The following is a 57,208-nucleotide window of genomic DNA, read 5'->3' as shown; positions in this document are numbered from 1 at the left end:
TGGTCAGCGGCAGGTGCACACCGAACATCGGCAACACCAGGGCCAGGAAGATCCCGGTGAAGAAGGTATTGAGCAGGGAGATCTTGATCTGGGCGAAGACGATGTTGCGAAACGCCTGCACCAGCAGCGCCAGCCGGTTGAACAACGCGGCGGCCAACGGCTTGCGCTTGGAGATGTCGGGAATTTTCTGCAAGGCCACGATAGCCCCCAGGATCATCCCGATCAGCAGGGTGACGAACATATGCGCCGCCCCCTTGCCCACCAGTTGCAGCTCGCCAAGGTGGGTTTTGAGCCACTCGCCGATGGCCACCTTGAATTCGGCGGCGCTGGCCGGCAGGTAGGCATCGATAAAGGGCGGTAGCTGCCCACGCGCCTGGTCCACCAGCAGCATGAACTTGTCCAGCGAGGCGCCAGGGTTCTCGGCCTCATGCAGGAGGAAACTGATTGCCCCGGCAAACAACAGGGTCAGGGTGCTGACCACCAGGGTTCCCAACAAGGCGACAGCGAGCCAACGTGCTCGCTGCCCCGCGATCAGGTGCTGCAGTTTCGGGGTCAGCATGTTGACCAGCTCAAACACCAGCAAGCCGGCCAGAAGACTGGGAAGCAGCTTGAGCGGCAACACCAGCAACAGGCCGGAAAACACGATGATCCAACTGGCCAGGGTGACTTGGCGCTGGGTGAACGTCATACAACCTCGTCCGGGTACGGTCACAAAGACGGCAGTCTGCCAGCCTTCGACGGGCAGGCATAGTGACCTGTCACAGGACCTCACCTGAAACCCTTGCCCTCAAGGGGCTGCGCGTAGCGGATCAACCGATGAAGCCAGAGTTATTTCTTCTTCAGGCAATCGCTCATGAAGGCCTTGCGCTCGTCCCCTTTCAACGCTTTTTCACCGGCAACTTTGTTGCACATCGTCATTTTGTCCTGCTGGCTCATGGGCGCAGCAGGTGCCGCCTTGAGGCAGGTGCTCATGAACGCCTTGCGCTCATCGCCCTTGAGGCTCTTGGCAGTCGCCTCGGCGTTGCAAGTCGTCATTTTTTCCTGTTGCGGCGTGGCCGCAAAGCCTTGCGAACACAGCAGCAAACCCACCACCAGCAACGGCACGTACAGCATTTTCATGGAGTCGTCTCCTTGTCGCCGCACCCTGCGCACGGCCTCGCCGAGAGTGTAGACAAGGTTTTTACACGCTTGCGTCCAGCCAAGGGCCGAAGTTACATCCCTGCCGCTTTCAGGCGCGCCGCATGCTCACTGAACAACCGCACGGGTTCAGCACCCTTGCCGACTGCGCCGAGCGACTGATTGACGATGTCCAGGTGGTCGAACGGGTAATCGTCACGAATGACTTCGCCCAGGTGCGAGCTGTAGCGCCCGACCATACCGTCACACTGCCCCGCCTCGCGCACAAAGGCTCGGGCGAACAGACGGCAGAAACGGTTACTGCCATCGAAGCGGTTCAAGCCTTGATCGGTGAACCCTGGCTGCAGCGTGCCGGACCAGGAGTAGTAGCGCACGCCATTTACCGAGGACGGCCCGTGCCCGCCCCAGGTGTCCGGCAACCCTTGGGGATACTGCTGATTGAACAGTGCAACGCCAGCCGTGGTCAGTGAATGGTGCGCGGCGTGTACATCAATCGGTAGCCGAGGACCGCGCCAACCGGTTTCCAGCCATACGATCAACACCCCGCAGACGTGCAGGGTAACCTTGAGCAGCCGCGCCCTGACGGAGCCGACGGGATAGCGCGCGTGCAGGTGATCGGCCAGTTCCGAGCCGTGATTGGGCCCGGCAATCGATGTCACCGAGGCCACCCATTCCGGGCGTTTGGCCGCCACATAACGCGCACTCAGCGCACCCTGGCTATGGCCCAGCAAGTTGACCTTTTCCGCGCCCGTCTGGCGCCGAATCGCGTCGATGTGCTGTAACAGTTGCTCACCCTGGACCTCACTGGCGTGCAGGGGCGAGACGGGCACTGCAAATACGGTGGCGCCCCCCTGGCGCAGCGCTGGAACAATGCCAAACCAGTAGGGGTAGAGCAGCAGGCGCACAAAACCAAACATGCCCGGCACCAGCACCAGTGGATAACGTGTGGCAAGCGGTTGCGACATCGCATCAGGCTCCTGATCTGTGCACAGGCCTCCACATTACAACCCCGGCAACGACAACCGCAATCGAGTCCCCTAAGGGGCCGAAAACGTGATCTCGTCAGTCTTGCCCGCTTGCATCTGCGCCAGCAGAGGCGTGCATTGGTTGGGCTGATCACCACTGGGAGCGACCAACGCCAGCAAGCCCGCTGCCGGGGCAACCGCCACCCCCAGCGCGACCAGACCGGCACCGCGCAGCATCAACGGCACGGCCTGCACCCCGGCACTCGGCTTGGCGAACGGCCCGCGCACATACAGCGGCGAGCGCAACGACAACAACCTCACGCCCTTGGACTGAGGGTCGATGTCCAGGTCCAATTGCTCCTCGGCCAGGTTGGCCGTCCCCTCGATATTGATGATCGCAGTCTCGGTGTCGAAGACAAACAACCGGCTTGTGGCCAGCCCCTCCTTGATCCCGACATCGGCGGCAGCGCAGTTGATCTTCACTTCCTTGTCGCCAAACAACTTGCCGATCACATAGTTGCCAACGTTGAGGCCGGCGATTTCCATCAAGTCACGGCTGATCGCACCATCGTTGATGAGCATCTTCAGTTCACCATTGGCAGTGCCCAGCAGGGCCGCCACCGAGTTGCCGCGCCCGCTCAGGTCAGCATCCCCGTTCAATTCACCAAAACTGGTCTGCAGGGGTTCGAAGCCCGGGAACAACGCTTTCAGCTGGAGGTTGCGGGCACTGAGCTGAGCGCTGCCTTGCATTGGCTCCGTGCGGCCATCGAGATGCACCTTGAGCCGCAGGGAGCCACCGGCCACGCCAAAGCGCAGCGGTTCAAGGCTCAACACGCCATCGTCGAGCAGGACGTGGGTCGACAGGTCGCTGAAAGGGAGCCTCGCACCGTGTTCAATGCGCTTGCCGCTAAAGCTCACGTCGGCATCCATTGCCCGCCAGCGCTCGGTACGGAATGCCTCCACTGGCAGTACCTTACCGGCGGGTTGCGCACTGGCGCCGCCGCGGGCCTTCTGCGCGCTATTGGAATCGGCACCGATCAGCGGTGCCAGGTCCTTGAACAGCACCTGATTGGACACCAGCGCACCACTGAGCTTGGGCCGTGGCTGACGGGCAACAAAGGTCAGATCACCGTGAATGTCGCTCTCACCGATCGTGCCGTTGAAGCCCTCATAACGGAACACTGCACCACCCGGCTCACGCAACTTGGCGGTCAAATGGCCGTCGGTTGAATAGCCGGGGGAATCGGGCAAGGTCACCCCGGTCAACGGGTACAGGTTGGCCAGACTCGCCCCGGCAAGACGCAAACGCACGTCAAGCGCGCCAAGGTTACGCGGATCCGTCAATGTGCCAGCAAGGGTGACATGGGTGTCGCCGCTACGCAGATCCGCCTGCAGCGGAAACGGCTGGCGCACGTCTTGAAGAGCCAGCAGCCCCCCGACTTTGCCATGCCCGGTCAATGGCTGGCCGTGATAAAGGCCCTCGACCTTGAACCCGAATGCATAGTCCTGCGTGGCGGTCTTCTGCGCTGACGCCTGACCGACGATGTCACTGAAAGGGATAGGCTTACCCAGTGGGTCGATCACCAGGTTCAGTTGAGTCTTGAGGGTCTGATCGTCCAGGCGTACCTGCCCCTTGTCGAAGCCAATGGTCCCGATCTCCAGCGTCCACGCAGAAGGCTCGTCCTGCTCGACCGTGTTGGCCCGCTCAAAGGTCCAGTTCGCGCGCCCGTTGGCCAAGCGCTTGAGGCTGGCGGTCGGCTGCTTCAGGTCAATACGCGGGATGACCACCTGGCGAACCAGCAGTGGCAACAACGACAGGCGAAATTCGACACGCTTGAGGCCGACCATTTGAGTGCCCGCCAACCAGTGCGGATTGCCCAGGCTCAGGTCTTCGGCAAGGACATGAGGGGTGGGCACCCAGGCATGCCAGCCCTCCTGATCGGCATCACGCTGCCAGCGAACGGCCAGATTGCCATTGATTGCAAACGGTCGATTCAGGGCTTCGGAAACCCTGGCACTGAGCATCGGTTTGATTCGGTTCCAGTCGAACGTGGCGATGAACACGGCCAACGCGGTCAACACCAGAAACAGGCTGGCGAAGACCCAGGAAAATAGTTTGGCAGGGCGCGTCATTGCACAATTCTCCAGTCACTGCATGGCAAAAAGCGGGCGCTTTGATAGCACTCTTGGATTGGGACCGACGAAATACGCAGGGGTTTAATCCGGCGTGCATGATAACGGCGTTTTTTTCTGACCCGGCTGCCAACTTCACGCCGTACGTCCGTTTGCAACGCGACGCAGCAGGCCACTCTGCCGTTGCAGCATGGCTGGAAACGCACGGGCTAGAGGGGGCGCGGAGAACTATCAATCCTGTTGATTGTTACCATTAGCTTTATGCACTTTTCCATCTGATTTCCGGGAGTAGCATTGGCGCCGTACTCACTTTCCAATCCTTTCAAGGAGCGCCATCCCATGAAACACCCATTGCTGCTTAGCCTGTCTTTATCCCTTCTGGCTGCCAACGCGTTTGCACTGCCGGCAGTTGAACAAGCCCCGTCCGCCGAAGCACGCTCCAGCAGCGCCGTGATCAGCCAACCTCTGGATACCCTTGCCGAAGGTGGCGCGGACCGTCTGCTCGAACGTAACCGCGTTGCCGAGGGCGGCGCCGACCGCCTGATCGAACGCAACCGTGTTGCCGAGGGCGGCGCCGACCGCCTGATCGAACGCAACCGTGTTGCCGAAGGCGGCGCCGACCGCCTGCTGCAGCGTGAGCGCGTCGCCGAGGGGGGTGCTGATCGCCTCATCGAAAGAAACCAGCGCGTGAGCTGATGCCTATGCCGAACAACAAGATCACCAAACGCGCGAACACCTCCCCTCCTGGCCCGGTCATTTGAACCGGGCTTTGTTTTTCCGGGCCAAGGCAATACAGTGCAGGGCCGTTTAATTTGCGGATCGACACGTCCCATGCTGCCGCGCGCCGAACAAAAGCAACTGACTCGCCATGCCCTCCTTGATGCGGCTCGCCAACTGATGGAGAGCGGACGCGGCTTTGGCAGCCTCAGCCTGCGTGAAGTCGCCAAAAGCGCCGGCATTGTCCCGACCGGTTTCTACCGGCACTTCAGCGATATGGATGAACTGGGCCTGGCATTGGTCTGCGAGGTGGATGAAACCTTCCGCCAGAGCATTCGTCTGGTCCGACAGAATGAATTCGAACTCGGTGGCATCACCGATGCGTCGGTGCGCATTTTCCTGGATATCGTGGCCGCCAATCGTGCGCAATTTCTCTTCCTTGCCCGTGAGCAGTACGGCGGCTCGCAAACGGTTCGCCAGGCCATTGCCACCTTGCGCGAAGGCATCAGTTCGGACCTCGCGGCCGACCTGGCGCTGATGCCGCGCTGGCACCATCTGGATGCCGCCGCACTGGCTGTCCTTGCCGACCTGGTGGTCAAGACCGTGTTCGCCACCCTGCCGGAACTGATCGACCCTCCCGCCGAACCGCTGGAACACCACCTGACCCCCGAGGCCAAGATCATCCAGCAACTGCGCTTCATCTTCATTGGCGCCAAGCATTGGCAAGGGCTTGGCACGCCAGAGTGAGCACAGCAGAAGCCGGCCACGGTTTCCTGCTACCATGCGCGCAAACGCACCTGCCGCGACGATTTAGACCCATGCCCGACCTGCGCAATGCCCAGCCCGAACTGCCCGCCCTGCTGACTGACCTCCAGCAGCACTTCGCCCAGCGCATCGTGCCACTCTGGCAAGGTCCGGGCTGGAACGCACAGATGGCCTTGCCCTTCGAGGCCTTGAGCCCAGAGCACCAACCACTGCCCGTGCAACGCTACCGCGCCATGGCCTGCGCCCGACAGTTGTACCTGTTCGCCAGCCGTATCGAGCAGCCAGGCGCCCGTGAACACGCCGCCGCGCTGTTTCGCTCGTTGCAACGGCATTTCCACGATGCCGAGCATGGTGGCTGGTTCTACAGCATCGACGCCCAGGGCGCGCCGCTCGACCGTCGCAAGGACCTGTATACCCACGCCTTCATCATCTTCGCCTGCGCCCACTACTGGGGCAAAGTCCGCGAGCCGCTGGTGGAGTCGACCCTCAACGCGGCCCTGAGCGTGGTCAGTGAACACTTCAGCCGCGATGACGGCTTGTACGAAGCCAGCCTGGCCGAAGACTGGTCGAGCCTGGACAGCGGCCCACTGCAAAACCCGCTGATGCATCTGGCCGAGGCGTTTCTGGCGACCCTGAGCATCCGCAAGGACACAGCCGTACAGCAGGCGCTGGAAGCCTTGGCCGAGGCAATGCAGGCCCACTTCATCGACCCTGAACACGGGGTCATGCTGGAAAAACCGCGCGCAGCTGTGGATAACTGGTTCGAGCCAGGCCATCAGTTCGAGTGGTACTACCTGCTGGCGTCATCGCCTTTGCTGCGTGGCAGCGCGCTGCACCACTCACTGGAGCGGGCGTTCGACTATGCCGAGCAGTATGGCGTGACGGCCGGGGCGGTGCTGGCGATGCTCAGCCCCCAAGGCGAGGTGCGCGACGCTACCCAGCGTATCTGGGCCCAGGCGGAATACCTGCGGGCGCTTGCCTTGCGGCCAGGGGCCGAGGCCAAGGTGCTGGCGCAGCTGAAAGCGCTGCAAGCGCACTTCCTGCATGCGGGCGGCTGGTACGAGTGCCGAGATGCCAGCGGCGAGGTCAGCCGCAACGATATGCCTTCGACCACGCCTTATCATCTGGCGACCTGCCTGGAAGGACTCCAGCGTCAGATCTGACGCGATCGCGGCACCCACAGGCATGCTCTACTGACACCTGTGGGAGCGGGCTTGCCCGCGATCAGGCCCTTCAGGCCTTGCCGGAACGATCGATCGAGAACCCTGCCCATGCCTGGCTCACCGGCATCAGCTCCAGGCTGTTGATGTTGATGTGGGCCGGCTGATTCATGATCCAGAAAATGGTCTCGGCGATGTCCTGAGGCTGGATCGGCTCCGCCCCTGCATAAGTGGCGTCATAACGCGCCTGATCGCCACCGAAACGCACCAGCGAGAACTCACTCTCACACAACCCCGGCTCGATGTTGGTAACCCGCACGCCTGTGCCTTGCAGGTCACAGCGCAGGCTCAGGGAGAACTGCCCAACAAACGCCTTGGTGCCGCCATACACGTGGCTACCGGGATAAGGGTAGTTACCCGCCACGGAACCGACGTTGAGGATGGTCGCACCACGACCATGGGCGATCAGTCGCGGCAGCAACAAACGGGTGCTGTACATCAGCCCCTTGATGTTGGTGTCGACCATGGTGTCCCAGTCATCCAGATCGCACGTCGGCGCCGGGTCGGCGCCCAGCGCCAGGCCCGCATTGTTGATCAGCCCACGCAGCGTGGCGAACGACGGCGGCAGGTTGGCAATGGCCTGTTCCATGGCCTTACGATCACGAACGTCCAGCACCAGGCCCAACACCTCGGTCTGTTTCGACAGCTCAGCGCACAGGGCATCGAGACGCTCCTGGCGGCGACCGGTCAGCACCAGCGACCAACCCGCTTCGGCAAAGCGGCGCGCACAGGCTTCGCCAAACCCCGACGTAGCGCCAGTGATGAAAACGGTGGAAGTCATGCGATTCTCCTTGAGTTGACTTGCCCACAGGCAGGCGGGCGGCAGGGTTTGCAGCATGCCCGCCCAGCCTCAGGGCAGCAAGTCGATTCTACGCCTGTACAAAAAACGAGCAATCACGCAAAAGTACCGTCCCAGAGGGCCTGGCGCGTGTTTTACGCACCTTATCCACAGCCCCTTCCACACACTCTGGGGGCAACTTTCAGCATCGCTGAACAGCTGTGAACAACGTGCAAAGGCTCAACAGAAAGTATTTTCCTTGACGCCCCGCCTGCGAGTTGACCCGCGAGACAATCCGCGAAAAGCACGGCGATGGCGCCAAGCCTGTAGTTCTGCCGGTCGCGTCAGTCTTTCCAGTGCTTACTCACAGAGTTATCCACAGGCTTTCCAGCTCTTTTCAGGCGCAATTTCAGTAGGACAAAATCCTTGACAAATGCTATTGAGTAACACTTTAAAAAGGCTGATCAAAAAACGACCAAAGCTCTAAACGCCTTGTAATACGTGGGGTGTAGACACCTGCTACCAAGTTACCCACAGCCGCTTCCACACGAAACGTGGACAACTCATCCATCTTGAACTGCGGCCAACTGCAGCGACCCGATGTCACGTGCTGTGCACAACCGCCAATGACTTGTCCACATTATCAGCAGACAGCAAAACGCCCCGGGGATACCGGGGCGTTTTGCCAAGCGGCAATCAATGCCCGCCGAGATAGGCGTTTCGCACATCCTCGTTGACCAGCAGCTCCTGACCCGTACCGGTCATGCGAATCTGCCCGTTCACCATCACATAAGCCCGGTCCGAGAGCTTCAACGCATGGTTGGCGTTCTGCTCGACCAGGAAGATGGTCATGCCGGTGTTGGCCAGCTCACGCAGGGTGGCAAAGATCTGCTTGACCACAATCGGCGCCAGCCCCAACGACGGCTCATCAAGCAACAGCAGCTTCGGTCGGCTCATCAAGGCACGGGCAATAGCAAGCATCTGCTGCTCACCACCGGACATGGTCATGGCACGCTGGTTACGCCGTTCTTTCAGCCGGGGAAACAGCTCGAACATGCGCTCCATGTCTTCACTGGCGTACTTGTCGCCAATGGGGATGGTACCCATCATCAGGTTCTCTTCCACCGACATGTCGGGGAACACCCGACGCCCTTCCGGCGACTGCGCAATGCCGTTGGACGCAATGTAGTGGGACGACTTGTGGGTGATGTCGGTACCGCGGTAGATGATCTGCCCGCTGGCCGCCCGTGGCTGGCCAAAGATCGACATCAGCAGGGTCGATTTACCGGCCCCGTTAGAGCCGATCAGGCTGACGGTCTCCCCCTCATTGATGTGCATCGAGACTTTCTTCAGCGCCTGGATCGGCCCGTAGAACACATCGAGTTCTTTCAGTTCGAGAATGGGTGCGCTCATACCAGCTCCTCTTCATCAGCACCCAGGTAGGCGGCAATTACCGTCGGGTTGTGGCGAATATCCTGAGGCGCGCCCTCAGCGATGACGTTGCCGTGGTCGAGCACCACGATATGGTCGGAGATGCTCATGACCATGCCCATGTCATGCTCAATCAGCACGACGGTCAGGTCATGCTCATCGCGCAGCACCCGAATCATCTTGCTCAGTGCCTCGGTTTCCTGCGGGTTGAGGCCCGCGGCAGGCTCATCCAGGCAAATGATCTGTGGTCGGGTACACATGGCGCGGGCAATTTCGAGGCGCCGTTGCTGGCCATAGGACAATTCGCCGGCCAGACGGTTGGCGCAATCCACCAGATCGACCACTTCCAACCAGTAGAACGCATGATCCAGCGCATCACTCTCGGCTTTGCGGTAGGCCTTGGTGTTGAGCACCCCAGACAGCAGGTTACGGTTTACCCACATATGCTGGGCAACCAGCAGGTTCTCCACCACCGACATTTCCTTGAACAGGCGAATGTTCTGGAATGTACGCGCCAGGCCGGCACGGTTCACCAGGTGGGTACCGCCAAACATCTTGTAGAACAGCCGGTTGGCAAAGCGCTTGGGCGAGAAGAAGTCCGCCACCTGAAAGCGCTCACCCAACAGCTGGATCACGTTGGTACGGCTGCCACGCAGGTTCAGCTCAATCTTGCCGCCGCTGGCCTTGTAGAAGCCGGTGAGGCAGTTGAACACCGTGGTCTTGCCTGCACCGTTAGGGCCGATCAGGGCGAAAATGTCATTGCGTTTGACCTTCAGGCTGACATCACTGAGCGCCTTGATACCGCCAAACTGCATCATCAGGTTATCGACCGAGAGAATAACGTCGTCGCTCATGGCGCCACTCCTTTACGCGGGGTCACACCGGTACGGCTGATGCGGATCAGCCCACGCGGTCGCCAGATCATCATCAACACCATCAGCACGCCGAACAGCAGCACCCGGTACTCGGAGAAGCTGCGCAACAGTTCAGGTGCCACGGTCAGGACAAAGGCTGCAATGACCACACCAACCGTCGAACCCATACCGCCCAGTACAACAATGGCGAGGATCAACGCCGACTCGAAGAAGGTGAACGACGAAGGGTTGACGAAGCCCTGATAGCTGGCGAAGAACACACCGGCAAGGCCTGCAGTCGAGGCCCCCAGGGTAAATGCCGAGAGCTTGACCAGCACATGGTTGAGGCCCATCGAGCGGCAGGCGATCTCGTCTTCGCGCAGCGCTTCCCAGGCACGGCCGACCGGCATGCGGGTCAGACGGTGCTTGATGTACAGCACGGCCATCACAACGATGAACAGCACGATGTAGATAAACAGGAACTTCACGTTGGGGTTGTAATCGATGCCGAAGAATTCGTGGAATGGCACCCCACCGTCCTTGGCCCGACGGCCGAACTCCAGGCCCATGAAGGTCGGCGATGGCACGGGCATGCCGTTCGGGCCGCCGGTGAACGACAACCAGTTGTTCAGCACCAGACGGATGATCTCACCGAAACCCAGGGTCACGATGGCCAGGTAGTCGCCATGCATTCGCAACACCGGGAAGCCCAGTATGCAACCGGCCATCGCAGCAGCAATCGCTGCCAGCGGCAGCACTGTCCAGAAGCCCAGGCCCAGGTACTGATAGCCCAGCGCAAGGCCGTAGGCGCCGATGGCATAGAACGCCACGTAACCCAGGTCGAGCAGCCCGGCCAGGCCGACCACGATGTTCAGGCCCAGCCCGAGCAACACGTAGATCAGGCCGAGGATGACCACGGTCAGCAGGTACTTGTTGGCAAAGAACGGGAAGACGATGGCAATCACGATCAGCATTGGAATGATCCAGCGCAACCGCGATTTGTAGTCCGGCGCCAGCACATGTACACCGGAACCCCCGCCCTCGAAGCCTTGCAGGATGCTCAGGCCCTTCTCGGTCTGCAGGAACAGGCTGAGCAGGAAACGCCCGGCCATGACACCGGCCACCAGCCAGGCGACACGGGTGGGCTCAAGGTTGAAGCTGTAACCGTCCAGTACCACACCGACGATGGGCCCGAAGACGATCAGGGAAATCAGCCCGGCGAGAATCGCGTCGATCAGGCTGCGCTTGATATCGATAGCAGAGTTATTGGCAGCAGACATACTTACACCTTCGCCACGAGTGGGCGACCCAGCAGGCCTTGGGGACGGAAGATCAGGATCATCACCAGCAGCGAGAAACTGAACACATCCTTGTAGTCGGAGTTGATCAAGCCAGAGAACAGCGACTCGGAGATACCCAGAATGATTCCGCCGAGCATGGCCCCAGGCAGCGAGCCGATGCCGCCAAGTACCGCTGCGGTGAATGCCTTGATGCCAATGATGAAGCCGGCATAGAAGTCGAAGGTGCCGTAGTTCATGGTAATCAGCACGCCAGCCAGTGCAGCCATGACGGCGCCGATGATGAACACGTAGGAGATCACCCGGTCAGTGTTGATCCCCAGGATCGAGGCCATCTTGCGATCCTGCTGAGTCGCACGGCACATGCGCCCCAACTTGGTGAACTTGATGATATAGGTGAGCAGCGCCATACCCACGAAGGCGGCCACCAGAATGAAGATCTTGGTGTAGGTCAACTGCACGAAACCACTGCCCACTTCCAGGCGCCAGGCACCTTCGAGCAGCGTCGGCACACCTTGCTGACGCGCACCCTGACTGATCTGTGCATAGTTCTGCAGGATCAGCGAGATCCCGATGGCACTGATCAAGGGCGCCAGACGGGTGGAGTTACGCAGGGGTTTGTAGGCAATGCGCTCGATGGTCCAACCGTAAACACCGGTGACCACAACCGTGAAGATCAGCGTCCCGAGCATCAGCAGCGGGAAGGATTCGATACCGAAGTACGCCAGCAATGCCAGACTGATCGCCGCCAGGTAAGCGGAGATCATATACACCTCGCCGTGCGCGAAGTTGATCATGCCGATAATGCCATAGACCATTGTGTAGCCGATGGCGATCAGACCATAGACAGACCCGAGGGTCAGTCCATTGATCAGTTGCTGCAGAAAAATACCATCCATAACGCAATCTCACGTATTTGAGATTGCACAAGCGCCGACTACGGTGGGCCCTGGATGAAGCGACCCTCGCAGCGCAGTTGTGCAGATCTACGAGAAAAGACAGGTACGGCAATCAAGCGGGTAACGGCCCGGGCAGCCACTGCGGCCCAGGCCGGAAGCCGGTGTTATTTTTGTTTTTCCAGCTGGTGGTACTTGCCGTCCTTGTCCCACTGGTAGACCACATAGTCGGAGACTTTCAGGTCGCCTTTGGCGTCCCAGGTCTTCTCGCCCATGACGGTTTTGACCGGGTTGGCCTTCAGCCACTTGGCGGCGTCTTCACCCTTGTTCGACTTGGCGCCGTTGAAACCGGCGGCCAGGGCCTGGACCGAGGCATAGGCGTACAGGGTGTAGCCTTCAGGTTCGGTGCCGGCCTTGCGGAAGGCATCGACCACCGTCTTGCTGTCTGGCAGCAGGCGCGGGTCGGCACCGAAGGTCATGTACACGCCATCGACGTACTGTGGGCCGCCAGCGGTGGTCACCAGTTCGTCGGTCACGATGCCGTCATCGGACATGAACTTCACGTCTTTCAGACCTTGTTCACGCATCTGCCGAACCAGTGGGCCAGCCTCTGGGTGCAGGCCACCGAAGTAAACCACGTCGGCTCCCGCAGCACGGATCTTGGTGACCACGGCGCTGAAGTCTTTCTCGCCACGGGTCAGGCCCTCGTACAGCACAGGCTTCACGCCACGTTTCTCCAGTTGGGCCTTCGTTGCGTCAGCCAGACCCTGACCGTAGGTGTCCTTGTCGTGCAGCACGACAACCTTCTTGCCCTTGAGCACGTCAACGATGTAATCACCCGCGACAATGCCCTGCTGGTCATCACGGCCGCACATGCGGAACATCGCACCGAGGCCGCGCTCGGTCACCTGCGGGTTGGTGGAACCTGGGGTGATTGCAATCACACCTGCTTCGTCATACACCTCGGACGCAGGAATGGTCGAAGACGAGCAGAAGTGCCCAACGACGCCCGCCACCTTGTCCTGATCGACCAGGCGGTTGGCGACAGCCACGGCCTGTTTCGGTTCGCACGCGTCATCGCCCTTCACCAGCACGATTTTTTCGCCGTTGACCCCACCCTTGGCGTTGATCTCGTCCGCTGCCGCCTGGGCACCTTTCATGTACTGCTCACCAAACGCCGCGTTGGCACCGGTCATCGGGCCCGCTACGCCGATCTTGATGTCGGCCTGAACATACGAAGAAACACCCAGCGCCGTAGCAACGGCAAGGGCCAAGAAGCCTTTCTTGTAAAACGTCTGCGACATGAGGTGGTGCTCCTAGAGTTTTTTTGGTTGGCACTACAACTTTCAGCACTAGCTATGAGCAAGGGCCGTGCCATCGGTTTTACATTCCGAAAAAACTCACGTGCAAAGCAAAGGCTGCGGATTTGCGGCCTTTTTTTACAGGCCGTGCAACCGTCTACATCCGCTTTGGCGCCACCTGAAACCCAGAAAAAGGGCAACCTGCAAGTGCCATCATTGCAACCGCCGTTTTGGGTTACGTGCAACCAACCTGTTACAGCATGCGTAACCGAACTGCACATTCTTGGTGCGCGACTGCTACAACGGGCACCATCGCAGGGAGGCTCAATGCTCCGCAACAGACCGTTACCCATAGCCTGCTACCGGTTTTCCCAGCCTTTAGAGAAAAAAGGCTGGCACAATGAACCCATCCTGCGCCCCATCTGGAGCCTTTTATGAGCGAAAGCGCCTTCGCTGATCGCATCGTGCAAAACCTGCTCGACACCGACTTCTACAAACTGACCATGATGCAGGCCGTCCTGCATAACTACCCGAACGTCGATGTCGAATGGGAGTTTCGCTGCCGCAACGGTGAAGACTTACGCCCCTACCTGGCAGAGATCCGCGAGCAGATCGAGCGCTTGCCGGAACTGAGCCTGGGCAACGGGCAGTTGGGCTTCCTTGAGCAGATCAGCTTTCTCAAACCCGACTTCCTGCGCTTTCTCGGGCTGTTTCGTTTCGACCTGCGCTACCTGCAATTGGGTATAGAGAACGACCAGCTCTACCTGCGCCTGCGCGGCCCCTGGCTGCACGTGATTCTTTTCGAGGTCCCGTTGCTGGCGATCATCAGCGAAGTACGCAATCGCCACCGGTATCCGCAGGTCAAACTGGAGCAGGCACGCGAACAGCTGTACCGCAAATTCGACTGGCTCAAGGCCAATGCCAGCGCAGACGAGCTGGCCGAGTTGCAGGTGGCCGATTTCGGCACCCGCAGGCGCTTCTCCTACCGCGTTCAGGAAGAAGTGGTGCGCGTATTGAAGGAGGACTTTCCGGCCCGTTTCGTCGGCACCAGTAATGTGCATCTGGCACGGAAACTGGATATCAAACCCTTGGGAACCATGGCCCACGAATGGATCATGGCACACCAGCAGTTAGGGCCTCGGCTGATCGACAGCCAGATCGCCGCACTCGACTGCTGGGTCCGCGAGTACCGCGGGCTACTGGGGATCGCGCTGACAGACTGCATCACCATGGATGCCTTTCTCAACGATTTCGACCTGTACTTCGCCAAGCTGTTCGATGGCCTGCGCCACGATTCGGGCGATCCCATCCTCTGGGCCGAGAAAGCCATCGCCCATTACCGAACACTGGGCATCGACCCGATGAGCAAGACACTGGTGTTTTCAGACGGCCTGAACCTGACCAAGTCGCTGCAGATCTTTCGCGCACTGCGCGGACGGATCAATGTCAGCTTCGGTATCGGCACAAACCTGACCTGTGACATTCCCGGGGTGGCGCCGATGAACATCGTGCTTAAAATGACCGATTGCAACGGCCAGCCTGTCGCCAAGATTTCCGACGAGGCGGCAAAAATCCAATGCCGCGACGAGAACTTCGTCGCCTACCTGCGCCACGTATTCAAAGTTCCCAGCAAGGAGTAACCCATGCAAGCCGTCCAGCTAGAGATTGCGCAGCAGCTCAAGGTGCAGCCGCCGTTCGCCGACGATGCCGCGCTCAAGGCCGAAGTGGCCCGACGCATCGCCTTTATCCAGCAGTGTCTGCAAGCTGCCGGGCTCAAAACCCTGGTACTGGGCATCAGTGGCGGGGTCGACTCGCTGACGGCTGCCCTGCTGGCGCAACGTGCAATCAACGAACTGCGCAGCAAGACCGGTGACGAGCAGTACCGGTTCATCGCGGTGCGTCTGCCTTACCAGGTGCAGCACGATGAACATGACGCCCAGGCCTGCATTGACTTCATTCAGCCTGACGAGTGCCATACGGTGAACATCGGCCCGGCCGTCAAGGCGCTGGCAGCCGAGGTCAAGGCACTGGAAGGGGGCAAGCCAAGCATGGTCGACTTCGTCCTCGGCAACACCAAGGCGCGCATGCGCATGGTCGCCCAGTACACCATCGCTGGCGCACGCCAAGGCCTGGTGATCGGTACCGACCATGCCGCTGAAGCAGTGATGGGCTTCTTCACCAAATTCGGCGACGGCGCCTGCGACCTGGCACCGCTCAGCGGCCTGGTGAAAAATCAGGTACGGGCAATTGCACGCAGCTTCGGCGCACCGGAATCACTGGTCGAAAAAGTACCAACGGCCGATCTGGAGGACCTCGCACCGGGCAAACCAGACGAAGCATCCCACGGGGTGACCTACCAGGAGATCGATGCCTTCCTGCATGGCGAGCCGGTAAGCCAGGAAGCCTTCGAGATCATCCGGACAACCTTCGAGAAAACCCACCACAAGCGCGTGGTGCCGTTCGCACCATAAGACGTACGTAGACGCTGACAGCATCGCAGGCAAGCCTGCTCCAACAAAGTGGGAGCGGGTCTTGCCCGCGATGCAGCGGTAGTGGCGTTACTTCAGAACGACAGTGCCTTTCATCATCGAGATGTGACCTGGGAACGAGCAGAAGAAACCGTACTTCTCACCGGCCGCCAGCTTGGAAACGTCAATCGTCAGCGAGTCTTTCTCGCCAGCGCCGATGACTTTGGTGTGCGCGATAACCCGGGTATCACCTGCTTTCAGGTAGTTATTGTCGAGACCGGCGCCGATGCCGTCGGTAGCGATGGCCTGCATGTCGGCCTCCTTGCTCACCACCAGGTTGTGGCCCATGACGTTCTTCGGCAATTTGCCGGAGTGGGTCAGTTCAACCGTGAACTGCTTGCAGCTCTTGTCGATGGCGATTTCCTTGGTATTGAAGGACATCTGATCGGTGGAGTCGACCGTGACCTTGCATTCAGCGGCCATGACCTGGGCGCTGGCAATGCTCAGCAGGGATACGGCAACAAGTTTGGCAAACATCGTGAATCTCCATGGCAGGGTTTTTTATCGTCTTCAGACTGCCCGATACGCATGGCAAGCCCCGTGATATGGGTCAAGCGCTGCATCGTTAGCCGGGCAGTGAATTTGCTCTATGGTGCTCATCAAGACAATCAACGTGCCCATCATGCCCCTTTGTTGGACGATGAAACAACCGCTCACTTAGGAGTAATTGTAATGTCCCTCAATAGTCTGATGCGCAGCCTGCTGGCCGCCTACGCCTGTGGCGCCAGCGGCGCCGCCTGTGAGTTCTCCCGCCCGGAATGACACAACACTTGGAAGGCACCCAATGGCGCTTTACCCTGTCGCGCTCAACGATCAGGAGAGCGCCATGTCGTTACGTTACGTTTGTGTGTTTTGTGGTGCCAGTACCGGCGCCAGCCCCGCTTACCGGGCAGCCGCCGAAGCGCTGGGCCAGGCGATTGCCCAACGCGGCCTGACACTGGTTTATGGTGGCGGTGCCGTGGGCCTGATGGGGATCGTCGCCGATGCGGCCCTGGCGGCCGGTGGCGAGGTCGTCGGGATCATTCCCGAGCGCCTGAAAAGTGCTGAAATCGGCCACCCCAACTTGAGCCGCCTGGAAGTGGTCGACGGTATGCACGCACGCAAAGCGCGCATGGCCGAACTCAGTGATGCCTTCATCGCACTGCCCGGAGGCCTGGGTACACTCGAAGAACTGTTCGAGGTCTGGACCTGGGGCCAACTGGGTTACCACGGCAAACCACTCGGTTTGCTGGACGTAAACGGCTTCTACGACAAGCTGACCGGCTTTCTCGACCACATGGTCAGCGAAGGCTTCGTCCGTGAACAACACCGCACGCTGCTACAGAAAAACACCTCGCCTGACGCCCTGCTCGATGCCCTTGAGCACTGGAAGCCGGTAGTGCCACCCAAGTGGGCCGACCAGCAGCCCGCCTGATTTCAAGCCAAGGGGGTGACCGTGACCCGTACTTCCGGGTCATGGCTGCCACCGCCAAGAATCACCCCACGCAGCGGCGAGACATCGGAAAAGTCGCGTCCCCAGCCCAAGGTGATGTGCTCCAACGCAGGCCGCAGGTTGTTGGTCGGGTCAAAATCCACCCAGCCCTGCTCCGGACAGAACACCGAAACCCAGGCATGCGACGCATCGGCACCGATCAGTCGCGGCTGGCCGGGTGGCGGTCGCGTCAATAGGTAACCACTGACATAGCGCGCCGCCAGGCCCCGCGAGCGCAGACAGGCGAGCATCAGGTGGGCAAAGTCCTGGCATACACCACGACGTCGCTCCAGCACCTCCAGTAGCGGCGTGGCAACCTGTGTTGCCGTTGCATCGAAGGTGAACTCGTTGAAGATCTTTTCCATCAACGCCTGCACCGCCAACAGCAATGGACGCCCCGGCACGAAGCAACTATCTGCATAGGCCACAAACCGTTGCTTGAGCCGCACCTGTGGCGACTCGAAGCGATAGCGACAGGCCTCCAGGCGCTCGGCGGAAAACGGTCGACTGCTGTAACTCAGCGCCTCTCGCACCGCCTCCCAGGGTTGCGAGCGAGCCAGATCCGGTAACGCCCTGGCGTACACACAAAGCGTCAGTCGGGTCTCGATGCGCAGTTCGTCGTGCTGGCAATCAAACGCCAGGCGGGTCAACGGGTTGCCAAAGACGTCCAGCGCATCACTGCGCCGGGTCGGCGCCGGGCTGATCTGCATGTCCCGCTCAGTGCAGTGCTGCCAGGCACAGTCGCGCGGCCACAAATGAACCAGTTGCTGGGCCAACGACACCGGGCTGGTGTAGCGATAGAGGGTTTCATGAACCACCTGGTAACGGACACTCATCAGATCGACACCGTCTGCTGGCTAAGATCGTCGACATGCACAAAGTGACGCAACGCCAAACGCTCAGCCACGTGAGCACATGCCGAAGAAATGCCTTCCAGCAAACCAACCAGTTCAGCAAGCGCGACATTGACCGTCGATGCAACTTGCACCGTCGCCAGGTCATAGCGGCGCAACCGTTCAGCCAGGCTAACCAGTTCGGGCTCGAGCGGTGTACCGAGGTCACGGTGCAGGCGGTTGAGCGAGGCCGTCGTGAGCTTGAGCTGAAACAACAGGGCATGCGGGTTCTGCTCATCAAGCACGAGCAGGTCGAGCACCGGCAGTAACTGAGCGACCTCCAGGTAACGCGAGCGGTAAGTGATGCTGCTGTTGCCCAGCTCCAGCAAGGCCTCCAGCCCGGCCTGATCAAACACTGCCGGGCCACTCAAGAACAGTGCCAGGTTGTCGCTCAAGGCTTGCAGCCGCTCCAGTCGGCGCCCGATCATCAGAAAGCGCCAACCCTCATCACGGGTCATGTCGTCCAGGGCGAAGCCCGACAGCGCCGCCAACGACATGACCAGACGGTCGAGGGTTTCCAGCAGCTCACCGAAGCCCGCCTCCGCGTTCTCCAGCACTCGCGCTTGCCGCTGCAACTCCTGCAGCGCCTGCCAGTTTTCCCGTGAGAGCTTGCCGCGCACCTGAGAGGCTGCGCCCTGCAAGCGCTGCAGGTTGGCGCGCAAACCGAAGCCCCATTCGGCATCCAGCAATGCAGCACGCAAACGTTCGGGCAGGCTTGCGCCCTCTGGCAGTAATGACAAGCCGTCCGCCAACGCCACAGCCCCCTCCAGCGCCAGTGGACTGTCATCGTCCAGGTAACGGGTCAACAGAATGCGCAACAAGCGCGCCCCCACATCACAGCGCTCACAGTAACGGCCGAACCAGAACAGGTTTTCCACCACCCGCGAGGGCAAGTACGGGTCGCGACGAATCAGGTCTGCCACGCCAATACTGTGCCGCGTCCGCCACTGCTCACCGGCGCAGGCCTGCTCACCCAACACCCAGGCATCCTTGCTGGCACCACCGCGCTGCATCGAGATCACGTCGGCATCGGCCTGTGCCGACACCCGCACCAGCCCGCCAGGCAACACCCGATAGCCATCGGCACAGGCCACGGCGTAAACACGCATACCTACCGAACGGGATTGCAGTGCACGTTGATCGACCTGCCAGACCGGCGCCAGAGACAACTGCACCCGCTCTTGGGCAACATAGACAGCCGGTCGCGCACCAATACGCGCCGCCAGCGCCTGCTGCTGTTCAGCATCAAGTGCGCCTCCCAACACAGGCGTGAACCGCTGCGAAGGGAACGCTGGCTTGAACACCAGGTCTGGCAGTTTCTCCAGCGCCTGTGCCAATGCCGGAGGCTCGCCGCACCACCAACTGGCAACGGAGGGCAGGCTCAAGGCCTCGCCGAACAGGTGCTCATTGATAGCGGGCAAAAAACCAAGCAGGCCGGGTGACTCCAGCACACCGCAGCCCAAGGCATTGGCCACCAGCACGCGCCCTTGACGCACGGCATCGAGCAAACCAGGAACGCCCAATGCCGAATCCGTGCGCAACTCCAGCGGGTCGCAGAAGTCATCGTCAAGACGCCGCCAAATGCCGTGAACACGACGCAAACCATCCAGTGTCTTGAGGTACACGGTGGCATCGCGCACCGTCAGGTCGCTACCCTCGACCAAGGGGTAACCCAGTTGCCGCGCCAAATACAGGTGTTCGAAGTAACTCTCGTTGAATCGCCCGGGGGTCAGCAGCACCACCAGCGGCGCCTCCCCTTCACTCGGTGCCGTCTCGGCGAGGGTCTGCTGCAAGGTTCGAAAGAAACCCGCCAGGTGCTGTACATGGAGGCTGCGGTAGAGCTCCGGCCAGGCCCGCGAAAGAATTGTGCGGTTCTCAAGGGCATAGCCAGCACCGGAAGGCGCCTGGGTACGGTCTGCAGTGATCCACCAGCGCCCATCCGGCGCGCGTGCAAGGTCAGCGGCGTAGACATGCAGGTAGGTTCCGCCAGGCACTTCGATACCTTGGCAGGGCCAGAGAAAATTGTTGTGCCCGTAGATCAGTTCGGGAGGTAAAAGCCCGTCGGCCAGCAGCTGTTGCGGTCCGTAGGTATCGGCCAGTACCGCATTGAGCAGACGCGCGCGCTGAGCGATACCGGCGGCCAGTGGCTGCCATTCCTCGGCAGACAACACGTGCGGCAACAGGTCCAGCTCCCACGGGCGATCAGCGCCCTTGGGGTCGGCGTAGATGTTATAGGTGACACCATTTTCCTGAAGCTGGCGGGTCAACAGCGCCTGACGCTGCGCCAACTGCTCGGGGCTGCTGCGCTGCAACTGCGCGAACAGCGCCTGCCAGTGCGGGCGTACCGCTCCGTCGCCCTGCAACAGTTCATGGTAGGAGTCAGGCTGGTCAGGCATGGCAGCGCTCAAGGGCCAAGGTCAGCCCTGAACCGCGCAAGAGTTGTGCCATGAGCGGCTACGCCGCGCCTGCGCACGGCTTAGCCTATCGGCGCACCAGAATCGTGCCTTGCCGCACGGGCAACGCACCACCCCGGCGCGCGGGCCAAGGCCAGGTTAGCGCGGCAGTACCGGCTGACGCGGCTTCTTCTTGCCTTTGCCCTTGGCGGCGTCTTTGCGCGCCTTGGCCGCATCCTGGTTACGGGCGAACGCTGCCGCCTTGGCCTCTTCGCGCTTGTCCCACGGCTTGCCACCATCGCTGCCACGCGGCGGCAGGCCAGTGTGCTGGGTCAGGATCTTTTGATCCTTGGCGACCTTGTGGCTGCCTGCAGGCGTCGAGTTCTTGCGTCGCGCACTCTGGTAGCTGTCGGTTGCAGGCTGGTGCAACGGGATCAGTTGGTGTTTGCCCGGGCCGATCAGGTCGCTACGGCCCATACGCTCCAGCGCCTCACGCAGCATCGGCCAACCCTTCGGATCGTGATAGCGCAGGAATGCCTTGTGCAGGCGACGCTGCGCTTCGCTCTTGACGATCGTGACCGGGTCACTCTTGTAGGTGACCTTGCGCAGCGGGTTCTTGCCCGAGTGGTACATGGCGGTAGCCGACGCCATTGGCGACGGATAGAACGCCTGTACCTGGTCGGCACGGAAACCATTGCCCTTGAGCCAAAGGGCCAGGTTCATCATGTCTTCATCGGTAGTGCCCGGGTGCGCCGCAATGAAGTACGGGATCAGGTACTGTTCCTTGCCCGCCTCTTTCGAGAATTTCTCGAACATACGCTTGAAGCGGTCATAGGTACCGATACCCGGCTTCATCATCTGATTCAGCGGGCCTTCTTCGGTGTGCTCCGGCGCAATCTTCAGGTAACCGCCAACGTGGTGGGTCACCAGTTCCTTGACGTACTCCGGCGACTCTACCGCCAGGTCATAACGCAGGCCCGAGGCGATCAGGATCTTCTTCACACCCGGCAAGGCACGCGCACTGCGGTACAACTGAATCAACGACGAGTGGTCGGTGTTCAGGTTCGGGCAAATGCCGGGGAACACGCACGACGGCTTGCGGCACGCGGACTCGATTTCCGGGCTCTTGCAGGCGATTCGGTACATGTTCGCGGTAGGGCCGCCAAGGTCGGAGATGACCCCGGTAAACCCTGGCACCTTGTCGCGAATCTCTTCGATCTCGCGAATGATCGACTCTTCGGAGCGGTTCTGGATAATCCGGCCTTCGTGCTCGGTGATCGAGCAGAAGGTGCAGCCACCAAAGCAGCCGCGCATGATGTTGACCGAAAAACGGATCATGTCGTAGGCCGGGATTTTCTCCTTGCCATACGCCGGGTGCGGCACGCGCGCATAGGGCATGCCGAACACATAGTCCATTTCCTCAGTGGTCATCGGAATGGGCGGAGGGTTGAACCAGACGTCCACGTCACCGTGTCTCTGCACCAGCGCCCGGGCGTTGCCTGGGTTGGTCTCCAGGTGCAGGACTCGGTTGGCGTGAGCGTAGAGCACCGCGTCGCCACGGACCTTCTCGAAGGACGGCAGGCGAATCACGGTCTTGTCGCGGGTCATCCGCGGGCTCGCCAGCAACTGGACGACCTTCGGTTCATTCGGGTCTTCAACCGGGCCTTTTTCTTGCTCGATGGCGCAGGCCTGAGTGTCCTGGGTATTCACGTACGGGTTGATGATCTTGTCGATCTTGCCCGGACGGTCGATACGTGTGGAGTCGACCTCGTACCAGCCTTCAGGGGTGTCCCGACGAACAAATGCCGTGCCACGAATGTCGGTAATGGTTTCGATTTTCTCGCCGTACGACAGGCGCTGGGCCACTTCGACAATGGCCCGCTCGGCATTGCCGTAAAGCAGGATGTCGGCACAGGCGTCGATCAGGATCGAATGACGCACCTTGTCCTGCCAGTAGTCGTAATGCGCGATCCGGCGCAGCGAAGCCTCGATGCCACCCAGCACGATCGGTACATGCTTGTAGGCTTCCTTGCAGCGCTGGCTGTAGACCAGGCTGGCGCGATCCGGACGCTTGCCAGCCAGGCCACCCGGCGTATAGGCGTCGTCGGAACGGATCTTCTTGTCGGCGGTGTAGCGGTTGATCATGGAGTCCATGTTGCCCGCAGCGACACCGAAAAACAGGTTCGGCTCACCCAGCTTCATGAAGTCGTCTTTCGACTGCCAGTTCGGCTGAGCAATGATCCCCACCCGGAACCCTTGGGCTTCCAGCAGACGGCCGATGATGGCCATACCGAACGACGGGTGATCGACGTAGGCGTCACCGGTCACAATGATGATGTCGCAGGAATCCCAGCCGAGCTGATCCATCTCCTCCCTGCTCATCGGCAGGAACGGTGCTGGTCCGAAGCATTCGGCCCAGTACTTGGGATAGTCGAAAAGTGGTTTGGCTGCTTGCATGTCAGTGACCGGTTCTGAAGTACAGGAAAATCGCGGGCGCGGACTATAGCACAAATTTTGACCAATTCCGACGCTGCAGCTCGGAATTGGCGCTGCGAAAATTACTCGTCGTCGTCGAAGTTGTAGCTACCCGGCGCCAGGTTCTCGAAGCGCGTATATTTACCGATGAACGCCAGCCGGACAAAGCCGATCGGGCCGTTCCGCTGCTTGCCGATAATGATTTCGGCAATGCCTTTGTGTTCGGTTTCCGGATGGTAGACCTCATCGCGGTAGACGAACATGATCACGTCAGCATCCTGCTCGATCGCTCCGGATTCCCGCAAGTCGGAGTTCACCGGGCGCTTGTTCGGCCGCTGCTCAAGGGAACGGTTAAGCTGCGACAGTGCGATGACCGGGCAGTTGAACTCTTTGGCCAGCGCCTTGAGCGAGCGGGAGATCTCGGAGATCTCGTTGGTACGGTTGTCACCGCTGGAGCCCGGGATCTGCATCAACTGCAGGTAGTCGATCATGATCATGCCGATCTCGCCATGCTCGCGCACCAGACGACGGGTACGGGCACGCATTTCCGACGGGCTGATACCGGCCGTATCGTCGATGAACAGCTTGCGATCATTGAGCAGGTTGACTGCCGATGTCAGGCGCGGCCAGTCATCGTCATCGAGCTGGCCGGAACGGATCTTGGTCTGGTCGATACGCCCGAGCGACGAGAGCATACGCATGATCAGCGATTCGCCTGGCATCTCGAGGGAGTACACCAGTACCGCCTTGTCACTGCGCAGCACCGCATTCTCCACCAGGTTCATGGCGAAGGTGGTCTTACCCATCGACGGACGGCCGGCGACGATGATCAGGTCAGCGGGCTGCAGACCGCTGGTCTTCTCATCCAGGTCGGTATAACCCGTGGAAATACCGGTGATATCGCTGTCGGAGTTGAACAGGGTATCAATACGGTCAATGGCCTTGGTCAGCAGCTCGTTGACCCCAACCGGGCCACCGGTCTTTGGACGCGCTTCGGCGATCTGGAAGATCTGCCGTTCGGCTTCGTCGAGAATCTCTGCCGCGTTGCGACCCTGCGGGTTGAAGGCGCTGTCGGCAATCTCGCTGCTGATACTGATCAGCTGACGCAGGGTCGCCCGCTCACGAATGATCTGCGCATAGGCCTTGATGTTGGCGACCGATGGCGTGTTCTTGGCCAGCTCACCGAGGTAACCCAACCCACCCACCTGGGAGCTCAGACCTTCCCGATCCAGCTGCTCATGCAGGGTTACCACATCGAACGGGGTGTTCTGATCGGCCAGCTTGTAGATCGCACGGAAGATCAGGCGGTGGTCATGCCGGTAGAAGTCGCCATCCGAGACTTGATCCAGCACGCGCTCCCAGGCGTTGTTGTCCAGCATCAGGCCACCGAGCACAGCCTGTTCGGCCTCGATGGAATGCGGCGGCACCTTCAGGGCAGCGGTTTGCAGATCGTATTGTTCGGGAGCGGATATCTCGTTCATGGCCACACGGAAATCAGGGAGACGAAAAAGACAAAGGGCACGACCTGCCTAGCAGGATCGTGCCCGATGTTAACCGGCTGACACGCGAGGTGCCAGCCGATTGGTGCAGCTTAGGCTGCGACAACAACCACGCGAACGGTGGCTTCAACATCGCTGTGCAGGTGCACGGCAACGTCGTATTCGCCAACATTACGGATGGTGCCGTTCGGCAGACGAACTTCAGCTTTAGCCACTTCAACGCCGGAGGCGGTCAGGGCATCAGCGATGTCGTGGGTGCCGATCGAACCGAACAGCTTGCCTTCGTCGCCAGCGGTGGCAGTGATGGTCACTTCCAGCTCGGCCAGTTGGGCAGCGCGGGTTTCAGCAGAAGACTTCTTGTCTGCAGCCAGTTTTTCCAGCTCGGCGCGACGCTCCTCGAACGCAGCCAGGTTGGCAGCGTTGGCAACGGTGGCCTTGCCTTGCGGCAGCAGGTAGTTACGGCCGTAACCAGCCTTAACATTTACCTTATCGCCCAGGTTGCCCAGGTTGGCGATTTTTTCCAGCAGGATCAGTTCCATTTGGTAATAACCTCTTAACTTTTAACCTTCACCGTTCGCGGAACCGTTGTCGGCACCATTTTTTGGTGCCCCGCGGCCGCGAAAATCAATCAGGCTGTCGACAATGGCCAACACCACGAGCAACGGATAAATCAGCTGCATGAACAGCAGCAGTGTCACGTACAACCCAACCAGCCAGAACCTTGCCAGCCGGCCCTGCGCCACCAGCCCATGCAACAGGGCAGCCCCTGCAAACATCAGCGGTACACTGCAAATCGGCGTCAACATCGCCAACCCGGCCCCGAAATTGGGCCCGATCAGCATGCACGCCAGCAGCACCAGCGCCGGCACCAGCGGTAGTCTGACGGCGCGAAACTCGCGACCGAAGCCACCCGGGTTATACAACACTGCCTGCCAGTAGCGACCCAACATCAGGGCCAACAGACTGACGGCTTGCAACAACGCGGCGATCAGGCCGTAGAGAACTGGCGCGATAAGGCTACCCAGGTGCGCTCGCTCTTCTACCGTCAACTGCTGGTAGAGCCCGTCGAGCATTTGCGGCAAGGCTTTCTCAAGCGCTTGTGACAAAGCTTCGACCGGTTCGCGGAAAACCGACCCAAGAACCACACCGTACACCAACCCCAAGGCAGTGCTGATCAACAGCACCCTGTTCCAGGACTGCCCAGCGCGTAAAAACGCAGCCAGGCCAAGCGTTCCCAACAGCACCATCAAGATGCGTGGGTCACCGAAGAACCACCAGGCCAACGCGGGCAACAAAGCCCAGGCGAGGACACCGGAGGCGTCACTGAAACCGCGCCGCAGGAACACCAGGCTCCCGGCGGCGGCACTCAACCAGAACAGCAGCGGCATTGCCGCACAACCAACCACCACTAAAGTGGCCTGCACGCGACCGCGCATGATGAAATCAGCCAAGGCGCGCATGCGTTCTATCCCTTGCTACTTGTCGACGACCCGGTCTCAGCGGCCGTGGCTGTCGGTGTAGGGCAGCAGGGCCAGGAAGCGGGCGCGCTTGATAGCGGTAGCCAGCTGACGCTGATAACGAGCTTTGGTACCGGTGATACGGCTTGGAACGATCTTGCCGGTTTCGGATACATAAGCTTTCAGGGTGTTGAGATCTTTGTAATCGATCTCTTTCACTTCTTCAGCAGTGAAGCGGCAGAATTTACGACGACGGAAGAAACGTGCCATGTAATTGGCTCCTCAAAAGGTCCGTGGATTACTCGTCAGCGTTATCGCTGTTGTCGCTGTTGTCGCTGTCATCGCCTTCGGCGCTGTCAGCATGCTCAGGACGGTCGCGACGCTCACGGCGCTCACTGCGGTTCTCTTCAGCCTTGAGCATCTCGGACTGGCCGGTAACGGCTTCGTCGCGACGGATGACCAGGTTACGGATCACGGCATCGTTGTAACGGAAGTTGTCTTCCAGCTCGGCCAGGGCCTTGCCGGTGCACTCAACGTTCAGCATCACGTAGTGAGCCTTGTGAACATTGTTGATTGCGTAGGCCAGTTGACGACGGCCCCAGTCTTCCAGACGGTGGATTTTGCCGCCGTCTTCTTCGATCAGCTTGGTGTAACGCTCAACCATGCCGCCGACTTGCTCGCTCTGGTCAGGGTGGACCAGAAAGATGATTTCGTAATGACGCATGAATGCTCCTTACGGGTTGTAGTCTGCCACCAGAGTGGTCAGACAAGGAGTGAATGACACTTGTATGTCCTGCCTTGGAAAGAGGCACATGCGCGCCTGCCAACACGACAAGGGCCGCAATTGTAGAGAAGCGCCCGCAGACAAGCAAGGTAATTGGTGATTATTTGAACAACGTTGCGCAAGAGAAGCGCGACGCTCTACAGCCCTTAACGACAAGGCCCGCGCCTGCAGCATCGCTGTAGACGCGGGCCCTGATAGACCGTCATCCGCGGCGCTGGCGCACCGCTTCAAACAGGCAGACGCCTGTAGCCACCGAGACATTCAGGCTGCTGACACTGCCGGCCATCGGCAATTTCACCAGGAAGTCACAGTGCTCGCGGGTCAGGCGACGCATGCCTTTGCCTTCAGCACCCATGACCAGCACGATCGGGCCGGTCATGTCCTGCTGATACAACTCCTGTTCGGCCTCGCCGGCCGTGCCAACGACCCACAAGCCACGCTGCTGGAGCTTTTCCAGTGTCCGCGCCAGGTTGGTCACCGCGATCAGCGGGATAACCTCGGCGGCACCACAGGCCACCTTGCGCACGACAGGCGTCAGGGTCGCCGACTTGTCCTTGGGCACGATCACCGCGGTTGCACCGGCCGCATCGGCGGTACGCAGGCAGGCACCCAGGTTGTGCGGGTCGGTTACGCCATCGAGCACCAGGATCAACGGCGAACCCTCGGTACGCTCAAGCAGTTCCTCGAGCATGTTCTCGCCCCAGACCTGGCTCGGGCTGACCTCGGCCACCACACCCTGGTGAACGCCCTCGACCCAGGCATCCAGTTCACGCCGCTCCGCCTGACCGACCGCTACGCGGTTCTGCCCGGCCAACTCCAGCAACGCCTGGATGCGTGGTTCGCTGCGCCCTTCAGACAACCAGATCTGCTTGACCCGCTTGGGATGGTGGCGCAACAGGGCCTCTACGGCATGCACGCCGTAGATTTTTTCCAACTGACTCATGACTTGCCCTTCTTACGCGGAGCAGCGCCAGACTTCGGCGGCCCCTTGCGGTGTTTGCTTGGCTTGGCCGCAGGCTTGCCGGACGACGACTTGCCAGCGGCGTGACTGCCCTTGGCGTCGGCCATCAAGGCCTTTTTCATTTCGCGGCTCTTGCGCACCTCGGCATTCTTCGCCGCCGCATGGGACGGGAAGTAAGCCTCGGCGGTCTCGCTTTTCTTGCTGCGACGCGACGGTTCGGCGCTTGGCGCTGGCGCAGCGGCCTTCTCGGCAGCAGGCTCGGAGCCCGAGCGTTGCTTGCGACCGATCGGCGCGCTGAGGGTTTTCTCGGCCATCTCGAAGTCGATCTTGCGCTCGTCGAGATCGACACGCATGACCCGCACTTCAACGGTATCGCCCAGGCGGAACGTGCGACCGGTACGCTCACCAGACAACCGATGGTGAACCGGATCGAAGTGGTAGTAATCGCCCGGCAAGGCACTGACATGCACCAGGCCTTCCACGTAGATGTCGGTCAGTTCGATGAACAGGCCGAAACCGGTCACGGCCGTGATCACGCCCGGGAAGCTCTCGCCCACGCGGTCCTTCATGTACTCGCACTTGAGCCAGTTGACCACGTCGCGGGTCGCCTCGTCGGCGCGCCGCTCGCTCATCGAGCACTGTTCACCCAACTGTTCCAGGGTGTTCTCGTCGTACGGGTAGATCCGTGCCTTCGGAATGCTCATGGCCCCGGCGCGCTTGACGTGCGGGGTGTCCTGACGCGAACGGATCACGCTGCGGATGGCCCGATGGGTCAGCAGGTCGGGATAACGGCGAATCGGCGAGGTGAAGTGGGTATACGCCTCGTAATTCAGGCCGAAGTGACCATGGTTATCGGCGCTGTACACCGCCTGGCTCAGCGAGCGCAGCATGACGGTCTGGATCAGGTGGAAGTCCGGACGGTCGGCGATTTGTGCCAACAGCGCCTGGTAATCCTTCGGCGACGGACCATCCTTGCCCTTGTGCAGCGACAGCCCCAGCTCACCGAGGAAGGCACGCAGCTTTTCCAGGCGCTCCGGTGGCGGACCGTCATGGACCCGGTACAAGGCCGGAATTTCATGCTTCTTGAGGAACTCGGCAGTGGCAACGTTGGCCGCCAGCATGCACTCTTCGATCAGCTTGTGAGCATCGTTGCGCACAGTCGGTCGAATTTCCGCGATCTTGCGCTCGGAACCGAAGATGATCCGGGTTTCCTGAGTCTCGAAATCAATCGCGCCACGGCTATGACGAGCGGTCAACAGCACCTTGTACAGCGCATAGAGCTGCTTGAGGTGCGGCACCACGTTGCTGTACTCGTCACGCAGGGCTTTGCCCTCACGCGTACGCGAATGCTCAAGCATGCTGCTGACCTTGTTGTAGGTCAGGCGTGCATGGGAGTGGATCACCGCTTCATAGAACTGGTAGTCGACCATCTGGCCAGACTTGTTGATGGTCATTTCACAGACCATCGCCAAGCGGTCGACATGCGGGTTCAGCGAGCACAGCCCGTTGGACAGCTCTTCGGGCAGCATCGGCACGACGCGCTCGGGGAAGTACACCGAGTTGCCGCGCACCTGCGCCTCGGCATCCAGTGCCGAACCGAGGCGAACATAGCTGGACACGTCGGCGATAGCGACATAGAGGCGCCAGCCTCCGGAGAACAGGCGCAGCTTGCCCAGGCTCTCGCAATAGACCGCATCGTCGAAGTCGCGGGCGTCTTCACCGTCGATGGTGACGAACGGCAGGTGGCGCAGGTCAATGCGCTTTTCCTTGTCCTTCTCTTCGACGTCCGGCTTGAGCTTGCGGGCTTCCTTGATGACGGCTTCCGGCCAGACATGCGGGATGTCGTAGCTACGCAGCGCGACGTCGATCTCCATGCCCGGCGCCATGTAGTTGCCGATGACTTCGACGATGTCGCCTTGAGGCTGGAAGCGGGGTGTCGGCCAGTGGGTGATTTTCACCTCGACGAACTGGCCGATCTTGGCGTTGCCACTGCGCCCCGGGGTCACCAGCACTTCCTGCTGGATTTTCGGGTTATCCGGCGTTACGAAGCCAATGCCGCCTTCCTCGAAGTAACGGCCAACGATGCTTTCATGGGCACGGGAGATGACTTCGACCAGCACACCCTCGCGGCGACCACGGCGGTCAACGCCGGAAACGCGAGCCAGGGCTCGGTCACCGTCAAACACCAGACGCATCTGCGCCGGGCTGAGGAACAGGTCTTCAGTGCCGTCATCCGGGATCAGGAAGCCGAAACCGTCGCGATGGCCGGAGATGCGGCCGAGGATAAGGTCCAGCTTGTCCACCGGGGCATAAGTGCCGCGCCGGGTATAGATCAACTGACCATCACGCTCCATGGCACGCAACCGGCGGCGCAGGGCTTCGATCTGGTCCTCGGTCGTCAGGCCAAACTCCTCCACCAACTGCTCACGGGCAGCCGGCGAGCCTCGTTCGGCGAGGTGCTGCAGGATCAGCTCACGGCTGGGGATGGGGTTTTCGTATTTTTCCGCTTCACGAGCGGCCTCGGGATCGAGGGTCTGCCAATCGGCCATTAGGAGGGGTTCACCTTGTCTATATAAGGGTTAGTTTGGCATAGGCGTATTGAAACCGGAAATTTCGGCCTTGGACAGCCCCGCCAGAGCCCTGTGAGGGGCTATAAGTGCTGTCATTGGACAACAACTTGAATTTTTTAAGATTTTTTCCAAACAGGGCTTTACAGCCGTTTTGAGCATCCGTATTATGCGCACCACAGCGACGGACACCGTCGTTATAGTTGAGAAGCAACGTGATGTGAAGCATCATGTGACCTTAACGAAATGCCCAGATGGTGAAATTGGTAGACACGCCAGCTTCAGGTGCTGGTGACCTTACGGTCGTGGAAGTTCGAGTCTTCTTCTGGGCACCAATTTCAAATTTCAGATTAGCGTAACGCCTCTGGAATTTATGCAACACGCTACACCGTTTCTTGCTCCAACGCTTTACTTTTGCCCAGATGGTGAAATTGGTAGACACGCCAGCTTCAGGTGCTGGTGACCTTACGGTCGTGGAAGTTCGAGTCTTCTTCTGGGCACCATATTCTAAAGAAACCCGCGAAAGCGGGTTTTTTTATGCCTCGCGAAAAGTACTTATCCCCCACCTGCAGCTACGCCCCCTCCCTCTCAGTAAAGGCAAATGGCAACGATAGCCTGCTCATGAATTTTTCCTCACAGGCGTACTTGAGAAACAATATCGTTTATTATTGTTTCCAGATTTGTACCCGTAAGCGAGGAAGTACCCGCATGACGATTCGCATCAAACCGATTTTGCTCGGCCTGGCCGCCTCCCTGTTCACACTGGCACTGGGCACCCCTCCGGCCATGGCCGCCGACCCCGTGTCGCTGACCCTGTACAACGGCCAACACAAGGAAATCGGTGAAGCCATCGCCAAAGCCTACGAGGCCAAGACCGGCATTCACATCAATATCCGCAAGGGCAGCAGCAACCAGCTGGCCAGCCAGATCATCGAGGAAGGCGATCGCTCACCCGCCGACGTCATCTACACCGAAGAGTCGCCCCCCCTGAACAACCTGGGTGAACTCGGCCTGCTGGCCAAGATCGACGATGCAACCTTGCAGGTTCTGCCCAAGGAATACGTTGCCAACAATGGCACCTGGATGGGTGTAACCGCACGTACGCGCGTCGTCGCCTTCAACCCCAAAGTGATCGACGAAAAGTCGCTGCCGCCTTCGGTCATGGATTTCGCCAACCCGGAATGGGACGGCAAGATCGGTTTCGTCCCTACCAGCGGCGCCTTCCAGGAACAGGCCGTTGCAATCCTCAAGCTCCACGGCCGCGAAGCCGCCGAGGAATGGCTGACCGGCCTGAAAGCCTTCGGCAAGACTTACACCAACAACATGGTCGCGCTCAAAGCCGTGGAAAATGGTGAAGTCGCCGCGGTACTGGTCAACAACTACTATTGGTACGCCCTGAAAAAAGAGCGCGGCCAGCTCGATTCGAAGCTCTACTACCTTGCCGATGGCGATGCCGGCGGCCTGGTGACCATCTCCAGCGCGGCAGCGGTCAAGGCCAGCAAGCACCCACAGGAAGCCCAGGCGCTGCTGGCCTGGATGGCCAGTGAAGAAGGCCAACGGGTGATCACGCAAACCACAGCCGAATACCCGCTGCACAAAGGCATGGTCTCTGATCAGGGCCTGAAGCCATTCGAAGACCTGCGTCCACCGAAAATCACCCCGGCCGATCTGGGTAACGCCGAGGAAGCACTGGAACTCGAACGCGAAGTTGGCCTGCTCTGATGAGCGCCGCCCTGCCCTTGGCGGCCTCCGCCGCCTATGTACCGCGACGAAAGCGCCCCTCGATCTGGGTGGTGCTACCGGTTCTGCTGCTGGTCGGGCTCAGCCTGCTGCCGTTGCTGTATGTTGGGCTCAAGGCCTGGCAGGCCGGGCTGCACGAAGCCTTGCGCCTGCTCTGGCGACCCTTTGTATGGGGCCTGATGCGCAACACGCTGCTGCTGATGGTCGGCGTTACGCTTGCGTGCGCGATACTCGGCCTGGCGCTGGCTTGGCTGCTGGAACGCAGCGACTTGCCGGGAAAGCGCCTGTGGGGCGTCGTCCTGTGCCTGCCATTTGCCGTGCCCGCGTTTGTCAGCGGCTTTACCTGGGTATCCCTGAGCCCGCGTTTCGAAGGGCTGGGCGGGGCGATTCTGGTGATGGCGCTGTCCAAGTACCCCTTGGTATTCCTGCCGGTGGCCGCAACACTGCGCAACCTCGACACCTCCCTGGAGGAGTCGGCACGCACCCTGGGCCAGAATCGCTGGGGAGTGTTCTTCAGAATCACCCTGCCACTGCTCTGGCCGTCGATTCTCGGCGGCAGCCTGCTGATCGCCCTGCACATGCTGGTGGAGTTCGGCGCCCTGTCGATCCTCGGGCTACAAACCTTCACCACGGCGATTTACCAGCAATTCGAGCTGGAGTTCAGCAATGCCAATGCAGCCATGCTGTCAGCCGTGCTGCTGTTCATGTGCCTGCTGATGCTATGGCTAGAGTTGAGGGTGCGCGGCAAGGCACGCCATGTACGTATCGGCCAAGGCGTAGCACGTCGCGCGGCTCCCGTGCGCCTGCGTGCGTGGACGCCCATCGCACAGCTGTTCTGCCTGATACTGATGTTACTGGGCAGCGGCATTCCGCTGGGCATGCTCGCGTACTGGCTCAGTGTCGGCTCTTCGGCAGCCTTCCCGGTCGCCGATATCAGCCGGGCACTGGTCTCCTCATTGTCGCTATCGCTGGGCGGTGCCGGGGTAAGCCTGCTGCTGGCGCTGCCAGTGAGCTTCCTGGTGGTGCGCTACAAGGGACGCCTGGCACTCTGGGCTGAGCGCCTGCCGTACTTGTTGCATGCCCTGCCGGGGCTGGTGATTGCCCTGACGCTGGTGTACTTCGCGCTGCACTACGTGCCCGCGCTGTACCAGACCACCGGGCTGTTACTGCTGGCCTATGCCCTGCTATTCCTGCCACTGGCCCAGGCGCCGGTGCGCACAGCACTGAACAAGGCCTCCCCGCAACTGGAAGAGGCAGCACGCACCCTTGGCGCAACGTCGTTTGGCGCCTTCTGCCGGGTGACCCTGCCGATCATCTTCCCGGCACTGGCAGCAGCTTTTGCGCTGGTCTTTCTGGATGCCATGAAAGAGCTCACGGCAACCCTGCTGCTCAGCCCGACAGGCATGACCACGTTGGCTACCGAGGTATGGGCACACACCGCCAACGTCGAGTTTGCGGCAGCAGCGCCCTATGCAGCCCTGTTGATCCTTGTCTCGGGCCTGCCGGTGTATCTGCTGACCACACGCATGTACCTGAACCGGGCCTGACACTGACGACAGCCGCTGATCAATCAGCGGCTGTCGATCAGCGGTTCAGGCGCGGAACTGCCCCAGGCTGGCCTTGAGCTGAGCCGCCAGATCGTCCAGCACTTTACTGCTGGCCGTCGTTTGCTGAACCACCCTGGCAGCGCGCTCAGCTTGCTCATGAATGGTTTCCACTCGACCACGTACTGCCTGCGCCCCCCTGGCCTGCTCCTCAGCCGCACGGGTTGCCATACCGATGGCCGCATGCACCTGCTCGACCGAGGCCTGCACGGCCTGCTGTACCCGCGCATTGTCACGCAGCACCAGCAACCCCTCGCTGGCTTGACGCCCAGCCTGGCTGATCGCCGCAACGGCCTCCCGCGCCCCCTGCTGCAAGGCCCCGATGTGCGCTTGAATATCACCCGTTGAGCTCTGAGTCTTGCTGGCCAGCGCGCGCACCTCATCCGCGACCACGGCAAAGCCCCGGCCTGTTTCACCCGCACGAGCCGCCTCGATGGCCGCATTAAGCGCAAGCAGGTTGGTCTGCTCGGCAATACCGTGAATCACCGTCAACACCACTTCAATCTGCTCGCTCTGCTCAGCCAGTCGCTCGATCACTTTCGAGCCGGTCTGCACCTGCCCGGCCAAGGCTTCGATCAGGCCGGCCACCTGAGCCGAGGTACGGCTGCCTTCATCCGTGGCCTGGCGAATGTCCACAACCTGTTGCAGGGCAGACTGCATTACCTGACTTTCGTTCTGCGCCTCATCAGCCATGGCCGACAAGGCACGCAGGCTTTCGGCCACTTCATCACGCTGCAACTCGGCCGCCGCATCGGCGCCGGCATTGTGCTGGGCCATGACACCGATTTCGATGCCCGTACGCTGTGCCACTTCACCGGCTTCGCGAACAATCGGCTGTAACTTGTCGACAAAGCGGTTGACCGCCGTCGCCATGTCACCAATTTCGTCACGGCTATCAATCGGCACACGTTTGGTCAGATCACCCTCGCCAGCGGCCAAGTCGTTAAGCGCGGCAATGAGCAAACGCAACTTGCTGACGACCCGATGGCCCAGCACCACCGCCACAACCAGGAGCACGCCAAGACCGACCAACGCCAGCCCCAGACCAATGTTCCAGCGCAACGTAGCAGCGGCTTCCTGAACGCTCTGCGAGGTGTTCGCCTGCATGCCTGCAGCACTGGCCTGAGCCGCCTCCAAACGCGCACGCAAGGCCTTGGTGCTGTCTGCCGCAGCCCCCATCAGGCTCTCACCCACCAATTGATCACCGCTGGCGATCAACGCCGCGAAGCGCTGATCCAAGGCCTGCAGTTCGTGTTCGACTGACGACGTGGATACCCCCATGAGCACTTTGCCGATCTCGACACCATTAGGGTTGATCGGCGCCTCGACGAAGTACACCGACGGATCGTTGCGCGCAGCATTGACCACCTTGTCCAGCGCCCGCTCTCCCTCACCCTTTTCCAGCAAGGCCTGGTTGATCGGGTTTTGCCGGTTCAGGTAACGAGTCAAGTGCTGACCCTGAGCATCGTCGTAGACCACAAAGAGCACATTGGGATTGCGCTGGGCCCGTCGCGAGAACTCCGACAGGGTCGGCACATCGTTGTCCCACATCGCTCTTGGCGCCACAGAGGCCAGCAACTCAGCCATGTCATTGGCCGAGTCCTTGAGGTTTTTTTCCAGGGTGGCTCGTAACTGCGCCTGCTCGCTTTCCAGGCGAGCCGAGAGCCCGCCCGTCAGGCGCTGACGTGTACTGGCCGAAAGGCTGTCCAGACCGGAGCTGACCTCCTGCTCCGCACGCTCCAATTCAGCCGACAATTTCTGACTGTCGACCCCCAAACGATTACCCAAATCCGCTTCAAGCGTGGTCACCGTGCTCCGGGTAAGCGCTACCGCTACCAGCACTTGCACCAAAAGAGCGATACCAAGGGCAACAAAGACAGGCCGCAACAGGCGGCTTCGTAACAGTGAGAGAACGGCTGACACGAAAGAACCCTCTACTTTCTGGCGCCATTAAAATGATGGCTCACCTGTAACGGTTCTCTTAGCAATCCCCATGCCGCACTCCCGATAAAATGCCTGAGCACTGCGCTTCCTGTGGGATCAGCACCAGTCTTTGGCTTAAAAAAAACCCCCGCTAAAAAGCGGGGGTTTGTGTTTAACGCAAACGTATCAGGCAAACGGATGACGCAGCACGATGGTCTCGTTGCGGTCCGGGCCGGTGGAGATGATGTCGATCGGCGCGCCGACCAGCTCTTCCACACGCTTGATGTAGGCACGGGCGTTGGCCGGCAGTTCTTCCAGGGTCTTGGCACCCAGGGTCGACTCGCTCCAGCCCGGCATTTCTTCGTAGACCGGCTCCAGGCCGATGTAGCTGTCGGCATCGGTCGGTGCATCGATAACGGCACCGTTCTCGTTCTTGTAGCCAACGCAGATACGGATGGTTTCCAGGCCGTCGAGGACGTCCAGCTTGGTCAGGCACAGGCCGGAGATGCTGTTGATCTCGATGGCGCGACGCAGGATCACGGCGTCGAACCAGCCACAACGGCGGGCACGGCCGGTGGTAGCACCGAACTCATGGCCACGCTTGGCCAGGAAAGCACCAACGTCGTCGAACAGTTCGGTCGGGAATGGACCGGAGCCAACGCGAGTGGTGTAGGCCTTGGTGATACCCAGGATGTAGTCCAGGTACATCGGGCCAAAACCGGAGCCGGTGGCGATACCGCCAGCAGTAGTGTTCGAGCTGGTGACATACGGGTAGGTGCCATGGTCGATGTCCAGCAGCGAACCCTGGGCACCTTCGAACATGATGTCCTTGCCGTCGCGACGCAGAGCATGCAGCTCGGCAGTGACGTCGAGCATCATCGGCTTCAGCTCTTCTGCAAAGGCCATGCACTCGTCCAGGGTCTTCTGGAAGTCGATCGCAGGCTCTTTGTAGTAATTGACCAGCACGAAGTTGTGGTAGTCCAGCAGCTCGCCGAGCTTGGCAGCGAAACGCTCACGGTGGAACAGGTCACCAATACGCAGGCCGCGACGGGCAACCTTGTCTTCGTAGGCCGGGCCGATACCACGACCAGTGGTGCCGATCTTCAGCTCGCCACGGGCCTTTTCACGGGCCTGGTCCAGCGCTACATGGTAGGACAGGATCAGCGGGCAGGATGGGCTGATGCGCAGGCGCTCACGCACCGGTACACCTTTTTCTTCCAGCTTGGTGATTTCACGCAGCAGGGCGTCTGGTGCAACCACCACGCCGTTGCCGATCAGGCACTGCACGCCTTCGCGCAGTACGCCCGATGGAATCAGGTGCAGCACGGTCTTCTCGCCGTCGATCACCAAGGTGTGACCGGCGTTGTGACCGCCTTGGTAGCGCACTACGGCGGCAGCATGTTCGGTCAGCAGATCGACGATCTTGCCTTTGCCCTCATCACCCCACTGGGTGCCCAGGACTACGACATTCTTACCCATAACACTTGTCCTCATTCGCGCAAACTTGGCGCCGGGCATCGCCGGCGGGAAAACTCAAATGGCCAGTGGCAGAACCTGCCAAAGCCCGTTTTGCTGAATCAATTGCCGATCACAATCTGCCTCGCGGGCGGCGGACAACGGTTGCCCAGGCAATGCCTGAACCACACGCTGACCTTCGCTACGCAACTGGCAGACCTGTTGCCAAAGCGCGGCATCGCTGCTGTCGGGCATCCAGATCCCGCCAGACGGCAACACGACTTCAGCTCGCCCCAGTGTGACCAGGGTCTTCAAATCCGTAGAGAAACCGGTGGCCGGGCGCGCCCGACCGAAATCCGCGCCGATATCATCGTAGCGGCCGCCCTGGGCGATCGACTGACCGACACCCGGAACGAACACGGCGAACACGACGCCGGTGTGGTAGTGATAACCACGCAACTCACCCAGGTCGAAATACAGCGGCAGGTCTGGATAACGCGCGGACAAGCGCTCGGCAATCGCCAGCAGATCATCCAGCGCAGCCAGTACCGCTGCAGGTGCACGCCCCAGGCGCACACGCGCCGCTTCCAGCACTTCTCGCCCGCCGCACAATTCGGTCAGGGCGCGCAGCATGCCGCCCAGCTCTGCCGGAAGGTTTGCCGTGAGTGCTTCAACTTCGTCGACGGCCTTGCGCTGCAGTGCGTCGAACAACTGCTGCTCAACCGCACCGGACAACCCGGCGGCACGCGCCAGGCCGCGGTAGATACCGACATGCCCGAGGTCCATGTGGACGTCCGCCACGTCAGCCAGTTGCAGCGTTGCGAGCATGAGGCTGATCACCTCGACGTCGCTGACCGGGCTGGCATCGCCATACAGCTCGGCGCCCAGCTGAATCGGGCTGCGCGAGGTCGAAAGCGCCCGAGGCAACGCATGCAGCACGCTGCCGGCATAGCACAGTCGGTTTGGGCCCTCACGACGCAGGGTGTGCGCGTCGATACGCGCCACCTGCGGCGTGATGTCGGCACGGAAGCCCATCTGCCGACCGGATTGTGGGTCGACGACCTTGAAGGTACGCAGGTCCAGGTCCTGGCCGGCACCGGTAAGCAGCGATTCCAGGTACTCGATATGAGGGGTTACGACAAACTCGTAGCCCCAGCTCTGGAACAGATCCAACACCTGACGACGCGCGATTTCGATGCGCGCCGCTTCCGGTGGCAGTACTTCTTCGATGCCATCTGGCAGCAGCCAGCGGTCTACCGTTGCCATTACGCCATTCCCCTTGGGTCCCGACGGCCTGTCCGCAGGCCCGCCTTGAGTGAAGCAGGTATCGCCTGACGCCGCCTGTACAGGCGCTTCAAGCCGGGGCGATACCCTCGAAAACCTTGCTGCGCTGCTGATCAAACATGCAGACGCAAAAAAGCCGGGAATTTCCCGGCTGCCGCATCATACACCCGTTTTCGCGCAGGATCACCCCGCCAGAGGTATTAGCCGCCCGGCGGGGTACATCATCAAGGCTTGGTCTTGCCCATGAAGCGGAAGAAATCGCTGCTTGGGTCGAGTACCAGCACGTCGCTCTTGTTCGCGAAGCTCTCACGGTAGGCCTTGAGACTACGGTAGAACGCGTAGAACTCCTGGTCCTGGCCGTAGGCCTTGGCATAGATGGCCGCTGCCTGGGCATCGCCATCACCACGCACCTCTTCCGACTCGCGATAGGCTTCAGCCAGCAGCACACGGCGCTGACGGTCAGCATCGGCACGGATACCTTCAGCCAGCTCGTTACCCTTGGCACGGTGCTCACGGGCTTCACGCTCACGCTCGGTGCTCATGCGCTCGAACACGCTGCGGTTCACTTCCTTCGGCAAGTCGATGGCCTTGACCCGAACATCGACGACTTCGATACCCAGCTCCTTGTTGGCCATGCGGTTCAGCGAAGCGGTGATGTCCGCCATCAAGGCGTCACGCTCACCGGACACCACTTCGTGCAGGGTACGCTTACCGAACTGGTCACGCAGGCCGCTTTCCAGACGACGCGACAGACGCTCGTCGGCGATCTGCTTCAGGCCCGAGGTAGCGGTGTAGAAGCGCTCGGCGTCCTTGACCCGCCATTTGGCGTAGGCATCGACCATCACGGCTTTCTTCTCCAGCGTCAGGAAACGCTGGGTCGGAGCATCGAGGGTCATCAGGCGGGCATCGAACCTGCGCACCTGGTTAACGTACGGCACCTTCACGTGCAGGCCAGGCTGAACGTCAGTTTTCACCACACGACCGAATTGCAGCAACACGGCGCGTTCGGTCTGGGCAACGATGTAGAAGCTGTTCCAGGCCACGATCGCCAGCACTACGCCAACGATCAGGGCGATCAGCGATTTATTGCTCATCAGCGGCTCTCCCTAGAACGCGACTCACGTTGCTGCTGTTGCAGGTCAGTGGCAGCACGGTTGGCTGCATCATTGACCGAGACCGGCACGCTGCTCACAGGAGCACTACTGCGCGTGTTTTCGATCATCTTGTCCAGCGGCAGGTAGAGCAGGTTGCTCTGGCCGTCTTTGCCAGAGACCAGCACCTTGCTGGTGTTGCTGTAGACTTCCTGCATGGTGTCCAGGTACAGACGCTGACGGGTCACCTCAGGCGCCTTGCGGTACTCGGCCACCAGCTTGGTAAAGCGATCCGCCTCACCCTTGGCACGAGAAACCACTTCGTCGCGATAACCGTTGGCGTCCTCGATGATACGCTGCGCCTGACCACGGGCTTCCGGCACCACGCCATTGGCGTAGGTTTCAGCCTGGTTACGGGCACGCTGCTCGTCTTCACGGGCGCGAATCACGTCATCGAAAGCTTCCTGCACTTCACGCGGGGCTGCCGCGCTCTGCACGTTCACCTGAGTGACGGTGATACCGGTACGGTAGGTGTCGAGGAAACGCTGCAGGCGCTCCTTGATCTCGACCGCCATCTGTTCACGGCCTTCGGTCAGCACCTGATCCATCGCGGTGGAGCCCACCACGTGGCGCAATGCGCTGTCGGTCGCGTGCTGCAGGCTGACTTCAGGCTGATCGACGTTCAGCACGAAATCCTGCAGGTTGGTGATCTTGTACTGCACGGTCAACGGCACTTCGACGATATTCTCGTCTTCAGTCAGCATTTGCCCCTGCTTGGTGTAGGCACGCTCGCGGGTGACGTTTTCCATGTACTTGCGATCGATCGGCGGGAAGTAGATGTTCAGGCCCGCGCCAACCGTTTCGTAGTATTTGCCGAAGCGCAGAACGACTGCCTGCTCCTGCTCGTCAACCACATAGACGGCACTGTAAAGCCAGATAGCCGCCAACACGGCGAGACCGACACCCAGCAGGCCAAAACCACCGCCCTTGTTGGTGCCGCTGTCGCCGCCACGTTTCTTGCCACTGCCGAACATACCGTTCAGGCTGTCCTGCAGCTTGCGGAAGGCTTCGTCGAGATCCGGCGGCCCTTTCTTGTCGCCACCACGGCGGCCACCCCAAGGGTCCTGATTGTTCGAGTTGCCACCCGGCTCATTCCAAGCCATAGCGCTCTCCATCTGATAAAGCAAAGACGCGCTCACGGCGCGCCGTCCAATGCTACAGAATGCCTGTCACGGCTGCCTGACCGCTAGGCCTGGCATTTATTGCAAAGTGTGTTGCTCGATGAAATCCAACGGTTTCATCCCTTCACGACTGACCAGTCGATTGAACTCTATTCGCGACAACCGCACCGCCAGCAGGCTGTTACCTTCTTCATCGTGTTCTTCGCTCTGCACCGCACCGAGCGCAAAGAACTGCGCACGCAATCGCGCATAGCGCTGCTCAAGGCGCAAGGTACCGATGAACAGGTCATCCCCCAGCAATTCGGCAATCGCCTGCCCGACCAGCTCCAGACCGCGTCCGTCACGTGCCGACACCCAGACACGTTGCGGTTTACCTTCTTGGTTACGCTGAATCTGAGGCTCTACACCTTCAAGCAGGTCGAGTTTGTTATACACCTCAAGTATCGGCAAGCCTTCAGCACCGATCTCACTGAGTACGGCCATGACTTGCTCTATCTGTGCCATGCGCTCCGGCTCATGGGCATCGATCACGTGCAACAGCAAATCAGAGTTGCTCGACTCTTCGAGCGTAGCTCGAAAAGCTTCAACCAGCTTGTGCGGCAGATGACGAATGAAGCCCACGGTATCGGCCAGCACGATCGGCCCGACATCGTCGAGTTCAAGGCGGCGCAAGGTCGGGTCGAGGGTGGCGAACAGCTGGTCGGCTGCATACACCTCGGAGGCGGTCAGGGCATTGAAGAGGGTCGACTTGCCGGCGTTGGTATACCCCACCAGCGAGACTGACGGGATGTCTGCACGCTTGCGTCCACGACGCGCCTGCTCACGCTGGCTGCGCACCTTTTCCAGGCGTGCCTTGATTTGCCGCAGACGGACTCGCAACAGGCGACGGTCGGTTTCCAGCTGGGTTTCACCCGGGCCTCGCAGACCAATACCGCCCTTCTGTCGCTCGAGGTGGGTCCAGCCGCGTACCAGGCGCGTGCTCATGTGCTCTAGCTGAGCCAGCTCAACCTGCAGTTTGCCTTCGTGGGTACGTGCGCGCTGGGCGAAGATATCGAGAATCAAACCGGTACGGTCAAGCACGCGACACTCGAAAACGCGTTCGAGGTTACGTTCCTGACTGGGCGTCAGGGTGTGATTGAAAATCACCAGGTCCGCTTCTTCGGCTTTGACCAGGTCGCGCAACTCCTCGACCTTGCCAGTGCCAATCAGGAATTTGGCGGAAGGCTGGTGTCGCGTCACCGTGACGAACGCAACGATATCGGCACCTGCCGACACTGCCAGCTCCTGAAACTCCTGCGGGTCTTCGCGCGCCTCAGGGTCCTGACCTTCCAAGTGAACGAGGATCGCCCGTTCACCACCACCGTGGCGCTCAAAGAACAAAGCAGACTCCTATCAGGCGTTACCTAGCTCAGCGTCACCGTGTTCGGCATCAGCTGCGCTTGGCAGACGGATTGGACGCACTGGAACCACTGTCGAGATAGCGTGCTTGTAAACCATTTGGCTGACGGTGTTCTTCAGCAGAATCACGAATTGGTCAAACGATTCGATCGTGCCTTGCAGTTTGATGCCGTTGACCAGATAGATCGAGACCCCGACCTTTTCTTTTCGCAAAGTATTCAAGTAAGGGTCTTGTAGCGAATGCCCTTTTGACATGTGCCGCACTCCTGTAAGGATCAATAGTAAGAAAATTCAAAAAAACTGATGGCTCAGGCCGCCCCACCCCAAGGATAGACGGCAATTGCAAGGACTCAGCTCAATATGGAGGCCGATCCCAAGTATTTCAAGGTGCGAGACAGATTGTCGCAAGCCAGGCTATCCAGCCAGTGCAGATCAGCCCAACTACGCAACCAGGTAAACTGCCGCTTCGCCAACTGGCGAGTGGCAATAATGCCGCGCTCCTGCATTTCAACTGAAGTCAACTTGCCATCGAGATGATCCCATACCTGGCGATAACCGACTGCTCGTATAGACGGCAATCCGGCATGCAAGTCACTTCTGGCACGCAGCAATCGGACCTCATCAACGAAGCCCTGTTCCAACATTTGACCAAAGCGCAGTGCAATTCGCTCATGCAGAACCTGCCGGTCCTTCGGTGCGATCGCCAAACTGGCGACAGTATAGGGCAATTGCCCCTGTCCCGACGCGCCTAGTACGCTACTTTGCGCAGATTGACGCTCTCGATGGGCCGTCATGCTCGAGCCGCTGACCCGATAGACCTCCAGCGCACGCATCAGCCGCTGCGGATCATTGGGATGAATACGCGCCGCCGATACCGGATCGATGGCCGCCAGTTGATCGTGCAGGGCTTGCCATCCAAGGCGCTGGGCTTCGCCTTCGATTTCCGCCCGCACCTGCGGATCGGCGGGCGGCATATCAGCCAACCCTTCGAGCAGCGCCTTGTAGTACAACATGGTACCGCCCACCAACAGCGGGATATTGCCCCGCGCAGTGATTTCAGCCATGGCTTCCAGGGCATCGCGCCGGAAGTCCGCGGCCGAATAGCTCTCGGCGGGGTCCAGAATGTCGATCAGGCGATGCGGGTGAGCCGCCAGAATATCCTTGGACGGCTTGGCCGTGCCGATATCCATACCGCGATAGACCAGCGCAGAGTCAACGCTGATCAGTTCGCAGGGCAATACTTTTGTAAGTTCGATGGCCAGATCGGTCTTGCCCGCGGCAGTCGGGCCCATCAGAAAAATTGCCGGTGGCCTGGAAGCAGGCATATCAACGACCACGCAAGAACAGTTTGTCCAGGTCATCCAGGCCCAATTGGGTCCAGGTCGGACGACCATGGTTACATTGACCGCTGCGCTCGGTGTTTTCCATATCGCGCAGCAAGCCATTCATTTCTGCCACCGCCAGGCGGCGATTGGCACGCACCGCGCCATGACAGGCCATGGTGCCCAACAACTCGTTCAAGTGTGCCTGAATACGGTCACTGGTGCCGTACTCCATCAGGTCGGCCAAGACATCCTGAACCAGGCGATTGGCTTCAGCCTGCTTGAGCAAGGCCGGAATTTGCCGGATTGCCAGGGTTTCCGGGCCAAGGCGCTGCAACTCGAAGCCCAGGCGCTGGAACCACTGGGCATGCTCTTCAGCACAGTCAGCCTCACGCTGACTCAATGCCAGCGACTCCGGCACCAACAGTGGCTGCCCACTAAGCCCCTCACTGGCCATGGCGATTTTCAGGCGCTCATACATGATCCGCTCATGGGCCGCATGCATGTCCACCAGCACCAGCCCCTGAGCGTTTTCGGCCAGGATATAGATACCCTTGAGCTGGGCCAGGGCATAGCCCAACGGCGGAATGTCGCCCTGGCCTTCCGGCAAGGCGACCGCTGCAGTTTCGGGCAGCGGGGCAAAGAACTCGCGGTAGACACTCTGGGTTTCCGCCGTTGGCATCGGCGAAGCAGGGCGCGGGGTGTACTGATACCCGTAACCGGCACCAGAACCACTGCCGGCCGGACGAGACACAGGCTGCTCGAGCAGGTTGGCCGCCAGGCGCATCTCGCCCTGAGGACCAAACTCGCCCGCCGCCAGCCCACTCGGCCGAATCGCTTCGGGCACTGCCGCAGGCGCCGCCACCTGATCTTCCGGACGAACATCAGCCAGCGCCCGGTGCAACGTGCCGTAGAGGAAGTCATGCACCATACGGCCGTCACGGAAGCGCACTTCGTGCTTGGTTGGATGCACGTTGACGTCGACACCCGTAGGGTCAACCTCGAAGAACAGCACAAAGGTCGGATGCCGGCCGTTGAACAGCACGTCGCGGTAGGCCTGGCGTACCGCATGAGCCACCAGCTTGTCGCGCACGGCCCGACCGTTGACGAAGAAATACTGCTGGTCTGCCTGGCTGCGGGAGAAGGTCGGCAAGCCGACCCAGCCCCACAGGTGCAAGCCGTTACGCTCGATCTCGATCGGCAACGCCTGCTCAAGGAACGCGGGGCCGCAAACCGCGGCAACGCGCCGCGCCCGAGCCACATCGTCATTGGCCTCATGCAGGCTCAGGATGGTCTTGCCGTTATGGCGCAAGTGGAACGCCACATCGAAACGTGCCAGCGCAAGGCGCTTGATGACTTCCTGAAGGTGATCGAATTCGGTCTTTTCAGTTTTGAGGAACTTGCGCCGGGCCGGCGTATTGAAGAACAGGTCCCGGACTTCCACCGACGTTCCTACCGGATGCGCCGCAGGCTGCACCCTTGGCGCCATGTCGCGCCCCTCGGTTTCGACCTGCCAGGCCTGGTCGGCGTCACGGGTGCGCGAGGTCAGGGTCAGGCGTGCAACCGAGCTGATCGACGCCAGCGCCTCACCGCGAAAACCCAGGCTCATTACCCGTTCCAGGTCTTCGAGGTCGCGAATCTTGCTGGTAGCGTGGCGTGCCAGCGCCAGTGGCAGATCATCGGCAGAGATACCGCTACCGTCATCACGCACGCGCAGCAGTTTGACACCCCCCTGCTCCACGTCCACATCGATACGCCGGGCGCCGGAATCAAGACTGTTCTCCAACAGTTCCTTGATCACCGAAGCCGGACGCTCAACAACCTCACCGGCGGCAATCTGGTTGGCGAGCCTAGGGCTAAGCAGCTCGATTCGAGCGCTGGTATTCATTGCTGGGCCGCCAGGGTGGCACTGGGAATGTCCAGGTTCTGACCAACCTTCAGTTCATCGGTCTTGAGGCTGTTGGCACTGCGCAGCGTCGCCACGCTGACCTGATAACGCACGGCAATCATCGCCAGCGTTTCGCCAGGACGCACCACATGTTCACGTGGCCCCTGGGCGATCTTGCCGCTGTCACGCAGCCAGGCCACATAGGTGCCCGGCGGCGGGTTTTGCTGGAAGAACTGCCGCACGCCACTGTGGATAGAACGCGCCAGCGACTGCTGATGGCTAGGCGTGGCCAGCTTGGACGCCTCGTTGGCGTTAGAGATAAACCCGGTTTCCACGAGGATCGACGGGATATCCGGCGACTTCAGCACCATGAAGCCTGCCTGTTCAACCCGACGCTTGTGCAACGGGGTGATACGGCCAATGTTACCCAGCACCTTTTGCCCAACGTTCAGGCTGGAACTCAGCGAGGCGGTCATCGACAGGTCGAGCAGTACGCCGGCCAGCATGCGGTCCTTGTCGTCCAGGCTGACGTTACCGGCACCACCGATCAGGTCGGAACGGTTCTCGCTGTCCGCCAGCCAGCGCGCGGTTTCCGACGTCGCACCACGGTCGGACAAGGCAAACACCGAGGCACCGAAAGCTGCCGTGGAGGGCGCCGCGTCGGCGTGGATCGAAATAAACAGGTCGGCGCCTTTCTTGCGGGCAATCTCGGTACGTTTACGCAGCGGGATGAAGTAGTCGCCGGTACGGGTCAGTTCGGCGCGAAAGCCCTTCTCGGTATTGATCTGGCGCTGCAGTTCCTTGGCGATCGCCAGGACAATGTCTTTCTCATGCTGGCCACGCGAGCCCGAGGCGCCCGGGTCTTCACCGCCGTGACCGGCATCGATGGCGATGACAATATCGCGCTTGCCGTTCGGTACCGGCGGCAATTTGATCGCAGGCTGCGCAGGCGTGACCGGAACGGCAGGCGCGGTTGCAGTGGTCGGCGGCGGTGCTGGCGTCGACGGCGAGGTATCGGCGTCCTGATCGAACAGGTCCACCACCAGGCGGTTACCGTACTGCTGATTCGGAGCCAGAATGAAACTCTTGGGGTTGACTGCCTTGCTAAGGTCAATCACCACACGCAGGTCAGTCGGGGTACGTTGCGCCGAGCGCACACTGGTAATCGGGGTATTGGCAGTGGGAAGCGACAGCGGCGCGGCCATGGTAGCGCCGTTGATGTCGATCACCAGGCGATCCGGCGCACTCAGCGTGAATACGCTGTGCTGCACAGGCCCCGACAGGTCGAATACCAGCCGCGTGTTGTCCGGCGCCCGCCACAAACGCACGCTTTTGACTTGAGTGACGGCCAAAGCGTCAACGGTCACGACCGTAAGCAATAGTCCTACGACGGCAACCAGTGCGCGAATGCGCATACCTATCCCCATTTTCTATTTGAATTCCAAGGCCAGAGCGACACACCAGGCTTCGCCGCGCGAGCCCTGCGGCAACAGGTTCAGCGAACGACCGCCCGCTTGTGGGCTTATGGTAATGGTCAGGTCAGGCTTTGGCAAAATGCCCGCCCCCTTTTGGGGCCACTCCAACAGACACAGGGCGTCATCATCAAAATAGTCACGAATGCCCATGTACTCGAGCTCTTCGGGATCGACCAGACGATACAGGTCAAAGTGGAAGGCACGCTTGTCACCTATCTCATAGGGTTCCACCAGGGTAAACGTCGGGCTTTTCACCGCGCCACGATGCCCGAGCCCACGGATAATGCCGCGCGACAGGGTAGTCTTGCCCGCCCCGAGGTCGCCCTCGAGAAAGATCACGCCACGACCTTCAGTCACCTCGGCAATACGTGCGCCGAAATCGACCATGGCCTGCTCATCGGCCATAAACAGGGTTACACCTGACACGCTGAATGCTCCTCCAACAACTGACGAATCTCTGGAATCAGGTCACTGGCCGCCAGGCCACGCCCTTTTTCACCCTGCCGCTCTCCGGCACGGGCATGCAACCAAACACCAAGACAGGCGGCCTGCCATGGTGCCATTCCCTGCGCCAGCAGTGCCCCCAGCACACCACTGAGCACATCACCCAAGCCTGCTGTCGCCATGGCCGGATGCCCATGCTGACACATGGCCAGATGACCATCCGGAGCGGCAACCAGGCTGCCGGCGCCCTTGAGAATGCACACCGCCGCATATTTGCGCGCCAGCTTGCGTGCCGCCCCGGCCCGGTCCACCTGCACCGCTTCGGTGGCGATACCCAGCAAACGTGCGGCCTCACCCGGATGCGGGGTCAGAATGCTATGGGCGGGCACCGACAAGGGCGAGCGCGCCAACAGGTTCAACGCATCGGCATCCCACACCTGCGGCAACCCCACATCAACAAGGGCTGACAACAAGCTACGACCCCAAGCCGCCTGCCCCAGACCTGGCCCCACCACCAACACCGAGGCACGTGACAACGGCGCCATCAACTGGTTGGCCGACTGCACACCCAGGCTCATCACTTCCGGCAACCGCGCCTGCGCTGCAGCCAGGTGTTCGCCACGGGTCGCCAGTGAAACCAGCCCGGCACCACAGCGCAGGGCAGCCTCTGCCGCCAGAAGCCCGGCACCGCCGGTGCCGCGATCCCCACCGATTACCAGCACATGACCAAACTGGCCCTTATGTGCATCAACGGGTCGTGCTGCCAGCAACGGCAGGCTGTCGCCCTCAAGCGTCAGCACGTCTTTTGCGATGTGTTTGGTATGCGGCATGCGTACTGGGCTCCGATGTCTGGCAGAATTATACGCACCTGAGTCCTGATTGCCTTGTTTAGCATGCCTGTTCCTGTCACTGATCTTCCCGCCCTGGCCCAATCCATCAAGGAATGGGGCCGCGAGCTTGGCTTTGCCCATGTCGGCATTGCCGGGGTGGCACTTGGCGAGCATGAAAAACACCTGGAGCGCTGGCTTGAAGCCGGTTACCACGGCGAGATGGACTACATGGGCGCCCACGGCAGCAAGCGCTCGCACCCTGAAGAACTGGTGCCCGGTACGCTACGGGTGGTTTCGCTGCGCATGGACTACCTACCAGGCGACACCCAGATGGCACAGCGCCTGGCGCAACCCGAAAAAGCGTACATTTCCCGCTACGCCCTGGGCCGCGACTATCACAAGCTGGTCCGCAAGCGTGTTCAACAACTGGCCGAGCGTGTCCAGCAGGCTATTGGCCCCTTTGGCTTTCGCGCCTTTGTCGACAGTGCCCCGGTGCTGGAAAAAGCCATCGCCGAGCAGGCCGGGCTCGGCTGGATCGGCAAAAACACCCTGCTGTTGAACCGCAAGGCCGGCAGCTACTTCTTCCTTGCCGAACTGTTCGTCGACATTCCACTGCCCGTCGACCCGGCACAGACCAGCGAGCATTGTGGTCGCTGCAGTGCCTGCCTGGATATCTGCCCGACCAAAGCCTTCGTCGGCCCCTATGTACTGGATGCCCGACGCTGCATTTCCTACCTGACCATCGAGCTGAAAAACGCCATCCCCGAAGACCTGCGCGCCCTCATTGGCAACCGGGTCTTCGGTTGCGACGACTGCCAGATTGTCTGCCCCTGGAACCGCTTTGCTCGCCCAACCGAAGAGCGCGACTTCAAGCCTCGACACAACCTGGACAACGCCGAGTTGGCCGAGCTGTTTCTCTGGGATGAAGAAAAATTCCTGGCCAGCACCGAGGGCTCGCCGTTGCGCCGGGCCGGCTATGAGCGCTGGCTGCGCAACCTTGCCGTGGGCCTGGGCAACGCGCCCTCGAGCATTCCCGTGCTGGAAGCCCTCAAGGCGCGTCGCGACTACCCTTCCGATCTGGTACGCGAGCACGTCGAGTGGGCGCTAAGGCAACATGCCGAGCGGTTGTCACCCCTGTCGGTTTGATCATTGCTCGTCGTTGTAATGGAACTTGGGCATTTCCCAGTGAAAGCGAATGGCCAATAGGCGCAACAGGAAGCCGCCGAACAAGGTGAGCAGAATGGCCTGCTCGCCTGGCAGCTCCAGCGCAACGCAGGCCAGGTAGCACCAGGCCGCAGCGAAAGAGACGCTGGCATAGAGCTCACGACGGAATATCAGTGGGATGTCGTTGCAGAAGATGTCGCGCAGGATGCCGCCGAAGACCCCGGTAATGACCCCACTGATCGAGGCAACCAAAAAGCTCTGGCCCATTTCCAGGGCAGTCATGCAGCCAATCAGGGTGAAGGCCACCAACCCCAGCGCATCAAGCACCAGGAACAGCGAACGCAGGTGGCGCATCAAGGGGGCAATGAAGATAGTGACCAGCGCCGCAACACTGGTCAGCACCAGGTACTCGGGGTGCTTGACCCAGGTCAGCGGGTAATGCCCCAGCAGTACATCCCGCACCGAGCCACCGCCCAGTGCGGTAATGCAGGCGATCAGCACCACGCCGAACCAATCCATGCCGCGACGACCGGCCGACAACGCACCCGTCATGGCTTCAGCGGTGATTGCAATCAAGTAGAGCATCAACAACATGGTGCAGATCCGAGCAAAGGGGCGCGCAGTCTACCCAGTTGCCCGCGGCACCAAAAGGGGGCGCACGGAGGATAATCCGCACACCCGGGGTGCACACCGCATCAGAACTTGATGAAGTGCTCGCGGTAGTGACGCAGCTCGGCAATGGATTCGCGGATGTCGTCCAGCGCCAGATGGGTTCCACCTTTCTTGAAACTGTCGCGGACCTCAGGCGCCCAGCGTGCGGCCAGCTCCTTGAGCGTTGAGACGTCGAGATTACGGTAGTGGAAATAGTTTTCCAGCTCACGCATGTGGCGGTAGAGGAAGCGGCGGTCCTGACAGATGCTGTTGCCACAGATCGGCGACTTGCCCTTCGGCACCCACTGCTCGAGGAAGGCCAGGGTCTGTGCTTCGGCGGCGGCCATGTCGATCTTGCTCTCCCGTACACGCTGGGTCAGGCCCGAAGCGCCGTGGGTACGGGTGTTCCACTCGTCCATGCGCGCCAGCACCTCATCGCTGTGATGGATCGCGATGACCGGCCCTTCAGCCAGGGTATTCAGGTCACTGTCGGTGACAATCGTGGCCATCTCGATGATGACATCATGATCAGGGTCCAGACCGGTCATTTCCAGATCGATCCAGATCAGGTTCTGGGGGTTCTGCATACAGTGTGCTCCTCAACGTAGCTGCGCAGTTTAGCCTAGTGGAGCATGCTAAACTCCAGACCGATTTAATATTGCCTCCCGCACGGAACCTTCATGGCCAAACGCCAGCTCAATCGTCGCCAAAACTGGCGTATCGAAAAAATCCAGGGCGAACGCGCTGCACGCGCCGCCAAACGCGAACAACAAGCCATGGAGGTACTCGAAGGTGGCGACTTGGGGCCCGAGCAACTGGGCCTGGTAATCGCCCACTTTGGCGTACAAGTTGAAGTCGAAGCCCAGGACGGCGAACAGGTCGGCCAGGTCTTTCGTTGCCACCTTCGCGCGAACCTGCCAGCACTGGTAACCGGCGACCGCGTCGTCTGGCGCGCAGGCAACCAGGGCATTGGCGTGATCGTGGCGCAAATGCCGCGCAGCACCGAACTGTGCCGCCCAGACTCGCGCGGCCAGCTGAAACCGGTGGCGGCCAACGTCGACCTGATCGTGATCGTCTTCGCACCAATGCCCGAACCGCATGCCAACCTGATCGACCGCTACCTGGTAGCCGCCGAACACGCCGGCATTCGCCCCTTGCTCCTGCTGAACAAGGCCGACCTGATCGACGAACAGAACGCCCCAGCACTCAATGCACTGCTGGCGGTGTACCGGCAACTGGGTTACCCGCTGCTGGAGGTTTCGGCCCACCATGGCGACGGCATGCAACAGTTGCAGTCCCAACTCGACGGCCATATCAGTGTGTTCGTCGGCCAGTCGGGGGTGGGTAAGTCATCGCTGGTCAACAGCCTGCTACCCGAGGTGCAAGCCCGTGTTGGCGCGCTGTCCGAATGGTCAGGCCAAGGCACCCATACCACGACGACCGCCCGCCTCTTCCACTTCCCCGGGGGTGGCGAACTGATCGACTCACCGGGTATCCGTGAGTTCGGCCTGGGCCATGTCAGCCGCGCTGATGTCGAGTCGGGCTTTATCGAGTTCAATGACCTGCTCGGCACCTGCCGCTTCCGCGACTGCAAGCATGATCGCGAACCCGGCTGCGCCCTGCTCAAGGCACTGGAAGACGGGCGCATCCAGCAGCAGCGCATGAACAGCTACCGCTCGATCATTGCAAGCTTGCCGCAAGACAGCTACTGAGCAATAACGAGCCCGTCAGCACACAGCAAAACGCCCGCGCAGATCGCTCTGCGCGGGCGTTTTGAGTGCCTTGGACTTAACGCTTGCCCGGCTCGTCCATCTTCAACACACCATCCTCGAAGATATTCAGCTTCTGGCGCAGCTCGTGTGGCTGCATAGGCTCGGGCTCTGGTGCAGTAGCACCGCTGGAACCGCCCGGCGAAACCGGTGCACCACCTGGCTGAGCGCCATCCGGCGCGGCAGGCGCCTGCTCACCCTCCATCGCACGCTGGGCCTTCTTGGTCAGCACGATGATGTCGATACGACGGTTAACTGGATTGAACGGGTTAGCGCGATCAAACAGCGACGACGACGCATAACCCACTACCCGAGCGACCTGGGTGTCCGGGTAACCACCCGCCACCAGCGCACGCCGAGCGGCGTTGGCACGGTTGGCAGAAAGCTCCCAGTTACCGAAATCACCCGTACCGGCGAACGGCTTGGCATCCGTGTGGCCACTGATGCTGATCTTGTTCGGTACGGCCTTGATGGTATCGGCCATGGCCAGCAGGATATCTTCGAAATAGGGCTGCAAGCGCGCACTGCCCAAATCGAACATCGGCCGGTTTTCCGCATCCATGATCTGGATACGCAGGCCGTCCTGGGTAATCTCGAAGAGGATCTGATCCTTGAATTTCTGTAGCTGCGGGTTTTCTTCGACCTTGTTTTGCAGCTCCTGCAGCAACAACTCCAGACGCTCACGCTCAACCTGTTCGGCCATGGTTTCGACCTTGTCCTTATCCAGCTGAATGCTGGTGTCAGGCGTTGGCTCGGACTTCACCTCAGGGTTGATAGTCTTTTCAGGGGCCAACTGAGGCGAACCGCCCAGGTCGATAATGTACGGCGTACCACTTTCAGAGAACCCTATCGGGTCTTTGAAGTAGCCAGCGATGGCAAGCTTCTGTTCCGGCGTGGCCGTCGACAGCAGCCAGAGCACCAGAAAGAACGCCATCATCGCCGTCGCGAAGTCGGCGAACGCAATCTTCCAGGCGCCACCGTGATGGCCAGCGTCAAAGCGTTTGACGCGCTTGACGATAATGGGCTGATTGTTCTCCATGGCTTAGCGACCGCGAACCGCTTGTTCCAGCTCAGCGAAGCTCGGACGATGCGACGGGAACAGCACCTTGCGACCGAACTCTACAGCCAGCGATGGCGGCATGCCCGACGCCGAGGCGACCAGCGAAGCCTTGATGGCCTCGTAGACATTGAGTTCTTCACGGGCGTCATGACGCAGCGTATTGGCCAGTGGACCGAAGAAACCATAGGCCGCGAGAATACCGAAGAAGGTACCGACCAGCGCCGCGCCCACGTGCAGACCGATGGATTTCTGATCGCCATCACCCAGCGAGGCCATGGTCACCACGATACCCAGTACGGCAGCCACGATACCGAAACCCGGCATACCGTCGGCAATACCCGTCACCGCGTGCGACGGATGCTCAAGCTCTTCCTTAAGGCTCAGCAATTCCATGTCGAACAGGCCTTCCAGCTCGTGGGGAGCCATGTTGCCGGTAGACATGATGCGCAGGTAGTCGCAGATGTACGCGGTCATGCGTTCATCCTTGAGCACAGCCGGGTACTTGGCAAAAATCGGACTGGCCGCCGCGTCTTCGATATCGGCCTCAATCGCCATCATGCCTTCACGACGGCTCTTGTTGAGGATCTCGTAGACCAGGCCCAACACCTCGATATAAAAGGTGTGCGTGAAGCGCGTGCTGAACATCTGCAACGATTTTTTGACCACGTGCATGGTCATATGGCCAGGGTTGGCCTGCAAAAACGCACCGAATGCAGCACCCCCGATGATCAGCACTTCGAAAGGCTGAATCAACGCAGCGATTTTGCCGTGAGAAAGCACATATCCGCCAAGCACACTCGCGAATACGACGATGATGCCGATAATTTTAGCCATAGTTTAAAGCACTTACTGTCGTGGTCAGGGTCGGGGGGGCGGAAGCTCGAAAACTCTTCTTCTACTTATCGGCACTTCTGCGCCAGACTATAGCCAGTCAAGGCGAAAAGCCAGTTCAGGCGCCCTACAGCATGCCTAATGAAACTATCGTGCCAAATAAAACCCCAAAAACACTCGATGCCTGGGTCAGGCTTCTAGACAGCGCTCGCCTTCCGGTACCCCGCGACAGCCATGCACGGGTTCGTGCGGCAATCAGCGACAACCGAAGCTCGTTACGTGACATTGCCGAGCTGATGCAGGGCAGCCCAGCGCTGGTGCTGAGCGTGATTCGCGAGGCTAATCAACACACTCATTCGAGCATGAGTGAACCGGCCGAGAGCCTGGAAATCGCCCTGAACAGATTGGGCCTCAAGCGCACCGAAGAACTGCTTGAGCGCTTGCCCACCCTGGATCAGGCGCAGATCCCGCAACCCCTGCGGCAGTTGCAGATGGTCAGCCAGCATGCCTGCACGCAAGCCAATGGCCTGTTCGCCAATCGACTGGCGCGACTGTGGCAGGAAATCCACTGGGGCAGCCTGCTGTTTCTGTCACCGCTCTGGCCTCTGGCAATCACTTACCCCAAGTTGCTTGAAGAATGGGAAGTGCGGGTTGTCCACAAGAGCGAGTCATCAACAGCCGTTGAGCACGAGTTGTTCGGTGTGCGCCTGCTCGCCATCTTCCAGGCCCTGGCCAATCATTGGCGCCTGCCAAACTGGGTCACTCAGGGCTATCACTTGCTGCAGGAGGAGCGCGAACTGCTGGCCAAGGTCACCCACATTGCGCGTGATGACGACCCGCTGCATCAACAACAGCAACTGGACGATGATCCCGGTTTGCGACGCTGGTTCAACCAGCCGGCCAACACGGTGCTACTGGCCAATGGTTTGGCGCTGTCGGCCCAGGTGGCCTGGACCAGCCCGCACAACGTTCGCTGGGAGTACCTGATCAGCCTGTACTTGCAAGAACCTATCGACGCGGTACAGCAGCAGATTCACCAACACGCCGCCAGCAGTGCCCGCAGCCACGCAGACGCCGACCTGTTCCACCCGGCGGAAGCATTGATCTGGCCGTGGGAGGCACGCCGTATCCCGCGCGGCCTGTTGCCAGCGGCGCCGCCGTCAACCGAGGCACTGGGTGCCTGGCGCAAGTACTGCGCCGAACTGCTGGCCGAACCCAGCCCCTTCACCAACGCCATGCACCTGACGACTCACGCCCGGGACGCGCTGCTCGCCTGCGGCATGCAGCGGGTGATGCTACTGATGACCGACAAGAACCTGACCCACCTGCGCGTTCATCAAATTGCCGGCCTGGCCAAAGAGGCTGCCAGCCTGAACCTGCAGATCGATCAGAGCAAAGTGCTGCAACGCCTGCTGGCTCAGTCAGCCCAACTGCGCCTGACCCCGGAAAACAACGCGCAGTTTTCTGCACTGTTGCCGGCCAGCCTGCGCAGCCTGTTCAAGGGCAGTCACCTGCTGTTGCGCTCGCTGTCGAGCCATGGCCGGGTCGTCATGCTGCTGGTGGCCGACCAAGGCGGCGCGCCCTTCTCGGAAATCAGCGTGCAAGCCTTCGGCAAGACCGCGCAATGCATCGAACGCGCCCTGAACAACTTCAGCAATCGCAGTGCCTGACCCATGCGCTACAATCGCCCCCTCTCTTTCGACGTGGAGACCCTGGATGACTGACTTTTCTGGCTTGCCCCTGGTGATCGAGCCCGCTGACCTGCAGGCTCGCCTTGAGGCCCCGGAGCTGATTCTGGTCGATCTGACCAGCGTCAACCGCTACGGCAGTGGACATATCCCGGGGGCGCGCTTCGTTGATCCCAAGCGCACGCAATTGGGTCAGCCTCCAGCGCCAGGCTTGCTGCCGGCCAAAGCTGACCTGGAAAAACTGTTCGGCGAGCTCGGGCATAACCCCAATGCCGTCTACGTCGTGTATGACGACGAAGGTGGCGGTTGGGCCGGGCGCTTCATCTGGCTGCTGGACGTAATCGGCCACACACGCTACCACTACCTGGATGGTGGCCTGCATGCCTGGCATGGCGCAGGCTTGGCCCTGTCCACCGATGTGCCGGCCAGCGCTGGCGGCCCGGTCAGCCTGCGCCTGAACGACGCACCGACAGCCACCCGCGAATACCTGCAAAGCCGCCTCGGCGCTGCCGACCTGGCGATCTGGGATGCGCGCAGCCAACTGGAATACAGCGGTGAAAAGGTTCTCGCCGCCAAGGGCGGACATATCCCCGGTGCGGTCAATTTCGAGTGGACCAAGGGTATGGACACCGACAATGCCCTGCGTATCCGCAAAGACATGCCACAGATCCTCGAGCAACTGGGCATCAGCAAAGACAAGGAAGTGGTTACCCACTGCCAGACACACCACCGCTCCGGCTTTACCTACCTGGTGGCCAAGGCCCTCGGCTACCCGCGGGTCAAGGCGTATGCCGGCTCGTGGGGCGAATGGGGCAACCATCCGGACACGCCTGTAGAAGTTTAAGGAAACCCAATGAAATCCCGCTTGTTCATCATCAGCCAGTACCTGCTGCCGCATCACCTGCTTTCGCGCCTGGCAGGCTGTATTGCCGAGTGCCGCGTGCGCTGGTTCAAGAATGCGTTCACCCAATGGTTCGCCAAACGCTACCAGGTCAACATGAGTGAAGCGCTGGTCGAAGACGTGACCGCCTACGAGCACTTCAACGCCTTCTTCACCCGCGCGCTGAAACCGGATGCACGCTCGCTGGACACAACTCCAGGGGCGATTCTCTGCCCAGCCGACGGTGCTGTGAGCCAGCTCGGCCCTATCGAGCACGGACGCATTTTCCAGGCCAAGGGCCACAGCTTCAGCGCCCTGGAGCTACTGGGCGGCGATCCAGCACTTGCTGCGCCGTTCATGGGCGGCCAGTTCGCCACCATCTACCTGTCGCCGAAGGACTACCACCGCGTGCACATGCCACTGGCCGGCACACTGCGCGAGATGGTCTACGTACCGGGTCGCCTGTTCTCGGTCAACCAGACTACCGCCGAAAACGTACCGGAGCTGTTTGCCCGTAACGAACGCGTGGTCTGCCTGTTCGACACCGAACGTGGCCCGATGGCCGTGGTGCTGGTGGGTGCAATGATCGTGGCATCGATCGAAACCGTTTGGGCGGGCCTGGTGACTCCGCCGAAGCGCGAGCTGAAAACCTTCCGCTACGACGACGCCGCACGTGCGCCGATCCACCTGGAGAAGGGTGCGGAGCTGGGACGTTTCAAACTGGGTTCGACCGCTATCGTGCTGTTCGGTCAGGATCAAGTGAAATGGGCCGAAGAGCTGACAGCAGGTTCTGCTGTACGGATGGGCCAAGGCCTGGCACTGCCTGCACAAGCCTGACGCTACAGACAGAAATGCGCCCCCAGGCCGGGGGCGCATGTCATGCGGGGCTAACCAGCAGCGTGATCAGCCACGACCGTGGCGGTCACGCATGCCCAGCAGGTACAACACACCATCCAGGCCCAATGTCGAAATCGCCTGTTTGGCCGACTGCTTGACCAACGGTTTGG

The 57,208-nt window shown here is 60.6% G+C and carries 51 protein-coding genes and 2 tRNA genes (2 of these 53 only partly in view); 15 read left to right on the top strand and 38 right to left on the bottom strand.

Annotation, left to right across the window (positions count from 1 at the left end; all coding sequences use genetic code 11):
* The 4 genes from CYD26_RS08540 to CYD26_RS08525 all read right to left on the bottom strand — a co-directional run.
* A protein-coding gene (locus CYD26_RS08540; RefSeq protein WP_065757912.1) for an AI-2E family transporter crosses the window boundary here: on the bottom strand, positions 1–688 show its 5' portion. The gene continues 320 nt to the left of window position 1, outside the view; the window shows 688 of its 1,008 coding nt (coding positions 1–688); its start codon is at positions 686–688; the stop codon falls past the left edge of the window.
* Positions 689–828: 140 nt separating this feature from the next.
* Complete coding sequence (locus tag CYD26_RS08535; protein ID WP_102052371.1) at positions 829–1,119, bottom strand: PsiF family protein; 291 nt, start codon at positions 1,117–1,119, stop codon at positions 829–831.
* A gap of 92 nt (positions 1,120–1,211) precedes the next feature.
* Entirely contained in the window at positions 1,212–2,102 is an 891-nt protein-coding gene (locus CYD26_RS08530; protein WP_065757910.1) for a triacylglycerol lipase, read from the bottom strand.
* Positions 2,103–2,174: 72 nt separating this feature from the next.
* Entirely contained in the window at positions 2,175–4,235 is a 2,061-nt protein-coding gene (locus CYD26_RS08525; RefSeq protein ID WP_102052370.1) for an AsmA family protein, read from the bottom strand.
* 339 nt (positions 4,236–4,574) lie between these two features.
* On the opposite strand from CYD26_RS08525, the gene CYD26_RS08520 reads away from it, so the two are divergent.
* From CYD26_RS08520 to CYD26_RS08510, 3 genes are all read left to right on the top strand, one after another.
* The gene (locus CYD26_RS08520) at positions 4,575–4,931 is read left to right on the top strand and encodes a hypothetical protein (RefSeq protein ID WP_065757908.1); all 357 of its coding nucleotides are present in this window, start codon (positions 4,575–4,577) and stop codon (positions 4,929–4,931) included.
* Positions 4,932–5,066: 135 nt separating this feature from the next.
* Positions 5,067–5,699, top strand: a complete 633-nt coding sequence (locus tag CYD26_RS08515) for a TetR family transcriptional regulator (RefSeq protein ID WP_102052369.1) — start codon at positions 5,067–5,069, stop codon at positions 5,697–5,699.
* A 71-nt stretch (positions 5,700–5,770) separates the two neighbouring features.
* Positions 5,771–6,880: an AGE family epimerase/isomerase gene (locus CYD26_RS08510; RefSeq protein ID WP_083199730.1), complete on the top strand. Its 1,110-nt coding sequence runs from the start codon at positions 5,771–5,773 to the stop codon at positions 6,878–6,880.
* 70 nt (positions 6,881–6,950) lie between these two features.
* Here CYD26_RS08510 and CYD26_RS08505 read toward each other — a convergent pair whose 3' ends face one another.
* The 6 genes from CYD26_RS08505 to CYD26_RS08480 form a co-directional block, all read right to left on the bottom strand.
* A complete protein-coding gene (locus tag CYD26_RS08505) occupies positions 6,951–7,718 on the bottom strand; it encodes an SDR family oxidoreductase (RefSeq protein ID WP_065757906.1) in 768 nt (255 codons plus the stop codon).
* A gap of 693 nt (positions 7,719–8,411) precedes the next feature.
* Positions 8,412–9,128: an ABC transporter ATP-binding protein gene (locus CYD26_RS08500; protein ID WP_065757905.1), complete on the bottom strand. Its 717-nt coding sequence runs from the start codon at positions 9,126–9,128 to the stop codon at positions 8,412–8,414.
* Entirely contained in the window at positions 9,125–10,000 is an 876-nt protein-coding gene (locus tag CYD26_RS08495; protein WP_065757904.1) for an ATP-binding cassette domain-containing protein, read from the bottom strand. The genes CYD26_RS08500 and CYD26_RS08495 overlap by 4 nt, the downstream gene beginning before the upstream one ends.
* Positions 9,997–11,280, bottom strand: a complete 1,284-nt coding sequence (gene livM, locus CYD26_RS08490) for a high-affinity branched-chain amino acid ABC transporter permease LivM (RefSeq protein WP_065757903.1) — start codon at positions 11,278–11,280, stop codon at positions 9,997–9,999. The genes CYD26_RS08495 and livM overlap by 4 nt, the downstream gene beginning before the upstream one ends.
* 2 nt (positions 11,281–11,282) lie before the next feature.
* Entirely contained in the window at positions 11,283–12,197 is a 915-nt protein-coding gene (locus tag CYD26_RS08485) for a branched-chain amino acid ABC transporter permease LivH (RefSeq protein ID WP_065757902.1), read from the bottom strand.
* A gap of 164 nt (positions 12,198–12,361) precedes the next feature.
* The gene (locus CYD26_RS08480; protein ID WP_102052368.1) at positions 12,362–13,498 is read right to left on the bottom strand and encodes a branched-chain amino acid ABC transporter substrate-binding protein; all 1,137 of its coding nucleotides are present in this window, start codon (positions 13,496–13,498) and stop codon (positions 12,362–12,364) included.
* Between the two features lie 431 nt (positions 13,499–13,929).
* Between CYD26_RS08480 and pncB the strand changes: the two genes are divergently transcribed.
* Together pncB and nadE are read left to right on the top strand one after the other, a co-directional pair.
* Positions 13,930–15,135: a nicotinate phosphoribosyltransferase gene (pncB, locus tag CYD26_RS08475; protein WP_065757900.1), complete on the top strand. Its 1,206-nt coding sequence runs from the start codon at positions 13,930–13,932 to the stop codon at positions 15,133–15,135.
* A gap of 3 nt (positions 15,136–15,138) precedes the next feature.
* A complete protein-coding gene (nadE, locus tag CYD26_RS08470; RefSeq protein ID WP_065757899.1) occupies positions 15,139–15,966 on the top strand; it encodes an ammonia-dependent NAD(+) synthetase in 828 nt (275 codons plus the stop codon).
* 87 nt (positions 15,967–16,053) lie between these two features.
* Here the strand turns inward: nadE and azu are convergent, their stop codons facing one another.
* Entirely contained in the window at positions 16,054–16,500 is a 447-nt protein-coding gene (gene azu, locus CYD26_RS08465) for an azurin (RefSeq protein WP_102052367.1), read from the bottom strand.
* A gap of 349 nt (positions 16,501–16,849) precedes the next feature.
* Here azu and CYD26_RS08460 point away from each other — a divergent pair, with 349 nt between their 5' ends.
* Entirely contained in the window at positions 16,850–17,437 is a 588-nt protein-coding gene (locus tag CYD26_RS08460; RefSeq protein ID WP_102052385.1) for a TIGR00730 family Rossman fold protein, read from the top strand.
* Between the two features lie 2 nt (positions 17,438–17,439).
* Here the strand turns inward: CYD26_RS08460 and CYD26_RS08455 are convergent, their stop codons facing one another.
* From CYD26_RS08455 to rnr, 10 genes are all read right to left on the bottom strand, one after another.
* A complete protein-coding gene (locus CYD26_RS08455; RefSeq protein ID WP_065757897.1) occupies positions 17,440–18,330 on the bottom strand; it encodes a transglutaminase family protein in 891 nt (296 codons plus the stop codon).
* On the bottom strand, positions 18,330–20,783 hold the full coding sequence (locus CYD26_RS08450) for a circularly permuted type 2 ATP-grasp protein (RefSeq protein WP_102052366.1): 2,454 nt from the start codon (positions 20,781–20,783) through the stop codon (positions 18,330–18,332). The genes CYD26_RS08455 and CYD26_RS08450 overlap by 1 nt, the downstream gene beginning before the upstream one ends.
* A gap of 156 nt (positions 20,784–20,939) precedes the next feature.
* Complete coding sequence (locus CYD26_RS08445; protein WP_065757895.1) at positions 20,940–23,237, bottom strand: YgiQ family radical SAM protein; 2,298 nt, start codon at positions 23,235–23,237, stop codon at positions 20,940–20,942.
* Positions 23,238–23,338: 101 nt separating this feature from the next.
* Complete coding sequence (gene dnaB / locus CYD26_RS08440; protein WP_065757973.1) at positions 23,339–24,736, bottom strand: replicative DNA helicase; 1,398 nt, start codon at positions 24,734–24,736, stop codon at positions 23,339–23,341.
* A gap of 110 nt (positions 24,737–24,846) precedes the next feature.
* Entirely contained in the window at positions 24,847–25,293 is a 447-nt protein-coding gene (gene rplI / locus CYD26_RS08435; RefSeq protein ID WP_065757894.1) for a 50S ribosomal protein L9, read from the bottom strand.
* Positions 25,294–25,314: 21 nt separating this feature from the next.
* On the bottom strand, positions 25,315–26,214 hold the full coding sequence (locus CYD26_RS08430) for a hypothetical protein (protein ID WP_065757893.1): 900 nt from the start codon (positions 26,212–26,214) through the stop codon (positions 25,315–25,317).
* Positions 26,215–26,250: 36 nt separating this feature from the next.
* Positions 26,251–26,481 carry a 30S ribosomal protein S18 gene (rpsR, locus tag CYD26_RS08425; RefSeq protein WP_065757892.1) on the bottom strand — a complete coding sequence of 77 codons (231 nt, stop codon included), beginning with the start codon at positions 26,479–26,481 and terminating at the stop codon, positions 26,251–26,253.
* Between the two features lie 28 nt (positions 26,482–26,509).
* Positions 26,510–26,935, bottom strand: coding sequence for a 30S ribosomal protein S6 (gene rpsF, locus CYD26_RS08420; protein ID WP_065757891.1), 426 nt, complete (start codon positions 26,933–26,935; stop codon positions 26,510–26,512).
* 262 nt (positions 26,936–27,197) lie between these two features.
* A complete protein-coding gene (rlmB, locus tag CYD26_RS08415; protein ID WP_102052365.1) occupies positions 27,198–27,938 on the bottom strand; it encodes a 23S rRNA (guanosine(2251)-2'-O)-methyltransferase RlmB in 741 nt (246 codons plus the stop codon).
* Complete coding sequence (rnr, locus tag CYD26_RS08410; RefSeq protein WP_102052364.1) at positions 27,935–30,505, bottom strand: ribonuclease R; 2,571 nt, start codon at positions 30,503–30,505, stop codon at positions 27,935–27,937. The genes rlmB and rnr overlap by 4 nt, the downstream gene beginning before the upstream one ends.
* Before the next feature lie 266 nt (positions 30,506–30,771).
* Between rnr and CYD26_RS08405 the strand changes: the two genes are divergently transcribed.
* The 4 genes from CYD26_RS08405 (at position 30,772) to CYD26_RS08390 (ending at position 33,810) form a co-directional block, all read left to right on the top strand.
* Positions 30,772–30,858: transfer RNA gene (locus CYD26_RS08405), tRNA-Leu, on the top strand.
* An 81-nt stretch (positions 30,859–30,939) separates the two neighbouring features.
* Positions 30,940–31,026: transfer RNA gene (locus tag CYD26_RS08400), tRNA-Leu, on the top strand.
* A gap of 205 nt (positions 31,027–31,231) precedes the next feature.
* Positions 31,232–32,245, top strand: a complete 1,014-nt coding sequence (locus CYD26_RS08395; RefSeq protein ID WP_102052363.1) for an extracellular solute-binding protein — start codon at positions 31,232–31,234, stop codon at positions 32,243–32,245.
* A complete protein-coding gene (locus tag CYD26_RS08390; RefSeq protein WP_102052362.1) occupies positions 32,245–33,810 on the top strand; it encodes an iron ABC transporter permease in 1,566 nt (521 codons plus the stop codon). Before CYD26_RS08395 ends, CYD26_RS08390 begins: the two co-directional genes overlap by 1 nt.
* Before the next feature lie 45 nt (positions 33,811–33,855).
* Here CYD26_RS08390 and CYD26_RS08385 read toward each other — a convergent pair whose 3' ends face one another.
* The 12 genes from CYD26_RS08385 to CYD26_RS08330 all read right to left on the bottom strand — a co-directional run bounded on the left by CYD26_RS08385 (position 33,856) and on the right by CYD26_RS08330 (position 48,158).
* The gene (locus tag CYD26_RS08385) at positions 33,856–35,790 is read right to left on the bottom strand and encodes a methyl-accepting chemotaxis protein (protein ID WP_065758762.1); all 1,935 of its coding nucleotides are present in this window, start codon (positions 35,788–35,790) and stop codon (positions 33,856–33,858) included.
* A 186-nt stretch (positions 35,791–35,976) separates the two neighbouring features.
* Positions 35,977–37,269 carry an adenylosuccinate synthase gene (locus CYD26_RS08380; RefSeq protein ID WP_065758761.1) on the bottom strand — a complete coding sequence of 431 codons (1,293 nt, stop codon included), beginning with the start codon at positions 37,267–37,269 and terminating at the stop codon, positions 35,977–35,979.
* A gap of 54 nt (positions 37,270–37,323) precedes the next feature.
* On the bottom strand, positions 37,324–38,511 hold the full coding sequence (locus CYD26_RS08375) for an ATP phosphoribosyltransferase regulatory subunit (RefSeq protein ID WP_099773413.1): 1,188 nt from the start codon (positions 38,509–38,511) through the stop codon (positions 37,324–37,326).
* 242 nt (positions 38,512–38,753) lie between these two features.
* The gene (gene hflC, locus CYD26_RS08370; RefSeq protein WP_102052361.1) at positions 38,754–39,623 is read right to left on the bottom strand and encodes a protease modulator HflC; all 870 of its coding nucleotides are present in this window, start codon (positions 39,621–39,623) and stop codon (positions 38,754–38,756) included.
* Complete coding sequence (gene hflK, locus CYD26_RS08365; RefSeq protein ID WP_102052360.1) at positions 39,623–40,783, bottom strand: FtsH protease activity modulator HflK; 1,161 nt, start codon at positions 40,781–40,783, stop codon at positions 39,623–39,625. Before hflK ends, hflC begins: the two co-directional genes overlap by 1 nt.
* A gap of 96 nt (positions 40,784–40,879) precedes the next feature.
* Positions 40,880–42,181: a ribosome rescue GTPase HflX gene (gene hflX, locus CYD26_RS08360; RefSeq protein WP_065758757.1), complete on the bottom strand. Its 1,302-nt coding sequence runs from the start codon at positions 42,179–42,181 to the stop codon at positions 40,880–40,882.
* Between the two features lie 12 nt (positions 42,182–42,193).
* Entirely contained in the window at positions 42,194–42,454 is a 261-nt protein-coding gene (gene hfq, locus CYD26_RS08355) for an RNA chaperone Hfq (protein WP_102052359.1), read from the bottom strand.
* Between the two features lie 95 nt (positions 42,455–42,549).
* Positions 42,550–43,524 carry a tRNA (adenosine(37)-N6)-dimethylallyltransferase MiaA gene (miaA, locus tag CYD26_RS08350; protein ID WP_102052358.1) on the bottom strand — a complete coding sequence of 325 codons (975 nt, stop codon included), beginning with the start codon at positions 43,522–43,524 and terminating at the stop codon, positions 42,550–42,552.
* A 1-nt stretch (position 43,525) separates the two neighbouring features.
* Positions 43,526–45,409, bottom strand: coding sequence for a DNA mismatch repair endonuclease MutL (mutL, locus tag CYD26_RS08345; RefSeq protein WP_102052357.1), 1,884 nt, complete (start codon positions 45,407–45,409; stop codon positions 43,526–43,528).
* Positions 45,406–46,836 carry an N-acetylmuramoyl-L-alanine amidase gene (locus CYD26_RS08340; RefSeq protein WP_176717405.1) on the bottom strand — a complete coding sequence of 477 codons (1,431 nt, stop codon included), beginning with the start codon at positions 46,834–46,836 and terminating at the stop codon, positions 45,406–45,408. The genes mutL and CYD26_RS08340 overlap by 4 nt, the downstream gene beginning before the upstream one ends.
* Before the next feature lie 3 nt (positions 46,837–46,839).
* Positions 46,840–47,310 carry a tRNA (adenosine(37)-N6)-threonylcarbamoyltransferase complex ATPase subunit type 1 TsaE gene (tsaE, locus tag CYD26_RS08335; protein WP_102052356.1) on the bottom strand — a complete coding sequence of 157 codons (471 nt, stop codon included), beginning with the start codon at positions 47,308–47,310 and terminating at the stop codon, positions 46,840–46,842.
* Positions 47,298–48,158, bottom strand: coding sequence for an NAD(P)H-hydrate dehydratase (locus CYD26_RS08330; RefSeq protein ID WP_099773408.1), 861 nt, complete (start codon positions 48,156–48,158; stop codon positions 47,298–47,300). The genes tsaE and CYD26_RS08330 overlap by 13 nt, the downstream gene beginning before the upstream one ends.
* 63 nt (positions 48,159–48,221) lie before the next feature.
* Between CYD26_RS08330 and queG the strand changes: the two genes are divergently transcribed.
* The gene (gene queG / locus CYD26_RS08325) at positions 48,222–49,304 is read left to right on the top strand and encodes a tRNA epoxyqueuosine(34) reductase QueG (RefSeq protein ID WP_065758750.1); all 1,083 of its coding nucleotides are present in this window, start codon (positions 48,222–48,224) and stop codon (positions 49,302–49,304) included.
* Here the strand turns inward: queG and CYD26_RS08320 are convergent, their stop codons facing one another.
* Both CYD26_RS08320 and orn read right to left on the bottom strand, forming a co-directional pair.
* A complete protein-coding gene (locus CYD26_RS08320) occupies positions 49,305–49,916 on the bottom strand; it encodes a trimeric intracellular cation channel family protein (protein ID WP_065758749.1) in 612 nt (203 codons plus the stop codon).
* Positions 49,917–50,017: 101 nt separating this feature from the next.
* Positions 50,018–50,560, bottom strand: coding sequence for an oligoribonuclease (gene orn / locus CYD26_RS08315; RefSeq protein ID WP_065758748.1), 543 nt, complete (start codon positions 50,558–50,560; stop codon positions 50,018–50,020).
* Between the two features lie 93 nt (positions 50,561–50,653).
* On the opposite strand from orn, the gene rsgA reads away from it, so the two are divergent.
* Positions 50,654–51,685, top strand: a complete 1,032-nt coding sequence (gene rsgA, locus CYD26_RS08310) for a small ribosomal subunit biogenesis GTPase RsgA (protein WP_065758747.1) — start codon at positions 50,654–50,656, stop codon at positions 51,683–51,685.
* Between the two features lie 76 nt (positions 51,686–51,761).
* On the opposite strand, the gene motB is transcribed toward rsgA, so the two are convergent.
* Both motB and motA read right to left on the bottom strand, forming a co-directional pair.
* A complete protein-coding gene (motB, locus tag CYD26_RS08305; protein WP_065758746.1) occupies positions 51,762–52,781 on the bottom strand; it encodes a flagellar motor protein MotB in 1,020 nt (339 codons plus the stop codon).
* 3 nt (positions 52,782–52,784) lie between these two features.
* Complete coding sequence (motA, locus tag CYD26_RS08300; RefSeq protein ID WP_065758745.1) at positions 52,785–53,636, bottom strand: flagellar motor stator protein MotA; 852 nt, start codon at positions 53,634–53,636, stop codon at positions 52,785–52,787.
* A 131-nt stretch (positions 53,637–53,767) separates the two neighbouring features.
* Between motA and CYD26_RS08295 the strand changes: the two genes are divergently transcribed.
* Genes CYD26_RS08295 through asd form a run of 3 tightly spaced genes read left to right on the top strand, consistent with a single transcriptional unit; the run spans position 53,768 to position 57,038 of the window.
* The gene (locus CYD26_RS08295; protein ID WP_099773406.1) at positions 53,768–55,303 is read left to right on the top strand and encodes an HDOD domain-containing protein; all 1,536 of its coding nucleotides are present in this window, start codon (positions 53,768–53,770) and stop codon (positions 55,301–55,303) included.
* A 46-nt stretch (positions 55,304–55,349) separates the two neighbouring features.
* On the top strand, positions 55,350–56,165 hold the full coding sequence (locus CYD26_RS25310; RefSeq protein WP_065758743.1) for a rhodanese-like domain-containing protein: 816 nt from the start codon (positions 55,350–55,352) through the stop codon (positions 56,163–56,165).
* Between the two features lie 9 nt (positions 56,166–56,174).
* Complete coding sequence (gene asd, locus CYD26_RS25305) at positions 56,175–57,038, top strand: archaetidylserine decarboxylase (RefSeq protein WP_065758742.1); 864 nt, start codon at positions 56,175–56,177, stop codon at positions 57,036–57,038.
* Between the two features lie 66 nt (positions 57,039–57,104).
* On the opposite strand, the gene serB is transcribed toward asd, so the two are convergent.
* Positions 57,105–57,208, bottom strand: partial view of a phosphoserine phosphatase SerB gene (gene serB / locus CYD26_RS08280; RefSeq protein WP_065758741.1) — the final stretch only. The gene runs 1,111 nt beyond the window's last position; 104 of the gene's 1,215 nt are visible here — the last part of the coding sequence; its start codon lies beyond the right edge, outside the window — the gene reads right to left on this strand; it ends in the stop codon at positions 57,105–57,107.

The sequence above is a fragment of the Pseudomonas sp. FFUP_PS_473 genome, from assembly GCF_002858665.1.
In the GTDB taxonomy this organism is placed as follows: Bacteria; Pseudomonadota; Gammaproteobacteria; order Pseudomonadales; family Pseudomonadaceae; genus Aquipseudomonas; species Aquipseudomonas defluvii.
Note: the sequence above shows the minus strand (reverse complement) of the source record. Positions and strands in the feature narration are given on the sequence as shown.

What these genes read in the sequence shown, in the direction of transcription:
- hfq (WP_102052359.1), bottom strand. Translation starts at nt 42,454, where the DNA reads ATGTCAAAAGGGCATTCGCTACAAGACCCTTACTTGAATACTTTGCGA.
- rpsF (WP_065757891.1), bottom strand. Translation starts at nt 26,935, where the DNA reads ATGCGTCATTACGAAATCATCTTTCTGGTCCACCCTGACCAGAGCGAG.
- CYD26_RS08455 (WP_065757897.1), bottom strand. Translation starts at nt 18,330, where the DNA reads ATGAGTGTCCGTTACCAGGTGGTTCATGAAACCCTCTATCGCTACACC.
- asd (WP_065758742.1), top strand. Translation starts at nt 56,175, where the DNA reads ATGAAATCCCGCTTGTTCATCATCAGCCAGTACCTGCTGCCGCATCAC.
- pncB (WP_065757900.1), top strand. Translation starts at nt 13,930, where the DNA reads ATGAGCGAAAGCGCCTTCGCTGATCGCATCGTGCAAAACCTGCTCGAC.
- miaA (WP_102052358.1), bottom strand. Translation starts at nt 43,524, where the DNA reads ATGCCTGCTTCCAGGCCACCGGCAATTTTTCTGATGGGCCCGACTGCC.
- CYD26_RS08450 (WP_102052366.1), bottom strand. Translation starts at nt 20,783, where the DNA reads ATGCCTGACCAGCCTGACTCCTACCATGAACTGTTGCAGGGCGACGGA.
- queG (WP_065758750.1), top strand. Translation starts at nt 48,222, where the DNA reads ATGCCTGTTCCTGTCACTGATCTTCCCGCCCTGGCCCAATCCATCAAG.
- CYD26_RS08530 (WP_065757910.1), bottom strand. Translation starts at nt 2,102, where the DNA reads ATGTCGCAACCGCTTGCCACACGTTATCCACTGGTGCTGGTGCCGGGC.
- CYD26_RS08510 (WP_083199730.1), top strand. Translation starts at nt 5,771, where the DNA reads ATGCCCGACCTGCGCAATGCCCAGCCCGAACTGCCCGCCCTGCTGACT.
- CYD26_RS08505 (WP_065757906.1), bottom strand. Translation starts at nt 7,718, where the DNA reads ATGACTTCCACCGTTTTCATCACTGGCGCTACGTCGGGGTTTGGCGAA.
- hflC (WP_102052361.1), bottom strand. Translation starts at nt 39,623, where the DNA reads ATGAGCAATAAATCGCTGATCGCCCTGATCGTTGGCGTAGTGCTGGCG.
- CYD26_RS08460 (WP_102052385.1), top strand. Translation starts at nt 16,850, where the DNA reads ATGTCGTTACGTTACGTTTGTGTGTTTTGTGGTGCCAGTACCGGCGCC.
- CYD26_RS08485 (WP_065757902.1), bottom strand. Translation starts at nt 12,197, where the DNA reads ATGGATGGTATTTTTCTGCAGCAACTGATCAATGGACTGACCCTCGGG.
- nadE (WP_065757899.1), top strand. Translation starts at nt 15,139, where the DNA reads ATGCAAGCCGTCCAGCTAGAGATTGCGCAGCAGCTCAAGGTGCAGCCG.
- motA (WP_065758745.1), bottom strand. Translation starts at nt 53,636, where the DNA reads ATGGCTAAAATTATCGGCATCATCGTCGTATTCGCGAGTGTGCTTGGC.
- CYD26_RS08525 (WP_102052370.1), bottom strand. Translation starts at nt 4,235, where the DNA reads ATGACGCGCCCTGCCAAACTATTTTCCTGGGTCTTCGCCAGCCTGTTT.
- CYD26_RS08375 (WP_099773413.1), bottom strand. Translation starts at nt 38,511, where the DNA reads ATGGCAACGGTAGACCGCTGGCTGCTGCCAGATGGCATCGAAGAAGTA.
- CYD26_RS08520 (WP_065757908.1), top strand. Translation starts at nt 4,575, where the DNA reads ATGAAACACCCATTGCTGCTTAGCCTGTCTTTATCCCTTCTGGCTGCC.
- CYD26_RS08340 (WP_176717405.1), bottom strand. Translation starts at nt 46,836, where the DNA reads ATGGGGATAGGTATGCGCATTCGCGCACTGGTTGCCGTCGTAGGACTA.
- dnaB (WP_065757973.1), bottom strand. Translation starts at nt 24,736, where the DNA reads ATGAACGAGATATCCGCTCCCGAACAATACGATCTGCAAACCGCTGCC.
- mutL (WP_102052357.1), bottom strand. Translation starts at nt 45,409, where the DNA reads ATGAATACCAGCGCTCGAATCGAGCTGCTTAGCCCTAGGCTCGCCAAC.
- CYD26_RS08295 (WP_099773406.1), top strand. Translation starts at nt 53,768, where the DNA reads ATGCCTAATGAAACTATCGTGCCAAATAAAACCCCAAAAACACTCGAT.
- rsgA (WP_065758747.1), top strand. Translation starts at nt 50,654, where the DNA reads ATGGCCAAACGCCAGCTCAATCGTCGCCAAAACTGGCGTATCGAAAAA.
- CYD26_RS08445 (WP_065757895.1), bottom strand. Translation starts at nt 23,237, where the DNA reads ATGCAAGCAGCCAAACCACTTTTCGACTATCCCAAGTACTGGGCCGAA.
- rplI (WP_065757894.1), bottom strand. Translation starts at nt 25,293, where the DNA reads ATGGAACTGATCCTGCTGGAAAAAATCGCCAACCTGGGCAACCTGGGC.
- CYD26_RS08515 (WP_102052369.1), top strand. Translation starts at nt 5,067, where the DNA reads ATGCTGCCGCGCGCCGAACAAAAGCAACTGACTCGCCATGCCCTCCTT.
- CYD26_RS08480 (WP_102052368.1), bottom strand. Translation starts at nt 13,498, where the DNA reads ATGTCGCAGACGTTTTACAAGAAAGGCTTCTTGGCCCTTGCCGTTGCT.
- CYD26_RS08395 (WP_102052363.1), top strand. Translation starts at nt 31,232, where the DNA reads ATGACGATTCGCATCAAACCGATTTTGCTCGGCCTGGCCGCCTCCCTG.
- CYD26_RS08430 (WP_065757893.1), bottom strand. Translation starts at nt 26,214, where the DNA reads ATGCGCGCCTTGGCTGATTTCATCATGCGCGGTCGCGTGCAGGCCACT.
- CYD26_RS08535 (WP_102052371.1), bottom strand. Translation starts at nt 1,119, where the DNA reads ATGAAAATGCTGTACGTGCCGTTGCTGGTGGTGGGTTTGCTGCTGTGT.
- CYD26_RS08495 (WP_065757904.1), bottom strand. Translation starts at nt 10,000, where the DNA reads ATGAGCGACGACGTTATTCTCTCGGTCGATAACCTGATGATGCAGTTT.
- CYD26_RS08320 (WP_065758749.1), bottom strand. Translation starts at nt 49,916, where the DNA reads ATGTTGTTGATGCTCTACTTGATTGCAATCACCGCTGAAGCCATGACG.
- CYD26_RS08390 (WP_102052362.1), top strand. Translation starts at nt 32,245, where the DNA reads ATGAGCGCCGCCCTGCCCTTGGCGGCCTCCGCCGCCTATGTACCGCGA.
- livM (WP_065757903.1), bottom strand. Translation starts at nt 11,280, where the DNA reads ATGTCTGCTGCCAATAACTCTGCTATCGATATCAAGCGCAGCCTGATC.
- CYD26_RS08380 (WP_065758761.1), bottom strand. Translation starts at nt 37,269, where the DNA reads ATGGGTAAGAATGTCGTAGTCCTGGGCACCCAGTGGGGTGATGAGGGC.
- hflK (WP_102052360.1), bottom strand. Translation starts at nt 40,783, where the DNA reads ATGGCTTGGAATGAGCCGGGTGGCAACTCGAACAATCAGGACCCTTGG.
- CYD26_RS25310 (WP_065758743.1), top strand. Translation starts at nt 55,350, where the DNA reads ATGACTGACTTTTCTGGCTTGCCCCTGGTGATCGAGCCCGCTGACCTG.
- rpsR (WP_065757892.1), bottom strand. Translation starts at nt 26,481, where the DNA reads ATGGCACGTTTCTTCCGTCGTCGTAAATTCTGCCGCTTCACTGCTGAA.
- rlmB (WP_102052365.1), bottom strand. Translation starts at nt 27,938, where the DNA reads ATGAGTCAGTTGGAAAAAATCTACGGCGTGCATGCCGTAGAGGCCCTG.
- CYD26_RS08330 (WP_099773408.1), bottom strand. Translation starts at nt 48,158, where the DNA reads ATGCCGCATACCAAACACATCGCAAAAGACGTGCTGACGCTTGAGGGC.
- orn (WP_065758748.1), bottom strand. Translation starts at nt 50,560, where the DNA reads ATGCAGAACCCCCAGAACCTGATCTGGATCGATCTGGAAATGACCGGT.
- rnr (WP_102052364.1), bottom strand. Translation starts at nt 30,505, where the DNA reads ATGGCCGATTGGCAGACCCTCGATCCCGAGGCCGCTCGTGAAGCGGAA.
- motB (WP_065758746.1), bottom strand. Translation starts at nt 52,781, where the DNA reads ATGGAGAACAATCAGCCCATTATCGTCAAGCGCGTCAAACGCTTTGAC.
- azu (WP_102052367.1), bottom strand. Translation starts at nt 16,500, where the DNA reads ATGTTTGCCAAACTTGTTGCCGTATCCCTGCTGAGCATTGCCAGCGCC.
- CYD26_RS08500 (WP_065757905.1), bottom strand. Translation starts at nt 9,128, where the DNA reads ATGAGCGCACCCATTCTCGAACTGAAAGAACTCGATGTGTTCTACGGG.